Genomic DNA, 57671 nt, shown 5'->3' on the forward strand with positions numbered 1-57671 from the left:
TTAACTGAACCGCCGGATGCGGAACCGCATGTCCGGTGGTGTGAGAGGTCGGCGGCAAAAGCCGTCTCCTACTCGATTATTTCATCAGGTTGAAGCCAGGCGGATTAAATGCTATAATTATCAGATAACAGGCAATTGAAATAAAATATTTTTTACAAAAATAAAAAGTTGATAGCATGTCTGACAGGTATGGCAATGATGGCAGGAATTCTCAGTGGATGTGGAGGCAGTATCGGTAAGTCATCCGAACCGGTTACGCTCACTGTGTGGACATACTATAACGGCGAACAGCTTGATGCGTTTAATGCGCTTGTAGATTCTTTTAATGACACAGTCGGCAAGGAAAAGGGAATCGTAGTTGAGAGTTCCAGTCAGGGAAGTGTTAATGACCTGGAAACAAATGTTATGGCAGCAGCAGAGGAAAAAGTAGGTGCTTCCGATATGCCGGCTATTTTTTCTGCATATGCGGACACAGCTTATAAACTGGATGAGATGGGCAAAGTCGTCGACCTCAGTGAGTATCTGACAGAGGATGAACAGACAGACGAGCCAAACGATGGCAAGGCATTGTTCGGCTGTGATGCGATGGCAAACTACATGCTGGTAGGAGCAAAGCAGCTTGGAGGAAGCCTGTTCGAAGTCAAAGACGGCAAGATGGGCCTGAATTTTGATAAGGATATTGTTCGGAAACTTATGACAGATAGTTTTTATGTACATAATTCTCCTTGTTTTCCATATAATAACCATACAGCACGGAATATGGAAAAACAACAGGAGGAACATAACCTATATGAAAGCTACAGGAATCGTCCGCCGCATCGATGACCTTGGAAGAGTTGTGATTCCAAAAGAGATTCGGCGCACACTGAGGATCAAGGAGGGAACCCCGCTGGAGATTTTTACAGACAGAGAAGGCGAGGTTATCCTCAAGAAATATTCTCCGATCGGAGAGCTGAGTATTTTTGCAAAGGAATATGTGGAGGCTCTGGCACAGACGACAGGCATGATGGCATGCATCACAGATCATGACCAGGTGGTGGCAGCTTCAGGACACGGCAGCCGTGAATACGAGGGCAAGGGAATCAGCCGTGAGCTGGACCGGGTTATCGCAGAACGGGAAATGAAGTGCTACTACGGAGAAGAAAAAGGCAAGATAGCACTGGTCGAAAATCAGAAAGAAAATAAAGCAGGTCTGATCATACAGCCGATCATCTGTGCAGGAGACGCGATCGGTTCGGTTGCACTTGTCGGAAAAAGTAACGGGGAAAGACCGGGAAATTCGGAGAAGATGCTGGTACAGACGGCAGCAGGATTTCTTGGACGGCAGATGGAACAATAAAAATACCGGAGATTCTTTGAGTGAAAAAAGAATCTCCGGTGTTTCTGTTTTTATCAGCACTTCTCAGCAATTTCATAGATCAGGCGTTCAGTATCCTCCCATCCAAGACACGGATCGGTGATAGAGCATCCAGGGGTCATGTGGTCGCTGATGTCCTGGCGTCCTTCGAGCAGGTAGCTCTCGATCATGACACCTTTGACAAGTTTGTGAAGTTCCGGATTGCAGTTGCGGCTGTGGAGAACTTCGTTTACGATACGGATCTGCTCCTTGTATTTCTTGTTGGAGTTAGAATGGTTGGCATCAATGATGACAGCCGGGTTCTTGAGATCCTTCTGGCTGTACAGGTTGTAGAGTCGGATCAGATCTTCATAATGATAGTTCGGAATTGCCTGTCCATACTGGTTGACACCTCCACGGAGGATGGTGTGGGCCAGGTCGTTACCGGATGTCTCAACATCACATCCACGATAAATGAAATGATGCGGATGCTGTGCAGCAGTGACGGAATTAAGCATAACGGAGAGGTCGCCGCTGGTCGGATTCTTCATGCCGACCGGGATATCCATTCCGCTGGCGGTAAGGCGGTGCTGCTGGTTTTCAACAGAGCGTGCGCCGACAGCCTCGTAAGAGAGGATATCGTCGAGGTAACTTCTGTTTTCCGGGTAAAGCATTTCATCGGCAGATGAAAGTCCTGTTTCCTGCATAACGCGCATGTGCATCTTACGGATCGCGATGATGCCGGCAAGAAGGTCAGGAGCTTTGTCCGGATCCGGCTGATGGAGCATTCCTTTGTATCCATCTCCGGTAGTACGCGGTTTGTTGGTGTAAACACGCGGGATGATCATTAACTTATCAGAAACTTTGTCAGCGACTTTCTTGAGGCGGTTGACGTATTCGCAGACAGTATCCTCGTTGTCTGCAGAGCAAGGACCTACAAGTACAACAAATTTATCAGATTCACCGGTAAAGATACGGCGGATCTCTTCGTCACGAGCCTGTTTGACTGCTTTTAATTCATCGCTGAGCGGGTATTCGTTTTTCAGGACTTCCGGAAGTGGAAGTTCATGATTGATCTTCATAGACATGATGTATTTCCTCCAGTGTATAGATGGCACCTTTATATATGTGAAAGGTGTTTTTTCAATCTAACACAGTATAACATGTCATAAAGAAAAAATCTAGCAAATTAATGCGTTAAACTGTAAAAGTATCAATTTGTCGAATTTAAGAGTATTTTTGCAAGAAAAAGCCAGGGGGACATATTTAGAGCTACAAACTCCGTCCCCCTGGTCACTCAATCGAGTGCTTTCTCGCTCATTTCTTCGAGTAGGTTTTTCTTGATGTCATATAATTTCTGAGAAAGATCTACATATACTTTCTGAGGATTTACCAGTCGGCGGGATTCATCCCAGAGGGTGTTCTGTTCTTTCTTGCAGTATTCGCGAAGTTCCATAACTTCCGGTGAAGTGTAGACACGTTTGCCCTCGCGGATTACCGGAACCAGAAGTTCACGAAGCTCATAAGTGCCGCCAAGAACCTTGGTCTTCTTCCAGGTGTCAGATGGGTCGAAGATGATCATGGTTTCTTCCGGATCAAAAACTTCGTCTGCCATACAGATGAGGTCTGCCTTGATCTTACCGGTGGATTTGCTGTAGATACGGTAAACGGTCTTGTCGCCCGGGTTGGTGACTTTCTCTGTGTTCTCGGAAAGCTTGATCTTTGGTGTGAAGGTGGAGCTTCCTGCGTCCTTGACTGCGGCAAGTTTGTATACACCGCCGAAAGCCGGGTTGTCACTGCTGGTGATCAGGTTGGTTCCTACACCCCAGGAGTTGATCTTGGCATCCTGTGTCTTGAGGCTGTCGATCAGGTACTCATCCAGATCGCTGGAAGCGGAAATCGTCGCATCGTCAAATCCGGCAGCAGCCAGCATCTTGTAGGCTTCTTTAGAAAGGTATGCGAGGTCACCGCTGTCGATACGGATTCCATAGTGTGTCAGTTTGATTCCTTCTTCACGCATTTCCTCGAAAACGCGGATCGCATTCGGGACACCGGATTTGAGTACATCGTAGGTGTCGACCAGAAGTGTACAGGAATTCGGGTACATCTTGGCGTAAGTCTTGAATGCAGTGTATTCATCCGGGAAGCTCATGATCCAGCTGTGGGCGTGTGTACCAAGTACAGGAACATTGAACATCTGACCGGTCAGAACATTGGAAGTTCCGGCACATCCGCCGATCACTGCGGCACGTGCACCATAGATACCTGCGTCTGGTCCCTGTGCACGGCGAAGACCAAATTCCATGATCCCGTCACCGCGTGCCGCATAGCAGACACGAGCTGCTTTGGTAGCGATAAGGCTCTGGTGGTTGATGATATTGAGGATTGCGGTCTCGACAAGCTGTGCTTCCATGATCGGAGCGATAACTTTGACAAGCGGCTCTCTTGGGAATACGACAGTTCCTTCCGGAATTGCGTAGATATCTCCGGTAAAACGGAAAGTGCTCAGATATTCCAGGAAATCTTCTTCAAAAATATTAAGACTTCTGAGGTAATCAATATCTTCTGTTTCAAAGTGAAGATTCTCGATATACTCGATCATCTGCTCCAGACCTGCTGTGATCGCGAAGCTTCCTCCGCATGGATTGACACGATAGAACATGTCGAAGATAACAGTCTGGTTGGTTGGGTTTTTGAAATAACCCTGCATCATCGTTAATTCATATAAATCTGTGAGCAGGGTCAGGTTGGTTGCTCTCATCCAGTTTCTCCTTTATTAAGCGAATAGATCACAGATGCCGGCTTGTAAAGGCATCCTATATCAAAATGTAAAACCATTATAGCATTATTTTACACGATCAGCACTAATATTTTACATAAACCACCAATTATTTGCTGACAAAAGGAACGTTAAATTGACATAAGATATGCAATCCTTTATTATATATAAGATAAAGGCAGTATACAATTAGCTGCCATTGGGAAAGCGGGGGATTTACATTATGGATAATATTTTTATGGCGGACAGAAAGCCGATCCAGTTCGAGGAATATCTGAAATATGATGAGAACAGCAGGGGAAATCTGGGAGAGGAATTACCGGTTCGCGTATATCGTTTACTGGAATATTCTCTCAAGGAAGAACTGCTCAGAAGATACGGCAAGGATGAGCAGGTAGAAGTATTCCGCAGCGCCGGACGTATGGCAGGAGAATATTTTGCAAAAAATATGCTTAATCTGGATCAGCCGATGGATCAGTTTGTAAGTGAACTTCAGAACAAGATGAAAGAGCTTAAGATTGGTGTTCTGAGAATTGAGGATGTAGATGAGGAGAGCGGCAAGATCATCCTTACAGTAGCAGAGGACGCGGACTGTTCCGGACTTCCTGTGCTTGGAGAGACTGTCTGCAATTATGACGAGGGATTTATCGCCGGAATCTTGTCTGTATATTCCGGCAAACAGTATACAGTGATCGAGGTAGACTGCTGGGCTACAGGAGATAGAGTATGCCGTTTTCATGCTAATGTAGAAGAATAGTATTTAGCTAACAGGTAGTATCCCGCGAGGTGTTTGGGCATATTTTTGCCAAAATCCCGAGACATACAAGTCAAAATGCTCGCACCGAAGGTGAGCTGGAATGCATTTTGACTCGTGACTGTGAGGGTACTGAACAGTTACGAAGAATAAGCGTTGTCGCTTACATAGTTCCATTCTGCAAAGCGTGTGGCCATGAAATGCCGATAATGAATGGAACCAGGAGAATTTTTTTATGGAAGAAAAAAACTGTAAGTTATTGTTTGAGTATTTAAGAGATATATTGTATGATCCGAAAGTAAAGACGCTGGATGTAAATGAACTGGATGAGCCTTACCAGAAACTGGGACTTGGTCTGAATTATCTGGAAAGGGCAGTCAAGGAAATGAAGGCTTACTCTGCGGCATTGTCAAAGGGGGATCTTTCGGGTTTTACACCTTCCAGAGAAAATTTTCTGTGTGAAAACCTCAAAAATATCCACGCAAATCTGAATCACCTCACCTGGCAGGCAAAGCAGGTTGCCAAGGGAGATTATTCCCAGACCGTGTCATATCTTGGCGAATTCTCAGAGGCTTTTAATACGATGACGAAACAGCTCCGTGAGAGAGAAATGATTTTGGAACGCAAAGCCGAGGCTGAGAAACGTCATGCAGAGATGGCAGAGAGTTATAATCAGCTTCTGATGGAACTGATCGCCCGAAGCGAGGAGGAGATCCTCGTGACGAGTCTGGACGGGCAGGAAGTATTTTACTGCAACCGCGCGGTTGATGTGAAGAAGCGGGGAATCTATCGGATCTGCATGGAACAGACGGCAAGGATCGCTGACGGAGAGCATGATCAGCTGGAGTCTTATGAGTGGGACTGGGAAGCTGAGGATTCCGAGAACAGATTTTACCGGATCACGACAGGTATGATGAAGTGGCAGGGCAGGAAGGCCTATACACATATCATTCAGGAAGTGACTGTGGCAAGCCGTATGCGATGAGTTTCAGCTGTGGGATCGTGGAAGTGCCGAAGGCACATGAGGAAACTTCTCCGGAAACAATTCTGGAGGAAGCAGACCGGATCATGTACCAGCAGAAACGGGAGCATAAGAAAATTTATCAGGAAGAAATGGGAAGTACACCCGAAAAAGGCTGATTTTATGCGGGTTTTCAGGAAAATCAAAATTTTTTAAAAAAAATTAAAAAAAGGGGTTGATTTTTTTGAAACCCTGTAATATAATAACATTCGTCGCGAGCGATAAGAAATAAAAAACGCAAGCGAATGAATGAAGGGCTATCGCCAAACGGTAAGGCAACGGACTCTGACTCCGTCAGTTCAAGGTTCGAATCCTTGTAGCCCTGCTACTTAAGCACCTCAGATGAGGTGCTTTTTTTCTGCCTATTTATGAAACTCTTTGAAGGCGATCGGAGCAGGCTGTTTTTTGTGATGTTCTCCGATCTGTTTTTCCATCCAGACCATATTATACCAGGTATCAAATTTGTAACCGCACTGATAAAATTCTCCTACAAGACGGTATCCCATATGTGAATGAAACTCAACACTGTTATTATCCAGATGAGCATCGGCGGAAGGTGTATAGGCGATGCAGGCATTCATATTGAGGATTCCCTGAGCTTTGAGTGTCTGTTCCAGAGCATCGTGCAGGAGTCTGCCGATTCCCATGTGCTTGCAGTTCTGATCGACATAGATCGAAGTTTCTACAGCCCAGTCGTAAGCGGCACGCTCGTGGAACGGGCTGGCGTAGGCATAGCCAAGGATCTGGCTGTTTTTTTCTGCGACGAGGTATGGATATTTTTCCAGAGTATGGTGGATTCTGGATGTAAACTCTTCTATAGATGGCACATCGTATTCAAAGGTGATGGCAGTGTTTTCGACATAAGGTGTGTAGATCGCGAGAAGAGCCGGGGCATCGGATTCCCTGGCGGTGCGGATCGTGATTTTTTCATCAGATGACATGAAAGGTTCCTCCCTGATTTCCTTTAAATATTTTATCATGATTATAGCACCTGAAAGGAAAAATAACAGAGGAAAAAATGTGTTGTTCTGACGGTTGCAAATAAAAACGGGAAATGGTAAAGTTTACTGAGAAATAATTATAGATTTTGGTAACTATTCAGCAGTAGAAATGAAAGCGGGGATATATATGGCATACAGTTTCAGCGGGAGAGTCCGCTACAGTGAAATCGGAGAAAATGGTCTGTTGACACTGCCGGGAGTTCTGAATTATTTTCAGGACTGCAGTACTTTTCAGTCGGAAGAAGTAGGTCTTGGAATGGAAGTCCTCAAGGAATGGAAAAGATTCTGGGTATTATCCGCATGGCAGGTGATCGTGGACCGCTATCCGTATCTGGGAGAAGAAATCACCACTTCGACCTGGGCGTATGGATTTCGGAGTTTCCTGGGAATGCGTAATTTCTGCATGGAAACAAAGGGTGGAGAACGGCTCGCCTATGCCAATACGTACTGGACCTATATCAATGCGGAAAACGGGCTTCCTGTCAAACTGACGGAGCGCGATACCGCGGCATACGGGCTGGAACCAAAACTGGATATGGATTATGCACCCCGCAAGATCAAACTACCGGGCGAGTATGAGCAGCAGGAGGATTTTGCTGTGCAGAAGCATCATCTGGACACGAATCATCATGTAAATAACTGCCAGTACGTCCAGATGGCGATGGATTATCTGCCGGCAGATTTCAGGATCCATCAGATGCGCGCAGAATATAAGCAGCAGGCAAGACTTCACGATGTGATCTGCCCGGCGCGCGCTGTGGAAGACACAAAGACAACGATTCTTCTGAATGACCAGAAGAGTGAACCATATGCAATTGTAGAGTTTATGTAATAAAAAACATTGGAGGATTTTTATGATCGAATTAGGAAAAAAACAGACGCTGCAGGTAGTAAAAACAGTAGATTTCGGTGTATACCTGGCGGAAGATATGAACGCAGATACCAAACATCAGGTACTTCTTCCTGCAAAGCAGGTTCCGGCAGGTACAAAAGCCGGTGACAAGCTGGAAGTTTTTATTTACAAGGATTCACAGGATCGAATGATCGCAACTACAAATGAGCCGCGCCTGACAGTTGGAGAAGCAGGACTTCTCAGAGTAAAACAGGTGACAAAGATCGGTGCATTTCTGGACTGGGGGCTGGAGAAGGATCTTCTGCTTCCATATCATGAGCAGACAACAAGGATCTTTGAGGGACAGGAATGCCTGGTTGCTGTTTATGTGGACAAGAGCAGCAGACTTTGTGCAACAATGAAAGTTTATCCGTATCTTTCCCAGGAGACACCTTACAAAGAGGGCGACCGCGTGAAGGGCAGAGTTTACCAGATCAGCGATAACTTCGGTGTTTTTGTTGCTGTAGATAATAAATATTCTGCGCTGATCCCGGCAAGAGAGGCAAAAGGAAAATACCGCCCGGGAACTGTCCTTGACCTTCGTGTGACCAAGGTCAAAGAAGATGGAAAAATGGATGTCAGCGATCGTGAGGAAGCATACATTCAGATCAATGAAGATGCAGAAAGTGTGTTCAGCATTATCGAAGAATTTGCAGGAGTTCTTCCATTTGATGACAAGGCTTCACCGGAAGTCATCCGCAGAGAGTTCGGTCTGAGCAAAAATGCATTTAAACGTGCGGTAGGACATCTGCTCAAAGAAGGCAAGATCGAGATCAAAGACCGCCGTATCTACATTGTTAAGTAATTGGGCATAGTAAAGGATAAAAATATGAATTTTACACATCTTCATGTTCATACAGAATACAGCCTTCTGGATGGCTCCAACAAGATCCAGGAGTATGTGAACAGAGTCAGGGAACTTGGTATGGACAGTGCTGCGATCACAGACCATGGAGTTATGTATGGTGTGATCGATTTTTACCGTGCGGCGCGGGCAGCAGGGATCAATCCGATCCTTGGCTGCGAGGTTTATGTGGCTCCGGGATCCCGTTTTGACCGTGAGATCGGGAGCGGAGATGATCGTTATTACCATCTTGTTCTTCTTGCAGAAAATAACCAGGGCTATGCGAACCTGATGAAAATCGTGTCCAAAAGTTTCGTGGAAGGTTTCTATTATAAACCGCGTGTGGATCTGCAGCTTCTTGAAAAATATCATGAAGGTCTGATCGCTCTGAGTGCCTGTCTTGCGGGTGAAGTGGCGAGATTTCTTACCAGAGGGATGTATGAGGATGCAAAAGCGGCTGCACTGAGATACCAGGATATTTTTGGAAAGGGAAACTTTTTCCTGGAACTGCAGGATCATGGAATTCCCGAGCAGCAGAATGTAAATCAGCAGCTGCTCAAGATGCACCGTGAGACAGGGATCGAACTGGTTGCGACCAATGACGTTCATTATACACTGGCAGAGGATGCACAGCCGCACGATGTACTGCTGTGCCTTCAGACAGGTAAGAAACTGTCCGATGAAAACAGAATGCGATATGATGGCGGGCAGTATTATGTAAAATCTCCGGAGGAAATGGAAAGGCTTTTTCCTTATGCGACAGAGGCTCTGGAGAATACGCATAAGATTGCAGAGAGGTGTCATGTAGAGATTGAGTTTGGTGTCACCAAACTGCCAAAATTTGATGTTCCGGAGGGATATACTTCCTGGGAATATCTGAATGAACTTTGTTTCAAAGGGCTGGAAGAGCGTTACCAGCCAGTGACCGAAGAGCTGAAAGAACGCCTGAATTACGAGCTTTCCACGATCAAAAACATGGGTTACGTGGATTACTTCCTGATCGTGTGGGATTTTATTCGGTATGCGCGAGATCATGACATTATGGTAGGACCGGGACGTGGCTCTGCGGCAGGAAGCCTGGTTGCTTATACGCTTGGGATCACACAGCTTGACCCGATCCGTTATGACCTTCTGTTTGAGCGTTTCCTGAATCCGGAACGAGTTTCCATGCCTGATATCGACGTGGATTTCTGTTTCGAAAGACGACAGGAAGTGATTGATTATGTTCGCCGTAAGTACGGTGATGACTGCGTGGTTCAGATCGTTACTTTTGGTACGCTGGCGGCGCGGGGTGTTATCCGTGATGTAGGCCGTGTGATGGACCTTCCGTATGCACAGGTCGATACGATCGCCAAGATGATCCCGCAGGAGCTGAATATCACGATCGACAAGGCTCTCAAGATGAATCCGGAGCTCAAAAAAACTTATGAGGACCAGCCGGAGATCCATGACCTGATCGATACTGCCAGGAGACTGGAAGGACTGCCGCGTCATACTTCCATGCATGCGGCAGGTGTTGTTATCAGCCAGAAGGATGTTTCAGAGTATGTGCCGCTTTCGAGGGCGCAGGACGGTTCGATCGTTACACAGTTTACGATGACAACGCTGGAAGAACTGGGACTTCTCAAGATGGATTTCCTGGGACTTCGTACTTTGACGGTTATCCAGAATGCAGTGCATCTGATCGAGCAGGATACTGGTGTTCATCTTGATATGCAGCAGATTGATTATAATGACAAAAAAGTACTTGATTCACTGGGAACGGGACGTTCTGACGGTGTATTCCAGCTGGAAAGTGCGGGTATGAAAAACTTCATGAAGGAACTGAAGCCGCAGAGTCTTGAGGATGTGATCGCGGGAATTTCCCTGTACCGTCCGGGTCCGATGGATTTTATCCCGCAGTATATCCGTGGCAAGAACCATCCGGATACGATCCAGTATGACTGCCCGCAGCTGGAGCCGATCCTGAAGCCGACATATGGCTGTATCGTATATCAGGAGCAGGTTATGCAGATCGTACGTAATCTGGCAGGTTACACGCTTGGACGAAGCGACCTGGTGCGCCGTGCGATGTCCAAGAAAAAAGCCGCAGTAATGGAAAAAGAGCGCCAGAACTTTGTTTATGGAAATGAAGCAGAGGGCGTTCCGGGCTGTATTGCAAATGGTATTTCTGAGCAGGTTGCAAACAAGATCTACGATGAGATGATCGATTTTGCAAAGTATGCGTTCAATAAATCGCATGCGGCTGCGTATGCGGTGGTTTCGTATCAGACTGCTTTTCTGAAATATTATTATCCGGTGGAATTTATGGCTGCGCTCATGACATCCGTTATAGAAATGCCGAACAAGGTGGCTGAGTATATCCAGGTCTGCCGTCAGATGGGGATCAGCATTCTGCCACCGGATGTGAATTGTGGAATTTATGGATTTTCTGTCGACCATGGTGCGATCCGTTATGGACTTTCTGCGATCAAGAGTGTGGGACGTCCGGTCATCAATGCTCTCGTAGAGGAGAGGGAAAAGAACGGAACGTACCGCTCGCTCAAGGATTTCATTGAGAGACTGACAGGAATTGTCAATAAGAGAGCTATCGAGAACTTTATCAAGGCCGGAGCACTGGACTGTCTGGAAGGCAACCGCCGCCAGAAGATGAATGTTTATGGTCAGATCGTGGACAGTATCGCGCAGGAGAAGAAGAATTCTTTTGCGGGGCAGATGAGTCTTTTTGATCTGGTCAGTGATGAAGACAAGAAGGATTTCGAAATCCGGATGCCGAATGTCGGAGAGTATGACAAAGAGATGGTTCTTGCCTTTGAAAAAGAGGTTCTTGGAATTTACCTGAGCGGGCATCCGCTGGAAGGATATCGTGGGATCATGGACAAGATGATCTCTGCCAAAACAACTGATTTCCAGCCGGATGAAGAGAGCGGGATCCCGAAGGTATATGATGGTCAGAAGGTTATCATAGGCGGAATGATCACGGAGAGAACGATCAAATATACGAGAAATAACAAGGTCATGGCATTTCTGACAGTGGAAGACCTTGTAGGAACCGTGGAAGTCGTTGTTTTTCCACGGGATTACGAGAAATGGCAGACGCTGATCACCGATGATGCCAGAGTTTTCATCCAGGGCCGCGTCAACGCAGAAGATGACAGACCAAGTAAACTGATCCTCGAAAAAGTCCATTCTTTTGAGGATATTCCGAGAGAGATCTGGATACAGTTTAAGGATAAAGCAGAGTACAGTGCGGCAGAAGCAGAACTCCAGAGTTTCCTGCAATCCGCCTCAGGAACTTCAGCCGTCGTCATCTATCTGAAAGACGTCAAAGCAATGAAGCGCCTCCCGGCAGCCTTCTGCATCCGGATCAACGAAGAAATTCTGAGTGAACTCAAGAAAAAATATGGGGAATCCAATGTTAAAGTTGTGGAAAGAGTATTGAAAAACTTCTAAAAATGCTTTACACTATACAACGAATATGTGTAGAACAGATAACTAAGATTTCCTATTATATGGGAATCTGGAGATGGAGGAAAGAATCATGGCAGAGAAACAGATAAAAACCATCGGCGTACTCACAAGTGGTGGTGATGCTCCAGGAATGAACGCTGCAATTCGTGCAGTTGTAAGAAGAGGTCTCAGCAGCGGACTTAATGTCAAAGGTATTTATAAAGGATACAACGGTCTTCTGAATGAAGAAATCGTTGATATGACTGCCAGAGACGTATCTGATACAATCGAACGAGGCGGTACAATTCTTTACACAGCAAGATGTGCAGAGTTCCGTACACCGGAAGGACAGCAGAGAGGTGCTGAGATCTGTAAGAAACATGGAATCGATGGACTGGTAGTTATCGGTGGAGACGGTTCTTTTGCAGGTGCACAGAAGCTGGCTAATCTTGGTATCAACACTATCGGTGTTCCTGGTACAATTGACCTGGATATCGCTTGTACAGAGTATACAATCGGATTCGATACAGCAGTTAACACAGCTATGGAAGCAATCGACAAAGTTCGTGATACTTCTACTTCTCATGAGAGATGCAGTATCATCGAGGTTATGGGACGTAATGCAGGATACCTTGCTATGTGGTGCGGTATCGCAAACGGTGCAGAGGACGTTCTGATCCCTGAGAAATACGACTACGACGAGCAGAAACTGATCAACAACATCATCGCAAGCCGTAAAGCAGGAAAGAAACATCACATCATCGTTAATGCTGAGGGTATCGGACATTCTGAGGCAATGGCAAGACGTATCGAGGCTGCAACAGGTATCGAGACTCGTGCTACAATTCTTGGACACATGCAGCGTGGTGGTAACCCGACATGTAAAGACCGTGTATATGCATCTATGATGGGAGCTCTTGCAGTAGACCTTCTGGTTGCAGGCAAATCCTGTCGAGTTGTAGGATATCGTCATGGTGAATTTATGGACTTCGACATCAACGAAGCTCTTGCCATGCAGAAAGACGTATCTCCGTACATGTGGGAGGTATGTAATTCTCTTTCTCATAATTACAATAAGAAATAATATAACGTGTATTTTACAGCGGAGGCCACCGTCAGGCGGTCTCCGTTTCAGATTAAAGGAGAAATTATGATTACCAGTGCACAGAATACACAGGTCAAAAATATCATAAAATTAAATCAGAAGGCGAAGGCAAGACGAGAACAGAAACTTTTTGTCGCAGAAGGCAGAAAGATGTTTCTGGAAGCACCGGAGAATCTGATCGACAAGATCTATGTGGCAGAATCCATGCTCGACGACGAAGAAGTCATGGAAAAAGTCCGCAGATTTTCCTGGGAATCCGTAGAGAACGGTGTTTTCCGGCAGATGTGTGATACACAGACTCCGCAGGGAATCCTTACAGTTCTCAGACAGCCATCCTACCAGATGCAGGATCTTCTGAAGGAAAAAAATCCACTGATCATGGTGCTGGAAGATCTTCAGGATCCGGGCAACGCCGGAACAATCATAAGAACCGGTGAAGGCGCAGGAGTCAGCGGCGTTTTTCTTACAAAGACCTGTGTGGATATCACGAATCCTAAGGTGATCCGTGCAACTATGGGTTCTGTGTACAGAATCCCTTTTTTATATGTAGAAGATGTGGTATCATTAAAGCAGCAGCTTCAGGACAGAGGAATCCGTTTTTTTGCCGCACATTTACAGGGAAAAAATTCTTATGACAGGGAAGACTATAAAGGCGGAACTGCATTTCTCATCGGAAACGAAGGCAAGGGTCTCACCGACCAGGCGGCAGAAGCGGCCGACTGCCTGATCCGGATCCCAATGTGTGGACAGGTGGAATCACTCAACGCAGCTATGGCAGCGGGAATCCTTATGTACGAAGCGGCAAGGCAGCGCAGAAACTAAAAGGCTGTATTATTTTATAGCCGGAAGGAGGGCCTATGGATCTTTTGTTGTGGCTTGGGATTCTGGCAGTTCTTCTGATCATAGAAGCAGCAACGGTGGGGCTGGTAACAGTCTGGTTTGCAGGAGGTGCGCTGGCAGCAGCGATCGCTTCCGGGGCAGGCGCAGGTGCTGTCACACAGTGGCTGTTGTTTCTGGCAGTATCCCTGGTATTATTGTTTTTTACCAGACCGCTTGCTGTCAGATATATGAAACGGGGAATTCCCAGAACAAATGTGAATAGCCTGATCGGCAAGAAAGCCGTCGTCATTCAGAAAATCGACAATTTGTCCCAGACAGGGCAGGTTCGTATCAACGATATCGAATGGATGGCAAGAACGGAATCCGATGGAGAGAAAATTCCGGAGGAATCAGTAGTAGAGATCGAAGCAGTTCGAGGAGTGAAACTGATCGTAAAAAAATGTAAGGAGGAATTGTAGTATGGGCGGACTTATTTTTTTAGTTGTTATTATCGTGATCGTTCTGTGGGTGCTTGCATCCTGTGTTCGGATCGTGCCGCAGGCATATGCGATGGTAGTAGAGCGTCTTGGTGCTTACAAGGAAACCTGGAATACAGGAATCCATTTTAAGACACCGTTTATCGACCGTGTTGCAAGACGTGTCAATCTGAAGGAACAGGTAGTAGATTTTCCACCGCAGCCGGTTATCACCAAGGATAACGTAACCATGCAGATCGATACTGTTGTATTTTTCCAGATCACAGATCCGAAGTTATTCGCTTATGGTGTGGAAAATCCGATCATGGCGATCGAGAATCTTTCTGCGACAACACTGCGAAATATCATCGGTGACATGGAACTTGACGAGACACTGACATCCCGTGAGACGATCAATACCAAGATGCGTGCTTCTCTGGATGTTGCGACAGACCCATGGGGAATCAAAGTAAACCGTGTAGAGCTTAAAAACATCATTCCACCGGCTGCCATTCAGGAAGCCATGGAGAAACAGATGAAAGCAGAGCGTGAACGACGAGAAGCGATCCTTCGTGCAGAAGGTGAGAAGAAATCCACGATTCTTGTTGCAGAAGGTCACAAGGAATCTGCAATCCTGGATGCTGAAGCAGAGAAACAGGCTGCGATCCTCCGTGCAGAAGCACAGAAGGAAAAAATGATCAAAGAAGCCGAAGGCCAGGCAGAAGCTGTGCTTAAAGTTCAGAAAGCAAATGCCGAGGGAATCCGAATGATCCGTGAGGCTGGTGCAGACCAGGCAGTTCTCACACTGAAGAGCCTTGAAGCATTCGCCAAAGCAGCCGATGGCAAAGCGACCAAGATCATCATCCCATCAGAGATCCAGGGGGTGGCAGGGCTTGCTTCCTCCCTTAAGGAGATCATCACAGAAGAACCAAAATCACAAAATTAAATACAGAAACTATGAGGAAGAGGAGAGATTATCATGAATTTAAAAGGACGTAATTTTCTGACACTCAAAGATTTTACACCGGAGGAGATCACATACCTGATCGACCTGGCTGCTGAGTTAAAAGCAAAGAAAAAAGCCGGAGAGCTTCATGAATATTACAAAGGCAAAAACATTGCCCTGATCTTCGAAAAAACAAGTACCAGAACACGTTGTGCATTCGAAGTAGCTGCTCATGACCTTGGAATGGGCAGTACATACCTGGACCCGACCGGTTCTCAGATCGGCAAGAAAGAGAGCATCGCAGATACAGCAAGAGTTCTCGGAAGAATGTACGAAGGAATCGAATACAGAGGTTTCGGACAGGAGATCGTCGAAGAACTTGCCAAATACGCAGGAGTTCCGGTATGGAATGGTCTGACAAATGAATATCATCCGACACAGATGCTGGCTGACATGCTGACGATCCGTGAGCATTTCGGAGATCTCAAAGGCCGTCGTCTTGTATACATGGGAGATGCCCGTTACAACATGGGTAACTCACTGATGATCGCATGCTCCAAACTGGGAATGCATTTCGTTGCATGCACAACAAAGAAATACTTCCCGAATCAGGAACTTGTAGATCTTTGCAAGACATACGCAGAGGCTTCCGGCGGAAGCATCACTCTGACAGAGGATGTTGAAGCAGGAACCAAGGATGCAGATGTTATCTACACAGATGTATGGGTATCCATGGGTGAGCCGGACGAAGTATGGGAAGAGCGTATCAGGGAACTGACTCCATACAAAGTAACAAAAGACGTCATGAAAAACGCCGGAGAAAAAGCAATCTTCCTTCACTGCCTGCCTGCATTCCATGACCTCAAGACAAAGATCGGTAAGGAAATGGGTGAGCGTTTCAACCTGACAGACATGGAAGTTACAGATGAAGTATTTGAATCTGAGCAGTCCCATGTATTTGACGAGGCTGAGAACCGTATGCATACGATCAAAGCAGTTATGGTAGCTACTCTTGGAGAGCCGAAGAACAAATGATAAATACTGTATATTCAAAAGAAACAATTTCAGATGAGATACACACAAAATGGGCGGGCAAAACCGTCCATTTTGCGAAAGAAACAGATTCTACAAATGAATGGTGCAAGCGTATGTCCAAAGAAGGTGCTGAGCATGGAACACTGGCAGTTGCCGAATTCCAGTCAGCAGGCAAGGGCCGCCTCGGACGACGCTGGACAGCCCCGGAAGGAAGTTCTGTTATGATGTCTATCCTTCTGAGACCTGAGTTTGAGCCACAGTATGCCTCCATGCTGACACTTGTCATGGGGCTGAGCGTGGCGCAGGCAGTAAAGGAACTGGATGTCGAAGTTTCCATCAAATGGCCGAATGATGTTGTCGTTTCCCGCAAAAAAATCTGCGGGATCCTGACAGAAATGGGCCTCGAAAACGGAAAGATCCGAGAGGTGATCATTGGTATCGGAATCAATGTAAATCTGGAGGAGATCCAGGACGACCTCAAAGACAAGGCAACTTCTCTCTATCTGGAAACTGGAAAGAAATACGACAGAAACCGTGTGATCGGGCTGATCATGGAGAAATTCGAGAAGAACTACGAGAAGTTTGTAAAAACCTGTGATCTGTCTCTTATGCTTGATGACTATAATGCAATGCTGGCAAACAGAAGTCAGCCGGTGCGTATCCTGGACAAGCTGAACCCGTATGAAGGAATCGCAATCGGAATCGACAGAGAGGGCGAACTTCTGGTAAAAGTCTCAGACGGCGCGATCCGAAAGGTATGCTCAGGAGAAGTCTCCGTAAGAGGACTTTACAGTTACGTATGATATTTTATTTATAAGGAGTTATATATTTTATGTATCAGGAAAATGTTGTGCTCTGCGGCGCAAGTGCCTATGAGCAGAAATATTATTTCAATCAGGATTTTGCATCCCTTCCGGAAACGATCAAGCAGGAACTGCAGGTCATGTGTGTATTATATACAGAGGATGTCGGCGGAATCCTGACACTGGAGTTTGATGAGAACGGAAATCTGCAGTTCAAGACAGAAGCGACGGATTCTGATTTCAGATATGACGAAATTGGAAGTGTCCTGAAGATCAAACAGCTTCAGTCAGAGAAGAGAGAGCTCCTGGAATCTCTTGAGATGTACTATCGTGTATTTTTCCTCGGAGAAGATATGGAAGAATCTGTGGAACATGTGGATAACGAGGAGTAAATTATGAAGATGCAGTGGAAAATTGGCCAGGTTGAAATGCAGAATCCATTTATCCTGGCTCCGATGGCAGGCGTGACAGACCTGCCATTCCGTTTGTTATGCAAAGAACAGGGTGCAGGACTTCTGTGTACCGAGATGGTCAGCGCGAAGGCGATTTCTTTCCATAACAAAAATACAATTTCTCTCATGCAGATCGATCCGGCAGAGCATCCGGTTTCCATGCAGATTTTTGGAAGCGAACCGGATCTGATGGCAGAGGTTGCAAAAAGCATTGAGGAGCAGCCGTTTGACATTCTGGACATCAACATGGGATGCCCTGTTCCGAAGGTAGTCAATAATGGCGAAGGTTCCGCACTTCTCAAAAACCCGGATCTGATCCGAGAGATCATGACCAAAGTTTCTCACGCAGTAAAGAAACCGGTCACAGCGAAGATCCGTATTGGATTTGAAGGATATCCTGTTGATCCTGTAGAGATTGCAAAGATCATCGAAGATTCCGGTGCGGCAGCAGTTGCAGTCCATGGAAGGACAAGACAGCAGTACTATGCTGGTGAGGCGGACTGGGATACGATCCACAGGATCAAAGAAGCTGTATCGATCCCTGTCATTGGAAACGGTGATGTGGATTCACCAGAGAAAGCAGAAGCCCTGGTAAAAGAAACAGGCTGCGATGGCATAATGATCGGCCGTGCCGTGAGAGGAAATCCATGGATCTTCCGTGAGATGAACCATTATTTTACAACAGGAGAACTGCTTCCGCGGCCATCCTGGGATGAGATCCGCGAAATGATCCTCCGCCATGCAAGAATGCAGATCGAACTGAAAGGTGAATTCACGGGAATCCGTGAGATGCGTAAGCATATCGCATGGTACACATCAGGGATGAGACACAGTGCCGGACTGAGGCGGGATTCCAATCTGGTGAGCAGCTATGAAGAACTTGAGAAGCTGCTGGATCATGAGCTGGAAAACAGGTAAAAAGAGAAACGGTAAATAACGTCCGAAATCGCCAGGAAATACAACTGTTTTACGCTTGACAAGGCATATGGATTTCGGTATAATACAGGAATTGTGAATATCCTAGAATAAGTCTGCCCTTTTTGAGGTATGATTGTTCTGGGAGTATATATCCAATGAATATCCGTCTATTTTGAAAGGGTGTAAGGATTATGGAAGAAAAGAAGAATTTATTAACATATGCAGGTCTTAAGAAACTGGAAGACGAACTGCACGATTTAAAAGTTGTCAAAAGAAAAGAAGTAGCAGAGAAGATCAAAGAAGCGAGAGAACAGGGTGACCTTTCCGAGAACGCTGAGTACGATGCTGCAAAAGACGAGCAGAGAGATATCGAGGCTCGTATCGAAGAGATCGAGAAGATCCTCAAGAATGCAGAAGTTGTTGTAGAGGATGAAGTTGATCTTGACAGAATCAATGTTGGATGCAAAGTCAAAGTACATGACTATGAATTCGATGAAGATATGGAATTAAAGATCGTTGGTTCTACAGAGGCTAACAGCCTTGAAGGCAAGATCTCCAACGAGTCTCCTGTAGGAAAAGCCCTGATCGGTGCTCATACAGGCGATGTTGTAGAAGTAGAAATGCCAATGGGAATCATGAAATACAAAGTTCTGGAGATCCAGAGAAACATCTAATAACCAAGCAAAAGACAGAAGGAGGCCAAAGAAGTGGCAGAGCAGAAGAAGCAGGATACAAACCAGCTGCTGAAGGTTCGTCGTGAAAAGCTTGCAGACCTGCAGGCAAATGGCAAGGACCCGTTTCAGATCACAAAATTTGACCAGACACATCATTCACTTGAGGTAAAAGAACTCTACGAAGCACATGAGGCAGAGCTCTTAAAGGACCGCGAGACTCCGGATGTGGAAGGTCTTGATGAAGCACAGGCAAGAGAAGTTCTCAAGAAGGACTATGAAGAAAGAAGAGAGATCATGGATGCAAGCCCGATCCATGTAGCTATCGCCGGACGTATGATGTTCAAGCGTGTCATGGGTAAAGCTTCTTTCTGTAATATCCAGGACCTGCAGGGCAATATTCAGGTCTATGTAGCAAGAGATGCGATCGGAGAAGAATCTTATGCAGATTTCAAGAAATCTGATATCGGTGATATCTTCGGACTGGAAGGTTTTGCTTTCAGAACAAGAACTGGTGAGATCTCTATCCACGCAGAGAAAATGACTCTGTTATCCAAGAGTTTACAGATCCTTCCGGAGAAATTCCACGGACTGACAGATACAGATACACGTTATCGTCAGAGATATGTAGACCTTATCATGAATCAGGACAGCAAGAAAGTATTTATCAAACGTTCCCAGATCCTGAAAGAGATCCGTAACTTCCTTGCAGGACGCGACTTCATGGAAGTTGAGACACCAATGCTGGTTTCCAACGCAGGTGGTGCCGCTGCAAGACCGTTTGAGACACATTACAATGCACTGAACGAAGATGTTAAACTTCGTATTTCTCTGGAACTCTACCTCAAGAGACTGATCGTTGGTGGTCTTGAGAGAGTTTATGAGATCGGCCGTGTATTCCGTAACGAGGGTGTTGATACCCGTCACAACCCGGAATTCACTCTGATGGAGCTTTATCAGGCATATACAGATTATGAGGGAATGATGGAACTGACAGAGTCCATGTTCCGTTATCTGGCTGAGAAGGTTTGTGGTTCCACAAAGATTTCCTACAATGGTATCGAGATCGACCTTGGCAAGCCGTTTGAGCGTCTGACCATGAACGATGCGATCAAGAAATATGCAGGAATCGATTTTGACGAAGTAGCAGATGATGAAGCAGCTAAGAAACTTGCTGCTGAGCATCATATTGAATATGAAGAGCGTCATAAGAAAGGTGATATCATCAACCTCTTCTTCGAAGAATACTGTGAGAAAGAGCTGATCCAGCCGACATTCATCATGGATCACCCGATCGAGATTTCTCCGCTGACAAAGAAGAAACCTTCTGATCCTACTAAGGTAGAGCGTTTCGAACTTTTCATCAACACATGGGAAATGTGCAACGCATACTCCGAGCTGAACGACCCGATCGATCAGAGAGAGCGTTTCAAAGCACAGGATGCCCTTGCTGACGCAGGCGATGAGGAAGCAAACCACACAGATGAAGACTTCCTGAACGCACTGGAGATCGGTATGCCGCCTACAGGTGGTATCGGATACGGAATCGACCGCTTGGTTATGCTCCTGACAGACAGCCAGGCAATCAGAGACGTACTTCTGTTCCCGACAATGAAGAGCCTTGACTCTGACAAGAATGCATCCAAAGCAGACGATACTGCAGAGGTAGCAGCGAACGACAGCAACGGATTCTTCACACCAAACGAGAAGATCAACTTCTCCAATGTAAAGGTTGAGCCACTGTTTGAAGAAGATGTTGATTTCGACACATTCAGCAAATCTGACTTCCGTGCAGTGAAGGTTAAAGAGTGTGTTGCAGTTCCGAAGAGCAAAAAGCTCCTTCAGTTCACACTGGACGACGGAACCGGCACAGACCGTACGATCCTTTCAGGAATCCATGCATACTATGAACCGGAAGAACTGGTAGGCAAGACCCTGATCGCGATCACAAATCTGCCGCCACGTAAAATGATGGGAATCGAATCCTGCGGTATGCTGCTCTCAGCAGTAAACAACCTTAAGGATTCAGAGGATGAAGAACTTCATCTGATCATGGTTGATAACCATATCCCGGCTGGTGCGAAGCTGTACTAAGATAAAAGAATATATAGAGGGGCTGGATTGAATTCCAGCCCCTCAGATTCTAGACAAAGTCCATGGCAAATGCTGTGGGCTTGTTTTTTTACTTAAATTGTTCACTCAATATGTTCAAGGGTCGGTGAATTTTTCGTTTAAAAATACGAAATGTATAAGACGTTACAGGAAACTGAAAATGGATTGTGGGCAGAATATATAGCTGACAGATATTATGAGGAAGCTGAAGGCAATCTGGCTGCAGTGAAAGGGAATGGTTGATATGTACAAGATAATGCAGACATTGTTAATGGAGGAAATGAAAGATTATGTTGCTCATCCGGAAACCTAGAAATCACCCCTATCCCACATGTATCGTTTTTTACAATACGAATCCCCAACTAAATGATAAAGTCTAATCAGTAAATGAACTGAGACAGACAAAGGCGTCAACGATAAGATCGTTGACGCCTTCTTTATTTATAGGAGGATGAGACTATGGATAGAATTGAAAATCACCCAATACTTGGAGAGACACCGAAGAGGAAAAAAGTTACATTCAGCTATGATGGAAAATTACTGGAAGGATATGAGGGAGAGCCGATCGCTACAGCGTTGAAGGCGGCGGGGGTTATGGCGCATCGATATACGGCGAAGACACATGAACCGCGAGGTGTGTTCTGTGCGATAGGAAGATGTACAGACTGTGTAATGATCGTAGATGGCAAGCCAAACATCAGAACATGTATCACGCCGCTTGAAGCAGGAATGGTTGTGCAGACACAGTATGGAGTTTCAGCAACACCGCAGGAGTAAAAAATAAACGGATGGGAGATTGGAATTATGAAGATAGAACGATACGACATGATAGTAATTGGTGCTGGTCCGGCTGGTTTATCTGCAGCGATCGAAGCTGCCAAAAAAGGTTTAAAACCAATTGTATTTGATGAAAACGCAAAACCGGGCGGACAGCTTTTTAAACAGATCCACAAGTTCTTCGGTTCAAAAGAACATAAAGCAAAAGTAAGAGGATTCAAGATCGGACAGGAACTTCTTGCTGAGGCTGAGGAATACGGAGTAGAAGTAGTCTTAAATGCGACAGTAGTTGGTTTATATCCGGAGAAAGAAGTAACCGTCAAAGTCGGAGATAAAGTAAAACATTACAAAGGCGATGCAGTCCTTGTTGCAACAGGCGCAAGCGAAAACATGGTAAACTTCGAAGGCTGGACAAAACCTGGTGTCATCGGAGCCGGAGCCGCACAGACAATGATGAACCTTCACCATATCAAACCAGGAAACAGAATTCTGATGCTTGGTTCAGGAAACGTCGGACTTGTTGTAAGTTATCAGCTCATGCAGGCAGGATGCGAAGTCGTTGCACTTGCGGATGCCGCACCGAGAGTCGGTGGATATGGCGTTCATGCCGCAAAAGTAGCAAGATGCGGAGTTCCATTCTATCTTTCCCATACGATCATAAGAGTTGAGGGAGATGACTACGTAACAGGCGTTGTGATCGGACAGGTTGGTCCGGACTGGAAGATCATTCCTGGAACAGAAAAACATTTCGACGTGGATACAGTTTGTCTGGCAGTTGGTTTATCACCAATGTCACAGCTTCTGAAACAGGCTGAGGTCAGGATGAATGATACAAAAGGCGGACACGTTCCGGTATGCGACAAATACGGAGCTACAAGTGTTCCGGGAATCTATGCGGCAGGTGATGTTTCAGGAATTGAAGAAGCAAGTTCCGCTATGATCGAGGGAAGAATGTCTGGCGCATCCATTGCATGTTATCTTGGATACATGACAGAGGAAGAAAGAGATGCAAGGATTGATGAACTGGAAGGTCAGCTTGATACTCTGCGTCAGGGAATGTTTGCACCAAAGAACAGAGGAAAACTCGTTGAAAAAACAGAGGAAGGCATCGACGTTTCCATGAACCTTCTGAACAAAGGATATGTGGCAGATGATGAGATCGAGAGATTTCCAGGCGTGACACATCAGAAAGGGATTCATCCGGTCATCGAGTGTACGCAGAATATTCCATGCAACCCATGTCAGGATGCCTGCAAAAAAGGCTGCATCAGGATCGGAAAAAATATCACATCTCTTCCGGCAATCGATCCGGACAAAAAATGCATCGGCTGTGGAATGTGCGTAGCTTCCTGCTCCGGTCAGTCTATTTTCCTTGTGGAAGAAGATGTAGAAGAAGGATATGGAGAAGTCACAATGCCATATGAATTCCTTCCACTTCCGGAAGTCGGAGACAAAGGCGTGGCACTTGGAAGAAATGGAAAATATGTATGCGAGGCAGAGGTAACAAAAATAAGAACAGCACCAGCATTTGATCATACGTATCTGCTTACGATCAAAGTTCCAAATGATATGGTAATGAAAGCAAGATTCTATAAAAAAGAAGCTTAGGAGGTTAGATCATGGTTGATATTCAGGCAAAATTAAAAAAAATAGGACCTTTTGTGGAAGGACCGGATGATAACCTCCTGGTCTGCAGATGCGAAGAAGTCACAAAAGGACAGATCCGAAAAGCAGTACACGAAGGTATTTTTACATTGGAAGAGATGCGCAGATATCTCCGTTCCGGAATGGGATTATGTCAGGGACAGACCTGCGGAAAATTAGTAAAAGGAATCATTGCAAGTGAGTTAAAAGTATCTCCGGCGGAAGTCGTTCCGGCAAGTTCGCGGGCTCCAATGAGACCAATCGAGATGTGCATACTTGCAGAAGACGGAGGTGACGATGATGAGTAATGTAGCAGATGTTGTAATTATCGGTGGTGGAGTAAATGGATGTGCAGCAGCATATTACCTTGCAAAAAGCGGCATAAAGTCAGTCATTGTATTAGAGGCAACAAACAGTATCGGACATGGCGGTTCATCAAGAAATGGCGGTGGTGTCCGTCAGTCAGGAAGAGATGTAAGAGAACTTCCATATGCGATGTATGGAATCCAGAATCTGTGGCCGACATTGTCAGAAGAACTCGGAGTAGATACAGAGTATACCCAGAAAGGAAATCTCAGAATGGGAAAAACTCCGGAGCATATGAAAAAACTGGAAGCTCTTGCAAACTCCGCAAAATCTGTAGGTCTTGATGTAAGAATGGTCGATCAGAAAGAAGTAAAAGAAATCTGCCCATATCTTTCTGACGATGTGATCGGTGCAAGCTGGTGTCCGACAGACGGACATGCAAACCCGCTTACAACCACTCTCGGATACTATAAAAGAGCACTTGAACTGGGCGTAAAATTCTACACAGAAGCACCGGTAAAAAGCCTGCAGAAGATAAAAGGAAAAGTAAGAAAAGTAATCCTGAACGATGGAACTGTATTTGAAGGTGAGACGATCATCCTTGTTGCGGGATATGAAAGCAGGGCGATCGCAAGAACAGTCGGAGTCGATGTTCCAATGACACGACTGATCGACGAATGTCTTGTAACAGAAATGCAGCCACATATGATCGATGTAATGTTTGGATGCGCGTCGGCAGATTTTTACGGACATCAGACAAAACATGGATCCTTTGTGTTTGGTTCAGACTCAGGCTGGGAGACAGTCGACGAGATGGTAGACCCGTCTACAAATATCGCAGACCCATCCAGAATGATCACAAACTCAATGACACTTTCAGCAAGCTGTCGAGCGATCCAGGGTTACATTCCGGCACTGCGTGATGCCAAGATCGTAAGAAGCTGGTGCGGATGGCTGGATGAAGCTTTCGATGGAGTACCATTTTTGAGCCCTGTAGAGGAGGCACCTGGACTGATTCTTGCATGTGGATTTACAGGACATGGATTCGGAACTGCACCTGCAGTCGGACTCATGTTAAGCCAGATGGTAAGAGGCGAAAAAACAGTCGTAGATATCAGCGCACTTCGCTATGACAGATTTAAGCCTTGCAGATAAAGATGCTGTATCGTTTTTTACAATACAATCAACAGGATTAAGGTATACAATCATAAAAAAATAATTGAGAAACTTTTTTAGTAATATGGACTACGAAAATAAAATATGTTACTATATGTGCGTGACAAGGGCGTCAACAGTGAATCTGTTGGCGCCTTTTTTCATTGGTGATGATTCTCCGACATGCATATGTAGACATAGAATGGAGGAGAAAAAATGAGTGCAAAGATTGATTTTTTATATTTAAGTGAGCCGGATATGATCAAAGCCGGTGTCAAGGACATGGGAAAATGTGTGGAAGTCATGGAAGACATGATGGTCACACTCAAAAAAGGTGACTACGTAATGGGTGGTGAAAACCACAACTCACACGGATGTATGGTTACTTTCCCGGACAATCCGGAATTCGAAGGAATGCCGAAAAATGGTGAAGACAGACGTTTCATGGCAATGCCGGCATATCTGGGAGGCAATTTCCAGATGGCAGGTATGAAATGGTATGGTTCAAACACCGAAAACAAGAAAAAAGGTCTTCCACGTTCCATCCTTATGATGATGCTCAACGACAAAGATACAGGAGAACCGCTTGCACTGATGTCGGCGAACCTTCTGAGTGCATACAGAACAGGTGCGATTCCAGGAGTCGGAGCTAAATATCTTGCAAGAAAAGATTCCAAAGTTGTAACGATCGTAGGACCGGGCGTCATGGGAAAAACATCACTGGCAGCATTCATAAGTGTCTGCCCGAAGATCGACACTGTAAAGATCAAAGGCCGTGGTCAAAGATCCATTGATTCCTTTGTTGAATATGTGAAGAAAGAGTTTCCACAGATCAAAACGATCACAGTCTGTGAGACAATGGAAGAAGCCATCAGGGACAGCGATATCATCAGCACAACTACCTGTGTTGGAGATAAAGAGATCTTATTCCCGTATATTGATGAAAAATGGATCAAGGAAGGTGCTCTTGTGTGTATGCCGTCAGCAGCCAGATTTGATGAGAGTTTTTACCTTGATAAAAATACGAAGCTGGTTGTAGATAACTATAAACTGTACGAAGCATGGGCTGAAGAGTATCCATATCCAAGCTATGACCCGGTACAGATCGTAGGATGTAAGTTCATGGATCTTCTGCATGATAAAAAAATCACCAGAGATGAAATAATAGATGTTGCGGATGTTATAACTGGAAAGCTTGCAGGAAGAGAAAATGACAAACAGAGGATCATCTATTCCGTTGGAGGCATGCCTGTAGAAGACATTGCCTGGGGTGAAACTGTCTACAAGAGAGCACTGGAACTTGGAATAGGCGTAAAACTTCATCTGTGGGACGAACCTGAACTTCACTAGTTATAACTCTCTTTAAAAAAGGAGATTAACTATGAGAAGAGATACTACGATCATTAATCCACGTCAGTTATACATAGAATTAGGAGTCGATGAACTCAAGAAGCTGAACTGTCCACAGCTTGGAATTTCTCATTTTTATGAATTTTCACTTGGACAGGGAAAAACACATGAGCTGAAAGCAGTCCCGGATGGAAGTATTGATCTGCTTTTCAATATAGGAAGTGACAAGGTTACGACCTATATAAGTGGAACGGTATTTAGTGTAAAAGACTGGAACTTGGGAGATGCGGATCTGTGTTTCGGCGTCAGATTTCAGCCGGGACAGGGAATTCTTCCGAAGGACCTGACGATGGACATGCTTGTAAATAACGATGTGGAAATTGATGGTAATATCTTTGGGGAAAACCTTACGGAAAAGATCGCACTTGCCGACAACATTGTTGACAGAAGCAGGATCTTCAAAGAGGCTTATGAAACCCTTGTCTATGGAAGACCTGATCTTTCAGATAAGGAAAAGATCAATGAGTATCTGGTAAGCAGGATCACCCGTGCAAAAGGCTGTGTGAGTATGAATGAGCTTGTAGATGAGACGAATTATTCAGCATGTTATCTCAGGAGAGTATTCAAGAATTATCATAGTATATCTCCAAAACAGTTTGCACAGTATATAAGATTTCAGATTCTTCTGGAAAAGTTAAAAACCGGAAATATGCGTTATGATGAGCTTGCACTTGAGTGCGGATATTATGACGAGGCGCATATGATGAAGGGATTTAAGAATTATGCAGGTATAACGATTGAGCAGTATAGAAAATTGCAGGAAATTACAGGGAGGAACCGTATATGAGTGGAATAGTAAAGATTGAAGTGATCACCGGAATGTCAAAACTCACAGATCTGATCCAGAATCTCAGCAAGGTTGGTGTAAGAGGTGCAACTGTCATGCAGGTGCTTGGATGTGGAATTGAGATGGGAACTCCGGAATACGAGGTTGAGCGCAATGAAGTGATGGAACTGCTTCCGAAACAGCAGATCAATATCGTAGTGGAAGCGGAGAAAGTAGATAAGATCGTTGATATCATCAAAAAGGAACTCTACACAGGGCATATCGGCGATGGCAAGATCTTCATATATGATATCGACAATGTGATCAGAGTCCGTACAGGAGATGAGGGCGTCAAAGCTCTTTAAACACAAGAGGAGTTGCTTATGAATGAAAAAAAATTAGGTCTGGGGAACGTAGTCTCTATTTCAGTCGGACTTGTTGTGGCGACCAGCTGTCTGGTATCACTTGGAAATGGTGCCGGTACACTTGGAGTAACGTTTATACTTGCGATGGCAATTGCCATGCTGCTTAATATGACTACGGTTGCATCATTGTCAGAACTCAATGCACTTATGCCAAACACGACAGGTGGACTTGCACAGTACACACTTGCGGCACTTGGTCCTTTTCCGACACTGATATCGATGGTTGGCGGCTACATAATCTGTAATACAATGTCCTGTGGAGTAGAAGCGTCAATCTTTTCCTTTTCACTGGCAGATGTAGTGGGAGGTCATATTCCGAGTTTTGTATACACACTCATTATGACGGTGATCATTCTGCTGGCGAATCTTCGCGGCGTGGATATGTTTGCGAAGATCCAGGATATTGTTGCATTTCTGCTGGTAGGTTCCCTGGTTGCGATGGGATTTATCGGAATGATCGGAATGGGTACAGGCGTAAAAGTACAGCAGCCTTATGTGCTCAATGCAGATTTTAAAGATATTGCGGCTATGACAGCAGTTGCATTCTGGCTGTTTATCGGAGCAGAGTATGCAATTCCGATCTCAAAAGAAGTAAAAAATGCAAAGAGAAATGTACCGCTTGGTATGATGATCGGTCTGTTTCTGATTTTTATCATGCAGTCAGTCATGGTACTTGGCTTCCACAATTATGTAGACTGGGGCGAGCTTGCTGATTCAGCAGCACCGCATCTTCTTTATGGATATGCGGTACTTGGCGAGGTCGGAAAAGTCTGGATGATGCTGGTAGGTGCGCTTGCGGTAATAAGTACACAGAACTCCACGGTTAACTCACTTGCTGTGATCTGTCAGGGAATGGCAAAGATGAATATGATGCCGAAGATCTTTTCAAAGACAAACAAACATAATGTTCCGTGGTTTGGACAGGTGTTTGTAAGTGCGGCAATCCTTATATTCGGATATTTGAGCGACAGTTCCGCGGATATGATCTCCTTCCTTATTCTGGCAGGTTCTGTATTCTGGATGATCTCGTACATACTTGCACATGTGGATGTGCTGGTTTTCAGAAAACGTCTTCCAAATGCACCGAGAAATTTCAAAGTGCCATGCGGTGCCCTGTTTCCGGTAATAGGAATCGTCGGAACCGCATATATGGTCCTCAACATCTCCAGTGATCCACATGAACGTCTGATGATCTGGCTTCTGACAGGTGGCTGCTTTATCGTACTTGGAATTTACTCAGCTGTATGGATCAAATTCAAGATGAAAATGAAAGTGTTCAAGAGTATTCCACTCGAAAAAGTTATGGCGATGGAAAACGATCTTTACTATTACGTCCGGAAAAGCAAAGGAATATGGAAATAAACAGCAAAGCCCTTCTGAGCTAAACTTCAGAAGGGCTTAATTATTGTCACAGATTAAATGATAAACCGTTCAACCCGGTCCATCGTAGTTTTGAGAATGGAGAGATCGGTCTGGATATCGCCGGTCTCCAGGGAATGATTGGCGTTTTTGGTGAGAAAAAGTGGTACTTCTTTCTGCTCTGCCAAAGTCTGGATCGCAGCAGTTTCAGCCCACGGATCGGCAGTGCCGTGGAAGGCGATGCTTCCCTGGAGCGGGAAGGAGAAGGTGTCTGCCAATGGCGTAAACAGGATATTTTTTACGTTTAAATTATATTGGGCTGCATAAGCAGAAGAGATAGCAGTACCAATGCTTTTGGAAATAAAGAGGATGCTGCCGTAAGAGGTCCAGTCGATATCGCGCAGGGATTCTTCTGTCTGTGCGAGGGCGAGATCAAAAGCCTGCCGCATTTTGACAGAGTCTCCTTTGATATTTTCCGGGAGGGTGCCATAGGAGACGGTCTGGATCTGGTATCCATGTTTTCTGGCAAGGCGGCTTGTGTAGTACAGGAGTGGTTTGTCAGCAGTATATCCGATGCCCGGAAAAATAACTGCCAGCTTCGGAGCAGTTTTATCTGCAGCAGCGAGGTGACCGGAAACTTTGGCGTACAGCATCTGCTGGCGGATATTTTCCTGCAGGTCCTTTAAGGTAGTGGAGATATTGCAGGAATCGGATGGGAGGTAATCGTAGTCTGTAATGATATTATTTTCTTCCATGGAATAAACGATATGCGACGCACCCATGAGTTCAATATCGTCTTCGATATCTGAGAGTAATTCTTCGTATGTTTTCATTTGAATCAGTTCCTTTTTTATGAATATGTGGGTAAAAACAAAATAATTATTACATGTTTTAGCAAATGTGGCAATACTCTGGCACTTTTTATTTGTTTCGTATATACTGGAAATATCAGTAAATATGGGATGTTTATAAAAGCGGGGGGAATATATGCCATTTAAAATCATACGCAACGATATCACAAAAATGAACACAGAAGCGATTGTTAATACAGCGAATGACCATGCTGCTGTTGGCACAGGCTGTGACAGCGCAGTATACGAAGCGGCCGGATATCAGGAGTTGCTGGAATATCGTAAGAAACATATCGGTTTCGTGGAAGAAGGCGGTGCGTTCATTACTCCCGGTTTTCAGTTGCAGGCGAAGTATATTATCCATGCAGTAAGTCCATATTATGTCGATGGAAAGCATGGAGAAGAGAAGAAACTTCGCTCCTGTTACAGCAAAAGCCTGCAGCTTGCGAAGGAGAACGGGGTTAAGTCTATCGCGTTTCCATTGATATCCACAGGCGGTTTCGGATATCCGAAGGAAGAGGGAATACGAATCGCGGCAGATGAGATAAATACATTTCTTCTTAGCAATGAGATGCTGATCTATCTGGTCGTTTTTGGCAGGAAGGCAACAGCACTTGGGGAAAAACTTTATCCCGATCTGGAATCTTATATTGACCACAATTATGTAGAGAGTGTTCGGGAAAAAGAATACGGAAAGTCTTCTGAACAGTCTATCAGGTTGTGGAGAGAGCGGAGCTCATCCAATATTGACAGAAGACCAAATAAAAATAATGGGATGCAGGAAAAACAACCAAAGTTGTTTTTGAGTGGAGTGGATTCACAACCTTGTGGATTTGGTGAAGATGAAGCTTCATTTCTGGATTTTGAAGGATTACACGAAGGAAAACTGGAAGAGAGAATGAGCCATCTTTCGGATACTTTTTCGGAGTATTTAATGTATCTGATCCAGGAAAGAAAGATGGAAAATGCTGAGGTCTGGAAACGGGCAATTGTAGATAAAAAGATATTTTCAAAAATAAAAAACAATGTAAATTATCACCCAAACAAATTGACAGCATTATGTCTTTGCGTAGGGGCAAAACTGAATCTGGATGAGACCAGAGATCTGCTTGCCAGAGCGGGTTATGCATTATCACCCTGCGATAAGACAGATATTATTTTTTCCTATTTTATTGAGAATGAAATTTATGACATGATCGAACTGGATATTCAGCTTGAGGAACATGGTCTGCCATGTATTATTTCGTAGAAAAATAAGGGTCGCTTTTCAAACGACCGGTTAAGAGCAGCTTTTGTGTATAATGAGTCCAACAAGAAAAAACACCGAGAAATAAGAAACCAGAGGAGGATAAATTATGCGTAAGGGATTAACAGAAGTTGTTTTTATTTTGGACAGAAGCGGTTCTATGAGAGGGCTTGAGGAAGATACGATCGGGGGATTCAATTCCATGATCGAGAAGCAGCGGAAAGAAGAAGGAGAGGTCTTAATCTCTACGGTACTTTTTGACAGTCAGTGTGAAGTTCTCTATGACAGGGTTCCGGTGGATAAGATAGAGCCGATGAATGACAGCCAGTACTATGTAAGAGGCTGCACCGCTCTTCTGGATGCGATCGGCGGCGCAATCCATCACATTGCCAATGTACATAAATACGCCAGAGAAGAAGACAGACCGGAAAAAACCTTATTCATTATCACTACAGATGGAATGGAGAATGCCAGCCGGTGTTACACTTATGACAAGGTAAAGCGAATGGTCGAGAAAGAAAAACAGAAATACGGATGGGAGTTCCTTTTTCTTGGAGCAAACATTGATGCCATTCAGGTTGCTGCAAGATTTGGAATCGGAGCTGACAGAGCTTTAAACTATGAAAGTGACAGCGCAGGCACAGTACTGAATTACCAGGTGCTTTCCGAAACAGTCTCAGCAGTACGCAGATCCAGAAACAGAGAAGAAATGAATGAAGCATTTTCCTGCTGTGACCCGATCCGCGAAGATTACAGGAGACGCCATAAGGAATAGGAAGATATGATAAAATTTTAAGTTGCAATAGCATATAAAAGAAAGACACTTTCCAGTAAATAATGTATAATAAAAACAGACGGGCGGGTAATGAATGCCCGCTGTTTTTGATAAAATATACATTCGTGGAGGAGTTTATGAGCAGTAAGATTACAGGAAAAGAATATCCATTATTAAAAATATTCAGTTCGGATTTTGAATATTATATTCCGGCGTATCAGAGACCTTATGCATGGACGACAGAGCAGACGGAGACTTTGTTTACAGATCTGTATGACTTTTACCAGACGGAGCAGGCAGATAATTATTTCCTGGGTACGATCGTGCTGATCAAGGATGAGGACAGATCAAAGGCTGCTGTTATAGATGGACAACAGCGTTTGACAACGTTGACGATTTTGTTTTCTGTACTGGCATCAAATCTTACAGGTCAGGCACAGCAGGCATGTTATGAACTTCTTCAGGAGAGTGGAAATGTACTGGCAGGAATTCCGGCGAGACCACGTCTTCACCTGAGAGACCGTGATCAGAAATTTTTTGAAGAGTATATTCAGAATGTAAAACTGGAAGAATTGATGAAACTGGATCTGTCATCCATGAAAACCGAGGCACAGGTACATATTTATGAAAACTGTAAATGCCTGATGGAGAAATTTGCAGACGCATTTGACAAGGATCAGGATAAACTGATACAATTCAGCATTTTTCTATTAAATCGCTGTTTTCTTGTTGCGGTAAGTACAGCCAGTCAGGAATCTGCATTCAGAGTTTTTTCTGTAATGAACAGCCGCGGTCTGGATCTTCTTCCGATTGATATCATAAAATCAGAGGTTATCGGTGGAATTCAGGAGAATGAGCGTGATGAATATACAGAGAAATGGGAAAAACTTGAGAATGATGTAGGGCGTGATGGCTTTAACGAGATTTTTTCCCACACAAGAACAATATTTGCAAAAGATCGGGTAAAGAAAAACCTTCTGGAAGAATTCAGGGAATATGTACTCAAAAATACAACGCCGAAAGATCTTGTAGACAAGATTCTGATGCCATATACAGAGGCATATTCAATTCTCAGGAATCAGACATATGAGTCGACTTCAGGGGCAGAGGATATCAACGACATTCTTTACTGGCTGAATAAGATTGACAACTATGATTGGATGCCGCCTGCAATAAAATTTTTGGCAGAACATGCACATGATTCAGCATATACCCTTCAGTTTATGAAAAAACTGGAACGTCTGACTGCATATCTTCAGGTTACGGCACAGGATGTAAACCGTCGTGTAAGCAGGTATAAATGGCTGCTTCTGGAGATGGACAGTAAACCGGAACATTCTCTGAATGCACCATTGGAAACAATTGAGCTTACGAATAATGAGAAAAAACTTTTTATGGAGGCATTATCAGGGGAAATCTACACTATGCCGTCCAGACGACGTAATTATATTATTCAGAGACTGGATTCATTTACCTCTGACGGTGCTGCCAGATATGATGCAAAAATTTTTACAATTGAACATATTCTTCCGCAGAATCCACAGAAGGGCAGCGAATGGGATACTTCATGGCCGGATATGGAAGACAGACGTTACTGGGTAAACAGAATTGCAAATCTTGTGCCATTAACGAGAATGCATAATTCAGCAGCACAGAATTATGATTTTGTAACGAAAAAAACTACATATTTCCAGAACAAAAACGGAACTACATCGTACAGCCTGACAACACAGGTCGTAAATATGGACAAATGGACACCGGATGTTGTGAAAACACGACAGGAAAAACTACTGCAGCTTTTTGAGAAAAAATGGGACCTGAAAATAGAAAAAAATGACAATGCACCGGCAAATCAGAAGCTTTTGTTTCATATAGCGATCAGAGGATGCAATGCAACCGGATATTTGGGTGATGATTCTAAATTTGTTGTTGTAAAAGGAAGTACTATTTCCAGAAATATAACCGAAAGCTGCCAGAAGTTTTATAGTGATATCAGGGACAATCTTATAACTACGGGGATTGTTGTCGATGATGTATTTACAGAGGACTACGCATTTGACAGTCCGTCGGCAGCGGCAGTAGTCGTAGGAGGAAGATCTGCAAATGGTCCAAGGGAATGGACAACCCTGGATGGACGGCAGTATGGAAAGGTAATAGGACGCTAAAAAACAAAATTGCAATTTTCAGGGTTATACTGTTCTTGTAACAATAAATATGGCTCTGAGAATTGCGTTTTGTGGAAAAGAGGACAAATATGCAGGAAAAAGAAAAATATCAGATGATTCAGGACAAAATAAGCGGCTGTGTATTTGCAGGGGCGTTGGGTGATGCTCTGGGATATGTAGTGGAATTTGACCTGTATAGCAGTATCAAGAATAAATATGGAAAAGACGGAATCCAGGATCTGCTGCGGACGGGAGAGGAAGCGATCATTTCGGATGATACACAGATGACTCTTTTTACCATGGAGGGAATGTCTGTGGAGACAGAAGATGAAGTGGAGGAAAAAATTTACCTTTCTTATCTGAAATGGGCGCAGACGCAAGGGATGAGTGTAAAACTGCCATGTGACTGGCCAAGCAGACTCGCCATGGTTCCGAAAATGAACTGCCGCCGGGCACCGGGTAATACTTGTCTGTATGCTTTGACATCAGGCAAGATGGGAACAATTCAGGAACCGATCAACCACAGCAAAGGCTGTGGCGGCGTTATGCGGACTGCACCGCTTGGATTCACAGACGCTTACGGTTTACCTCTTTTGAATGGTGCCAAAGCGGCAGCCATAACTCACGGTCATCCGCTTGGCTGGATTCCGGCAGGCATGCTTTCGGATATTGTTTTCAAATGTATTTATGGAGAAAAGAAGCCGTTGAAACTCATCATCGAGGAATCTCTGGCTGATACAAAAAATCAGTTTGGAGAATCCGAAAGCATGGCATATTTTGAACAGCTCATAAAGAAAGCTATTGCACTGAGTGAAGCAGCCTGTGAGGAAGATGCATCCACTATCGAAAAAGAACTCGGCGGAGGATGGGTTGGAGAAGAAGCACTGGCAATTGCGATATACTGTTGTCTGAAGTATCCAGATGATATCAGAAAAATGTTGATTGCAGCTGTAAACCACAGCGGAGACAGTGATTCTACCGGAGCTGTTGCCGGAAATATTCTTGGAGCATATCTGGGAATGGATGCAATTCCAAAAGACTGGCTTGACCGTCTGGAACTGGTCGATGTAATGCAGGAACAGATTGATGCAATGATGAAGATAATTCAGAGGGAATGAAAAAGGGGGAATGTCGTATGACAACGACTTCTTTTCCTGTGATTCAGATAGAAAAAACAGGGAAACGATTAAGAAATATGAGAAAGGAGAACGGAATCAGAGTTGCCGCTGTATGTGAATACATGGGCGGCATATCTGAGCAGGCAGTTTACAAATGGGAACGCGGAGCGTGTCTCCCTACAATTGATAACCTGCTGGCACTCAGCCATCTGTACCATGTGCAGATGGAAGATTTGCTGGTATACGAAGAGGCCGAAATGGCCTCTTCTTGTTTTCTTCGTATGTATCGAGGAAACACCAGTGATACAGTCTCCGGTTATGCATGCACAGCCGCGTAACGGGGACTGTTTAAAACGCGGAGCATGTGATCCATCGGCGTGATGTTTCCATCAAATTTGTAGTTGAAGGAATTAGTTCCGGTACCACTTGCGAGCGCAGTACCTTTGGTATGAGCTCTGACTGGAGTCTGCATCTGCCAGCTGCTGACATTATGAAATACAACAGCAGGAAGCTGATAGCCTTTTGCTTCAAATGCAGCTTTTGCATTTTCATAAATGGTTTTATCCGGATTTTCCACTGCACCGTTAAACTCCATGTCAGAGATGATAAATAAGGTGGAAGGCATTTCTTCCTGAGGTGTGCCAGCATTGACTGCTGTCCGGAGAATCAGGTCAAAAACTGCCTCAAGGTTTGTTGAAAATTCCCAGCTGCTGCTCTGGATATAACGAAGTTTCTCTTCGAGTGTCTGACCGCAAATTTCCACCAGTTCCGGGTTGGATGAAAAAGTGATGAATGTATTGTGAAAAGTACCAGTGCAGTGTTTTGCATGATACAGACCCAATGCCTGTGAGATTAGAGCCGGCATAGGCGTTCCGTAACGATGACAATACATGGAGCCGGAAACATCGATCACACAAATTGCATTCTGCTCACATACTTTGGAAGGCTGCTGCTTCCAGAGAGTTTCCAGTGCAGCATTTGCAGAGTCAGGTTCGCGGTATGGGAGACTGCGGCCATCCGGCATTAATGGACGCAGGATCTCATATGGATAAAGCGTGTCACAGTGGATGGATTTCCGACCGTTATTGACATCTGCCAGAAAAGCAGAAAAACGTTCGGTATCCTGCTGGTGGAAGGTTTTGTGATATTTGAGCATTGCGCCTGCCGGGACAGCTTCATAATTGATTTTGCCCCGCTTTTTGCTCGTAAGATAACGCTCTGGCAGAGCAATATTTGCACGAAGTGCGGACAGAAGTTTGCGGTACTGTCCGGCGTTCATTTCAAGAGCAGAGGCAAGAACCTTTGCCTGTCCTCTTGTACGTGCACTTGAGGTGTTGATGGAAGGAAGCCATTTGGCGAGAAGAGAAATATGTGCATTGATATTTCCTGCTTTTCGCTTTTTGAGAGCTTCACAGTCCTGGTTCAACTGAGTGCGGATCAGCTCGACAACAGCTTCCTCAGATGGAGTTCCCATCAGACACATGAGGTCATCGAAACGTCCGTATTCAGAAATTAAAGAAATATTTTTTCTGGCAGATTCCGGCCAGGTTTTGGCGGTATGCCGGATCAGGTTGCGGAAAAGCTCACGCTCGCCAAGTCCCTCCCGGATATCGCGGATATAGAAAAGGAGCTTCATTGCCAGCTCTGGATTTTCGATATAAGCGCGATCAAAGAGATGGATCTGGTCACGGTATGAACGATGACGCATGCCGCCGGCCACAGCAAACAGATCCAGACAGGCATCGCCGGAGGTAGAGTGAGTCTTTGCTCCGTTCAATGTCTCTGTGAAGCTTGCTTCTTCTTTAAGATTATCAAGAAATGACATTGGCTGCTCCTTTCTGTGAATTAGTCTGGTTACAACTTGCAGAAGGTTTTAGACTTCTTTATACCTTATATCATTATGAGCGAGACGCGATGTAAGATCTCATCTGATATGTGTATTGTTTTTTAGCGTAAATACCTCTCTTTATACCACTTCAACGTGGAGCACCTCCGATCAGAAGTTATCTGTGTTATGGTTAAAAAAGATCACCTGAGCAACAATAGAAAACTCATAAGGCTAATTTATTTCGCTGCTGTACGCGCCTGATTAATATAAGATTATGATAAAAATATCTGTGAAGTCTGCCTTCTGCAAGACTTCTTTTGAAGGACTCGTGTTCCTTCGATGCATTAAGATTAGCACAGCTTCCGGGGCAAAACAATGAACCTGTGGTTTAGAAAAAGCTATAAAAAAGTCTTCCCTTGCTTTTATCTCTCCAACAAGCTATACTAATCAGACAGACATAGTATGAATTGGAGGATTTTTACATGAAAATTGCAGTAACTTATGATAATGGAAATGTTTTCCAGCACTTTGGAAAAACAGAGAATTTCAAGGTTTATGAAGTAGAGGACAACAAAGTTGTTTCCAGTGAAGTAATCGGTTCCAATGGAACAGGACACGGCGCTCTGGCAGGACTTCTTGCAGAGCAGGGAATCGATGTCCTGATCTGTGGCGGCATCGGCGGCGGTGCACAGAATGCACTTGCAGAGGCTGGGGTTCAGTTATGCTCAGGTGCTCAGGGAAATACAGATGAGGTGGTAGAGGCTTACCTTAAGGGCGAACTGGTTTCAGCAGGAACAACCTGTGACCATCATCACCATGAAGAAGGTCATTCCTGTGGCGATCATGAAGAGGGACATTCCTGCGGAGGAACCTGCGGTGGTGGATGTGGTTCACACAAGCCGGCATTTACAGGCCCGAACGTAGGAAAGACCTGCCGTACTCATTACAAGGGAACTTTCAATGACGGAACTCAGTTTGACTCTTCTTACGATCGTGGACAGCCGCTGGAATTTGTCTGCGGAGCTGGACAGATGATCAAAGGATTCGATGCAGCAGTTGCCAATATGGAGGTCGGAGAGATCAAAGAAATCCACCTGATGCCGGAAGAAGCATACGGCATGCCGGACCCGAATGCAATCTTTACACTTGAGATCGCACAGCTTCCAGGTTCTGAGGATCTTACCGTAGGACAGCAGGTATATCTGTCCAACCAGTACGGACAGCCATTCCCGGTTAAAGTAACTGCCAAAGAAGAGACAACGATCACTTTTGATGCAAACCATGAGATGGCTGGTAAGGAACTGAATTTCAAGATTGAACTTGTGGAAGTAAAATAATCTAATATAGTATGAAATCCCGGACTGCCAGTATCCAGAGCAGACCGGGATTTTTTTGCATGCAGGCAAGGTCGAACTTTGCCGGAAAATTTGGTTGTACATCCACAAAAAGAGAGATTATAATAAAACCAGAATTTATAATTATCAGAAGGGGGATATCAGTGTATACAAAGAAAAAGAAAATAGTTATTACAGTGGCAGTAATCGTGCTGATCATTTTTTCGATGATTTATTTTAGCGTAGATGCGAAAAGGTTAGGGGAGATATCAGGCTATTATACAGGAGTAGACCTGAAAAAAGACGGGACAGAGACCAGTGATGATGACGATGACAGTGACATTTTTTTCTATAACAGTTGTTATGATCTTATAATTAATTCAGCAAAGATTCCTTATCTGGACGTTTATGATTCGGAGGCTGGAAATCCGGGAATCGGAGGCTGGATTATTGGAGTGGATGATGATACAGTAACATTGTGGCTGAATCCACTCGAGACAGATTTTGGATTTGCTCCTTTTACTGGTAATTCAATAATACCAATATATAAATTCGAATATGAATTAAAGCAAAATAAAATTGTTTTATCACATGATGGAAAGGAGATCCCATTCAGAAAAATTTAACATCAGGAGGAACAACGATGGCAATTATCACTTTCAACGAAATCATAGAAGTAAACGGAATACTGGAACAAAAACATCTGAATTTCAAACTCCACCTTCGCGACGCCTGCGGAGCACAGGCTTTGTGGATCGAACCACTGGGAAACTGTGCCTGCGAGGGACATTATGATGAGATGCATCAGGTGATCGAACAGTATTTCCTGGATAAAGGACTGAATGTAAAATACTGGGACGATGAAAAGTTACAGTTTACCCTGGACAAAAAGTAATCCGACTATAACAAAAAGTGAGGCACAAAAATGGCAAAGGTCAGAGTAATCAAGAAAAATGACGACTATTCCATGGATTATCAGGTTGGCGATATCCTGGAAGTGACAGGAACCTGGTATGGCGGGATCAATGTAAACAGCAAGACAGGAATCCCACTCTGTCTGGACAAAGATGAATATGAGGAAATCCCTGAGAATACAGATCTTTCTCACGAGGAATACGAAAGAGCTGCAAACTACTGGAAAGAAAAAGATGCACAGTCAAAAAAGCTGGACCAGGATGCTCTAAAAAAGGCCGTGGAGGAGTATATTCAGGCAAACAACACCTGCGCACTGGCAACCGCGGCAGGAGATTTTGTGCGCTGTACGCCGCTGGAGTATACGTATCATGACGACTGCTTCTGGATTTTTTCTGAAGGTGGCGAGAAGTTTTATGCGCTGGAAAAGAACAAAAATGTATGCCTGGTCATCTTTGATAAATATGAAGGATTTGGCAAGCTCAAAGGAATGCAGGTCACAGGCCTGACATCTATTGTAGAGCCATTTTCACAGGAATATGTGCAGGCGGCAGATTTCCGAAAGATTCCACTGAAGGCTCTGGAAAAAATGCTGCATCCGATGAATCTCATCAAAATAAAACCAAAGAAGATCGAATTTGTAAATTCCGACTTCAAGAAAGATGGCGCAGATTCCAGACAGACACTTATCTGCGACTGATATGGGAAATTGATCTGGCATGACCAGTTGTGAACAATTACCTTGAATTTCCCCATATTTAATATTATAATCAAAATGATTGAAAAAGTTCGGAAACGAAAAACCGATAATATTTAAGGAGGAATCAAATATGATTACCTGGAACAATCTGGATACACTTGCTTCTTTTAAGGAACTCGAAGGAGTAAAAAAAGTAAACCTTGCAGAAGTTATGGCAGGAGAGAACGGCGCAGAGCGTGTAAAGAATTACAGCGTTCCGATGGCAGAGGGATTTGCTTATAACTTTGCAGCAAAACAGGTAGACGACGAAGTACTGGAAGGACTTAAGAAACTGGCTGAGGAAGCACAGCTTACAGAGAAATTCGAAGCTCTTTACAATGGAGAAGTGATCAACACAGGAGAGAAACGTCTTGTTCTTCATCATATGACACGTGGACAGCTTGGAAACGCAGTAGAAGCTGACGGCGTTGACAAGAGAACTTTCTATACAGAACAGCAGAAAAAGATCGCAGAATTTGCGAACAAAGTACATGCTGGTGAGATCACAAACGGAGCAGGCGAGAAATTCACAACTGTTGTCCAGATCGGTATCGGCGGAAGTGACCTTGGTCCTCGTGCAATGTATCTTGCACTTGAAAACTGGGCTAAGAAAAATGGTAAATTCAAAATGGAAGCAAAATTCATCAGCAACGTAGACCCTGATGATGCAGCAGCAGTTCTGAATTCTATTGATGTTGCACATTCCATTTTTGTACTGGTTTCCAAATCAGGAACAACTCTTGAAACTCTGACAAATGAATCTTTTGTAAAAGATGCCCTCAAGAATGCAGGACTGGATGCATCTAAACATATGATCGCAGTTACAAGTGAGACATCACCTCTTGCAAAGAGCGATGACTACCTTGCAGCATTCTTCATGGATGACTATATCGGTGGACGTTATTCTTCCACATCTGCTGTTGGCGGTGCTGTATTATCTCTGGCATTCGGACCAGAAGTATTCGCACAGTTCCTCGATGGAGCAGCAGCAGAGGACAAGCTTGCAACAAACAAAGACGTAATGCAGAACCCGGCTATGCTGGATGCCCTGATCGGTGTTTACGAGCGCAACGTACTGGGATATCCGAGCACAGCAGTTCTTCCATACTCTCAGGCACTGAGCCGTTTCCCGGCACACCTTCAGCAGCTGGATATGGAATCTAATGGTAAAGCTGTAAACCGTTTCGGTGAGCCTGTAGACTATGTGACAGGACCGGTTATCTTCGGTGAGCCAGGAACCAACGGACAGCATTCCTTCTATCAGCTTCTGCATCAGGGAACTGACATTGTACCGCTTCAGTTCATCGGCTTCAAGAACAGCCAGATCGGTACAGATGTAGTGATCCAGGACAGCACAAGCCAGCAGAAACTCTGTGCAAACGTTGCTGCTCAGATCGTAGCATTTGCCTGCGGTAAAGCAGATGAGAACCGCAACAAGAACTTCGAGGGTGGACGTCCGTCAAGCATCATCATTGGTGATCAGGTAACACCTGAATCTCTTGGTGCACTTCTTGCTCACTTCGAGAACAAAGTTATGTTCCAGGGATTCCTGTGGAACGTAAACAGCTTTGACCAGGAAGGCGTACAGCTTGGTAAAGTCCTTGCAAAACGTGTACTTGCTCACGAGACAGACGGAGCACTTAAGGTATTCAGCGACCTTCTGAACATCTGATCTTGAGCTGAAAATTAATATTAAATAATGAGGACTTCTCTGCCGTACAGTTAAATCTGTACCGTGGGGAAGTCCTTTTTCTTTGCAGATCCCCGGGTATCCGCCGGCTTTTCTGCTATATTATATAAAATGTACAAATTTCGACAGGCTTTTTGTGACATCATGCTTATTTACAATTGTGGATAGCATGGTGTATAATATCGTAAAAATATGAAAACGATTACATATAAAATAAAAATGTTACATGTATAGTATATGAAATACATGTAAAAACTAAATGATAATGATACCATAAATATATAGTCGAAAAATAACAGGAGGTCAGAAAAATGAGTGCATTAACAGGAATCCTTGCCACAGAAGTAAGAAAGATCGAAGAAACCGCAGCAATGAGCAGAGAAATTCAGAAACAGCGTCTTACCCATCATCTGATGCCTCCGACGGGCTGGCTGAATGATCCGAATGGACTGTGCTATTTCAAGGGAAGATATCATGTGTTTTTTCAGTATGCTCCGTTTGATGCAGAGGGCGGATTGAAATTCTGGGGACATTATTCCAGCGAGGATCTGGTTTCCTGGAGATACGAGGGCGTGCCGCTGTACCCGGACAGCAACTATGACTGCCATGGTGTATATTCCGGCTCTGCGATCGTTGAGGATGAAAAGCTGCATCTTTTTTTTACCGGAAATATCAAAATGGACGGGGATTACGATTACATCAATAACGGGAGGCAGGCCAGTACTCTTCACGTAGAGAGCGAGGACGGAGTTCATTTCAGTGCGAAGGAAGTTGCAGTCGATTACCGCAATTATCCGGAAGATTATACGCAGCATGTGCGTGATCCAAAAGTGTGGAAAGATGGCGCTGACTATTTCATGGCACTGGGCGGTCGAAAGAAAAATGACCAGGGAGCTGTGCTGATCTACAAGTCTGAGGATCTCAAAAACTGGGATTATGATAAAGAAATTACGACAGAAGAGCCGTTCGGATACATGTGGGAATGTCCGGATCTGTTTGAAATCGACGGAGAGCAGGCACTGTCCATCTCTCCACAGGGACTTGAACGAGAAGAATATCGTTTTCAGAATATCTACCAGTCAGGCTATTTCCTTCTGAAAGAGGATAAGATCAATGTGAAAGAATTTCAGGAATGGGATATGGGATTTGACTTCTATGCGCCGCAGACGTTTGAGGATGCGAAAGGAAGACGGATCCTGATCGGCTGGATGGGTCTGCCGGATGTCGAAGAGGAATACACGAATCCTACAGCAAAAGACGAGGGCTGGCAGCACTGCCTGACGATTCCGCGCGAGATCACTTTACATGATGGCAGATTGTACCAGTATCCTGTCGAAGAAATGGAAGCCCTTCGGGGAAGATGTTGTGAAATAGATGAGACGCAGAAAAATATTGAAGTCTGGAAACCGTTTGAGCTGGACCTGAAACTGGATTCACGCAAATGCAGAATATCTGTCGGAGATGATCTTATGTTTGAGGCAGATGGCAGAGAAGCTTGCCTGCGATTATCTGAGAAAGCCGGTGCAGGACGGAAACAGAGAAAGGCAGTCATTCCGTCAGGCAGATTAAAAGAGCTCCGGATGCTTGTGGACACAACAGCTGTGGAAATTTATCTGAATCACGGGGAAGTTGTTTCCTCAACAAGATACTATCCGGGAAAAACGACACAAGTTGTGAAACTGGAAGCAGACAAGATCCAGGGACATATTTATGAATTAAAAGAGATGACCGGGATAAAATAACAGAATCATACAGAAGCCGCACGAATGGAAATGCAGAGGGTGTTATACGAAAGGAAAGTATAACACCCTCTGTGTATTATAAAGAAAAAATGTTATACTGAGACGAGAAAAATGAGGAGATGTACAGGATGCAGGAAAAGAAGGAACGCTTTCATGGAATCCCCATGCTGCCGTATGGACTTCTGAGTGCTGTAATGCAGGAGAGTCCGGGAAACAGAAAAGAAATTCAGATTACAGAAATGGCAGAGGAAGGATTCTGCTTTCGAACCGCGAGGGCTATCTGCAGCCCACAGAAACTGGAAGTTTGTTTTTATGATATGGAGAGGGCAGAATACGGGACTGTAGTCATTACAGAATTTGAAATCTGCAGAGAGAAAGAAGAGGATTTTTTTACGCAGTTTCTTGTATGGACGGAGCAGGAAGAGTATCGGCGGCAGGTGCAGAAACTTGTGCGGCAGTACAGCAAATATATCCGGCTGAAACTGGAAGATGACGGAGAACTTGAAAGCGAACTGACAGGATATCCCTCAGAATTTGACGGTGAGCATTGCAGCAGTCTGGAGGAACAGCGACAGTATTGGTTTGCAGAAAAAGCAGGTCGTGCTGAGATCAATATGGAAATCCCGGAGCACACAGAATGTGCCATAGAACTTGACTGCCCGGAACGCTATACGGCATACTTGCAAAAATCTCTTCCGGAATTTTACCATGATTATCTGAGAAAAAATCATCTCCAGGGAAGCGGTCTGGAAGCGCGTATCCCGGATCGGATTTATATTGGAAACCAGTTCTGTCATCTCCTTTTTCCAGAGGAAGAACTTCTTTTCGCTATGCTGGAAAAGGCAAAAAAAGAGTTTACGGCAGTTACGCTTTCTTTTACTTATGTCAGAGAAATTTTGCTTGAAGACACCTTTGCATTGTTAAGAAAAATCGATCACTGGTGTAGCAAAAATGAACTTGAAATGGAGTGTGTAGTCAACGACTGGGGAATGGCAGATTTTATCAGAAAAGAAACGAAATATTTGCTCCCCTGCCTCGGAACGCTTCTTAACAAAAGAAAAAAAGATCCCCGTATCAATTACAAAAAAGGCGAGCGAGACCTGTACAGCCAGAACAGTTTCAATGCAGATTTTTACCAGGAATTTCTGAGAGAAAGTTTCGGAATTGAGCGGGCGGAGTGGGAGTCCTGTGGTTATATGCAGGATATCCCGGCAGGAAAAAACAGCCTGCATTTTCCATTTTACCAGACGAATACGTCGCAGTATTGTCCGTTGTATGCAGTGCAGAAAGAAGGAGACAGAGGCAGACAGAGATTGGTATACAAATGTCCGCAGTATTGTAAAAATGCGGCGTTTTTGTATCCGAAACATTTGAATATGATAGGGAGATATAATTCGCTGTTTGCGCTGGACCGGGACTTCCTGGAAGATTCAGAACAATTAAAAAGGTATACAGATTCAAATATAGACAGACTTGTCCTGAATCTGTTATGAGGTAAAAAGATGATGAAGATTACAGCAGGACTGGGATCAGCAGATGAATATATCCGTTTCGTGGAAGCAGGTGCAGATGAGTTTTTCAGCGGATTTGTACCGTATTCGTGGACGGAAAAGTACGGAACTGTCATGCCGCTCAACCGTCGTGAGGTATTGTGTTATCATGTGCAGCTTGGGGCGTTCAGTGAACTGGAAATTTTGTCAGAAATGATTCGGAAATACAAAAAGCCGGTACATCTGACATTCAATTCCCTGTACTATATTCCACAGCAGTATCCGGAGATCGTGGAGATCATAGAGAACTGTATGAAACTTGGATTTATGAGCTATATTATTGCAGACCCGGCGTTGATCGTTTATCTGAGAGAGAAGGGAATCCCGTGCGAAATCCATATGAGTGGTGAGATGGGAGAGATCAACCGCAGAACAGTGGAAGTTTTTCAGCGTCTGGATCTGAAGAGGGTGATTTTTCACAGGAAAAACAGCTTCGAGGATATGCAGTCTGTGATCTGCTCGGAAAGAACTGCCGGTGGGAGACGGGCGGAGACAGAGTTTGAGGCTTTTGTGCTGAATGAGATGTGCCAGTTTACGGGAGCGTTCTGTAATTCGCTTCACTGTGATGAGCTAGGGCATCTGTGCAGGGTTCCCTATTGGACGGAACCGGTACGAGATGAATCTGAGGATGAAGATGCCACTGTCCCCAAATACGATGACAACGGCTATCTGTGCGGTGCGACCGGCTGCGGTCTATGTGCACTTTACAGACTGAGAGATGCCGGGATTACACACCTGAAACTGGTCGGCAGAGGCAACTACACCGATTTTATGGAGAAAGATATCCGAAACCTCAAAACTGCTCTTGAGATTCTGGAAAATACAGACACAGAAGCTGCTTTCCGGACAGAAATGAAGAAGCAGATTTTTCCATACGGATGCAGTGGAAACTGCTATTACCTGTAAAATAGGACATAACTTTACACTATATGACAAATGTAACTATTTTCTAAAAATTATCTTAAAATAATTCAGACCTGTAGTAATTAACAGTCGACTATGATAAAATGATTTACAGTGACTATTCTGAAAAAAGAGAGTCACAATATGATTTATAATAAATATTGAGGTGAGAATCGTTGGTTTTAGAACATAAAGAAATTCAAAGCCTCAGTGACTTTTTTACAGAGTTGGGGAAGCGTAGGGAAAAGGGTGTTTATTTTTACCGTATCAATGGTTACTCGGAAGAAATCGGCAGATTTCTGTACAATTATTATGATGCCGCGAGGAAATGCGGAGTGATCGTTGAGGGTAAGATACCGAATCCCACGGAGGGGAATCTGTCTTATTACTATGAAATGATGGGGAATGATTTTCAGCTCAGCATGGGCTTTATCATGTCAGGGCTTCAGAAATGGCTCCCCAGGATGAATCGTTCACAGAACGAGAATGTAGCCGCTTCCATCTATGATTCACTGGAGGAACTGAGAAGAGCGGGAAAAACTGAAAATATGCTCAAGAATGCATATATCAAGTTTATGTGCTGGCTTTATTACAAATTTGAGCGGATCGTGAATCAGCTCGGACAGCAAAATGTTCCCAAGATCCTCTATGTTGGTTCGATCAGTAATTATGAACTTCTGCTGATTTCTGTTCTTTCAAATGCAGGATGTGATGTGGTCCTTGCAGAACCGATGGGAGATGAAGCGTATCTGAAACTTGATCCGCAGTCTCAGAAATCTACTTTATATACAGGAGAAAACGTCGGAGGATTCCCGGCGGATTTTTCACTTAAGAAACTGAGAGCAGAGGTTGAGAAGGCAGAGGAGAATCAGAAGTTGTTTGGTTCAAAGGATGGGCTTATCAACTGCACAAATGCCTGGATCGAAGGAAGTGGACTGGCAGATATCCTCAAAGCACCGGAGCAGCGCGGCGACAGGGAGGATCTTTTTTATAACTGTTATCTGCGGATAGGTGGTGTGGAGGATAAACTTACTTATGCAAATGATCTGTACCAGTTTTATCTGGAACTGAAGAATCAGAAGCGGCAGACAGTGATCGTGAATGGCAGCATTCCAAACCCGACAACAGATGAGATCATGAAGATCCGCAGAAACCACTATACAGGAGTGGAGCAGATGATCGCGGATCTGCAGATGAATATACAATATCCGGTGAGCCCGGTTCTGCAGGCAGTACTCTGCAGGGCTTTTGCAGAAGTGATGAAGCTGGAAGCAGGAGAGCCGGAGATCAATCTTAACAGACTGATGAATAAGGGCGTGTATCTTTTGTGTTGGATCCGGAGATATCAGAACCAGATTTTTAAGAACTGGAAGAAAAATGACACAGGTTGTTTTATCCATCTGGGCGCATGTCAGAATGTAAATGAAGTTCTTTTTATGAAATTTCTGGCGAGAGTGCCGGTGGATGTCCTGATTCTGTGTCCGGACCGGAATGAACACTGCATGCTTGAAGATGCTCTTTTATATGAGATAAATTATGAGACTTCAATGAAATTGGATCAGTTTCCGGAGCAAAACGCACAGCTTCATATAGGAACTGCCGCGTATCATGCAGAACGGGAACTGGATACACTGATGTACAATGACTCTGTGATATTCCGGGATCAGCAGTTTACGAAAGCCAATACGATCTCGCTGCAGACTATGGACAGGGAGATCAAACTTCTCTGGAATACGGAGATGAAATACAGACCAAATTTCAGTACGGCTGACGGAACCGTGAACATGCCGGTGATTTTTTCAAAAATATCCGGCGTGAAGGACAGGAAAACAGAGGGTTACTGGATCTCGATCAAACAGTTGATGACACCGGAAACGGTGGTGATCGATCATCCTCCGTTTCTGACTTCCACATCACCGAATCCGATTAAAATGTACGCGGCGGAATTTTTCCGAAACGGGAAACTACAGCGCAGGAAGATCCGGAATCATCCGGCATATCCGTATGGATTTCTCCGGGAAGAGATGCAGGAGTACATCCTGGACAAGCTGGAGGCGTTGATCGAGCAGCGGCTGATCCGGGGAACATTTGAGAATGGAACAGAATATACGATCATATCTGTCGCACTGAACCTGCCGAAACAGGTCACGCGGCTGATACAGAATTTTGATTTTACGAAGAAGAATCCGAAACTGATCTACATCAATGCTTCAGAAGTACTGATCACTTTGGAGGATTCTGTCTATGCAGCATTTTTGAACCTGCTGGGATTTGATGTGCTTTTCTTTGTTCCGACAGGCTACAATATGGATAACCATTTTAACCAGAGATTAATGGAAGAACATCAGACAGGAGATTTTATGTATGATCTGCAGGTTCCTGACTGGAATACGATTCCATTAACAGCACACACGTCATGGCGTGACAGACTATTCAGGAAAGGATAAAGTGTTATGGGAATTGATTTCAGCAAGGTAACACCACCGGCATCACCCGTGGAATCTGCACCGGCAGCCAGCACTGAGATTGAGACAGTGCAGCCATATGATATCATGGCAGACCGTCAGCAAATGAATGAAACACTGACGAATTCCGAGGAGGTCGACGCACTTGTAAGCACGATCGAGGTCAATAATCTCGAAACGATCGTTTCTTTCGGTGCAGAGGCGGCAGAGGAGATTGCAAAAGCATCGGATGTTGTTCTGAACAGCATGAGTATGAGCCAGCTGGATGAGTCCAGTGAGATGCTTGAATCGCTGTCCAAGATCATGTCAAAGTTTGATCCGAGTGAACTTCAGGAAAACAAAGGCCTGTTTAACAAGCTGTTTGGAAATATGAAGAAACAGCTCGAAAAGATCCTCGACAAATATCATACAATGGGAGAGGAAGTAGACAAGATCTATGTGCAGCTCCGTGAGTATGAGGGCGAGATCAAGCAGTCCAACCGTAAGCTGGAGCAGATGTTTGATGCAAATGTCGATTATTACCATCAGCTTGTCAAATACATTCTTGCCGGTGAGCAGGGCTGCCGTGAACTGGAAGCTTACATTGCACAGCGCCAGGCAGATTTTGAGGCGACAGGAGATAACTCCATTCAGCTTGAACTGGCAGGACTGAACAATGCACTTATGATGCTGGAACAGCGTACACAGGATCTTCGCGTTGCTGAGAATATTGCGATCCAGTCCATTCCGATGATCAAGACAATGGCATACAGCAATATGAACCTTGTCAGAAAGATCAATTCAGCGTTTATCGTTACGCTTCCAGTCTTTAAGCAGGGGCTTGCCCAGGCAGTCATGCTCAAACGCCAGAAGATCCAGGCAGAGGCACTGTCAGAACTTGACAAGAAGACAAATGAAATGTTGATCAAAAATGCCAGGAATACAGTTGAGCAGTCCAAGATGACAGCGAGACTTGCAAGTGGAAGTTCCGTCAAGATCGAAACGCTGGAAACAACGTGGAGAACGATCGTCAATGGTATCGAGGAAACGCAGAACATTCAGAAGGAAGCAAGAAAACAGCGTATCGACGATGCGGCCCGCCTTGAGAATATCAAACAGGAATTTCTCAAAACTTATGGTGGTGCAGGCAAATAAAACATGTTAAAATTTCTCAAAAGAGGAAATCATAAAGGAGGAAACAGCTATGCCAATCAATTTATCAAAAGGACAGAAAGTAGATCTTACAAAGGGAAATCCGGGCTTAAAGAACATCATGGTAGGACTTGGCTGGGATGTAAATGCTTTTGACACAGGTGCAGATTTTGACCTTGATGCAGCAGCATTTATGCTTGGTTCCAATGGTAAATGCCCGACGGACAAAGAATTCATCTTCTATGGAAATCTTGAACATCCGTCAGCTTCCGTAAAGCATATGGGAGATAACCGTACTGGCGAGGGCGAAGGTGATGATGAAGAACTGGAAGTTGTTCTTGCAGATGTTCCGTCAAATGTTGAGAGAATTGCTTTTACAGTAACGATCTATGAGGCAGAGGCAAGAAGACAGAACTTCGGCCAGGTTTCCAATGCATATATCAGAATCGTGGACAAAGATACAAACCAGGAACTGATCCGTTATGATCTGGGAGAGGACTTCTCCATCGAAACAGCTATTGTTGTTGGAGAACTTTACAAACACAACGGCGAATGGAAATTCAATGCGATCGGCAGTGGATTCCAGGGCGGTCTGGCAGCACTCTGCGGACATTATGGAATCGAAGTTGCATAAGTTTTTTTATAACAGAAACAATGTTACACGTTAACTGACTGGCAAAATGCCGGGAGGAGATAGAATATGTCGATTAGTTTGCAAAAAGGACAGAAAGTCAGTCTCAGCAAAGAGAGCAAGGGACTTTCAAATGTACTCGTAGGACTTGGATGGGATGCGGTAGAGCAGAGATCAGGGCTGTTCGGGCTTTTTAAGGCGGCAGATATTGACTGTGATGCGACCGCGATCCTGCTTAAGAATGGTAAATTTGTGGATAAGACAGATGTTGTTTATTTCGGAAATCTTGTGCACAAATCAGGCACTGTCCGTCATATGGGAGATAACCTGACTGGCGAGGGAGAAGGCGATGATGAGCAGATCCTCATTGAACTTTCCAGGGTGCCGCAGGAATATGACAAGATCGTGATCGTTGTAAATATCTATTCAGCAGTCCAGAGAAAACAGCATTTTGGAATGATCAAAAATGCATTTATCAGAATTGTAGATGGAAGTACCAATCGCGAGATGTGTAAATATGACCTTACCGAGAGCTATTCCGGTATGACCGCAATGATTTTTGGAGAGATATACAGACATAATGGCGAATGGAAATTCGGAGCTATCGGTCAGGGTACAAAGGACACATCGATCGGCGATCTTTGCAGACGGTATGTATGATGATGTGAAGAGTTTGGGAAGAGAAACTTTTGCAGTTTCTCTTCCTGCTTCATTATCAGAATATATAAATTTATTTATAAGAGAGGAATTCACCAAATGAGTGAAAAACAAAACAAAGCAGTTCTGGATAAGGGATTGCTGGACAGGAAAGCTCTTGAACAGGGCTTGACGGAGGAGCAGGCGGCGCAGAGCAAACAGCAGTATGGAACCAACGCACTTGCCAAGAAAGAAACAGAGTCACTCTGGTCTATGTTCATCGGTGCTTTTGACGATATCTGGATCAAGGTTCTCTGTCTTGCACTGGTGCTTAAGGTTGTGCTTGCGATCCTTGGCGTGATCGTTCCGGCACTGGGCGGCGACAATGACGTTATTGAGATCATCAGTATCATACTTGCAATTGCACTTGCAACAGGATTCAGTACCTTATCTGAATACAGAAATACATCAAGAAGTGAGGCTTTGCAGGAAGAATACAACAAAACCTATGCAAAAGTATTCAGAAACGGCAAACTTGTCAAAGTGCTGACAAGTGACATCGTCAAAGGTGATACGATTCTGATCCAGGCAGGTGATAAAGTCCCGGTTGACGGACTTGTTTTCAAAGGCAATGTGAAAGTATCTCAGGCAGCTCTGAACGGAGAATCCCGTGATGAGTCCAAGTCCGCAGCAGATACTATGGAAGAAGCAGAATCTACAGATTATTCTTCTGCACATAAAGTATTTATGGGATCAGTCGTTACCAGCGGCGAGGCATATATGGTAGCAACCGTGATCGGTGATGCATCCGAACTTGGTAAGATCAACAAAGCCCTTACCGATGAAAACGAGGAAGAAGAGCGTAAAGATACTTCCAGCCTCAAACTTGAAGTTGTTGCCGGTGGGATCGGTAAACTTGGTGTTTCCGCAGCAGCAATCGCAGGTGTCCTGCAGGTTGTTCTTTCTATCATGCGTGCAGATGAAGCAATCACGCCAGTATTTGTGATCCTTCTGATCGCAGAGGCTGTTATGCTGATGGCCTCCATCGTTATCATGGCAGTACCGGAAGGTCTTCCGATGATGAACAGCCTGGTTCAGTCCATGAACACAGAATCTATGTATAAGAAAAACATCCTTGTAAGCCATAAGGCAGCTTTTTCTGATTCTGCTTACATGAACCTTCTGTTCAGTGATAAGACAGGAACCATTACCGAGGGAAATCTTTCACTGGTAGAGTTTGTCCTTGGAGACGGAAGAATCGTTGACCATGTCTCACATAATGATTTTCTGGAAGCGATCACTCTGAATAACCTTGCAAAAATCTCTGAAGGTAAAGCGATCGGAAGTAACAACATGGACCGTGCACTTCTGACCTATGCTATTTCGAAGGGTGCTCCGGATAAAGTTGATGCGTCCAAAGTAAAAGAGATCAGCGGATTTGATTCCGAGAAGAAATGTGCAACCGTAGAACTGAATGATGGCACTGTTTACTGGAAAGGTGCAACAGAGAACATCATCAATGACGTGACACATTATATGACAGAAGATGGCAGCATCGCAGAATTTACATCTGCAGAGAAAGCCAAAGTGGAAGAGCAGATGGTCGCACAGGCGAAGAGAACTATGAAACTTCTCTCCGTAGTGAAGATCATCGGTTCCCAGAAGATCCTTCTTGCAGTCCTTTCTCTGCGAGATAACGTAAGAAAAGATGCGATCGAAACAGTTGAAGTCCTGAACCGTGCCGGAATCCAGGTAGTCATGGTTACCGGTGATGCCGAAGAGACCGCCGTTGCGATCGCAAAAGAAGCCGGAATCCTCAAAGATGAAAAGACAGAAGTTGTTCTTACTCATGATGAACTGGAACAGCTTTCTGATGATGAGCTTAAGAAAAAACTTCCGAATCTTCGTGTTGTCAGCCGTGCGAAACCTCTGGACAAGAAACGCCTTGTCACAGTTGCACAGCAGCTTGATGATGTCTGTGGTATGACCGGAGACGGTGTCAATGATGCACCTGCTTTGAAACAGGCGGATATCGGATTTGCAATGGGAGATGGAACCGCAGTTGCACAGGAAGCAGGCGATGTTGTCATCCTGAATAACAGTTTGACTTCTATCAAAGACTGTGTACTGAACAGTAGAACGATGGCAAAATCCGTCGGCAAATTCCTGATCTTCCAGTTAACTGTAAATATCAGTACCCTGTTGATGAACATTCTGGCACCGATCCTTGGCTGGACAGAGCCATTCTCTATCGTACAGATCCTGTGGATCAACCTGATCATGGATACACTGGCAGCTATGGCATTCGGCGGTGAGCCGATCCTGAACCGTTACATGAACGAGCAGCCGGCAAAGAGAAGCGACAATATCCTGACAGGATATATCAAATCTGCAATTGGTGTAAGTTCGATATTTATCACTCTGGGATCTATCCTGATTCTGGAAAATGTCGGCGGAATCACAACAGCAGTTATGCCGGCAGGATGTTCAAATCCGGATCTGTATGAGAAGACCTTTATGTTTGCATTCTTTATTTATGCGATTATCTTTAACAGTCTGAATACCAGATCTGAGAGATTTAACCTGTTTGAGCATATTGGAGAAAATAAGAGATTTATCCTTGTAATGGGTGCGATCTTTGTTCTTCAGACAGTCCTGATCCAGATCGGTGGAGAAGTCTTCAGCACAACTCCTCTGACACTGAAAGCACTGCTTGTTTCCATGGTTCTTGGAGTACTGATCATCCCTGTGGATATGGTACGAAAAGCGATCATGAGATCTAACAAATAAAAAGAGCTGATTTTGAAATATCCCCTGCTAAAGTGGCAGGGGATATTTTTTTAATCGATTGCAACGCGGATACCGCCGCTGCGTTCAGAAGGCTGAATGATAACAGTTACCGGAATTCCGCCATGCCATTCAAAGGAATAAGATTCGCCAGAAGCCTGTCCGATAAAGGTTTTCCAGTTGACATCTGTTGTGATGCGCGGGTCGCAGGCACCATTGCCCATCCAGCAGATCACAGCATCCGGATCGACAGAGATCGTATTGTGGGACTGTACATTGCTGAGTGCGATCGGGTTTCCGTCAGTGATGACCGCCACATAAGCTTCGCTTCCAGTTCCGGTAAGTGTGGTGGTAGCAAGACCTTTCTGGGACAAAACGCCGACACCGATGAAGCGGACGCTGTATTTGCAGTCCTGTGTAAATGCAAGCAGGTTTTCGGATTCGACAGAGATCGTTTCGCCCGGTTCCAGTTTATAGACCAGAACATGCTGTGCGCTTTCTGCGTAATAGGTTTCGGATGGACCGTTCATGGTGACTTTGGTAAGAGGAATGTTTTCACCGGTGACGCGGCGCATCAGGGAGCCGAGTGCTGCCTGGGCGAGACTTTTCTGCGGTCCGAGAAGGACTTTTTCGAAGCGGTAATTAGTGTTGCCGCTGCAGTCGCCTGCGATAAAAGCACCGGTCTTGGTGAAGATAACGTCGTTGCCTGTAGTAGTGACTTTGAGTGTCAGTTCGTTTATGGTTTCAAATTTGATCATAAGAGTATCCTCCCGTTAGTTTGTCTCAACGCCGTATAACTGGCAGAGCCCCGCCAGATCTCTGGCGACACCGTTTCCGATGGCGTTGAATTTCCATTCTGTATTATGTAAGTAAATCTCTCCGAGCATCATGGATGTGACATTGTCATAATAATCGGTCAGCATGAAACTGTAGATCTCCTGACCGGAATCCGGATCGAGAAGCCGGATATAGGCATCTTTGACCATGCTGAAATTTAGGTGCCGCTCCAGTGCCTCGTTGATCGTAAGGACAAAAACGATCTTCCGTATAGAAGTATTCAGTTTGAAAAAATCAATATCCGCATATTCACGGTCTGCCCTGGAGCCGTTTACATGCAGGGCAACACTTCCGTCGGGGCTCAGTGTCTGTCCGTAAAAAACAAACCAGTCATCGCCGGGAACCTTGCCTGAAGCATCCAGAAGATAAGCGGATAAATCGATATCACACTGAGGGTTAGAGACGTTCCAGCCAAGTGCAACACGCACCTTTGGAAACTGCCCGACTGTGCCGATACGGACTTTCTGGCCCTTCTGTATGACGTTACGAAGGACCGGGATATCGTGTTTCTGCGGAGCAGAGGATACCGAAGATACTGTCGGAGTTACAGGTGCTGGTTCTGGATGTCGATAAGCCTGCGTTCTTTTGGGATTTTCCTGTACATGGCCAGATAAAGTTTTCTTCAAATTTACAGAAAGAATATTTCCCCTGTGCAGAGCAGGCTGGATCTTTCGCTGGTTAAGTGTAAGAACGTTCCCGGCGGTATATGCCGATTCGATCTTTGTGGGAATTTGAAACATAGTTTACCTCCCCGTATTTTATTGATACTACATTGTTCACTGTTCTAATCATACCATGTTACACCATGAATTAAAATAAATCAGGTTAACATTTACTTTAACATTTACATTGATTTTTACTTATTTGGATCAAAACCCTTGAAAAAATGCAGAATTTACGTTACCATGAACTTAACTTCATAAAGGCAAAGCTGTGGTAACGCAGTGACGCAAAGCTATAGGGGCCGAGAACGAGCCAGCCAGTTGCAAGAACAGAGAATCCATCTGCTGTCTTGCTTTTTTTATGTAAAAAGCGAAGTCAGCAGTCGGGATTCGGTCAAATTTAATCAAATCAACGGCATACAGAAGGAGAGTGTAATGGCTCGAAAATACACAAAAGAAGAATTAAAAGAAAGACTTCAGCGTTCCATATATAAAGTAGTAGCAGAAGAAGGCATCGAAGGCGTTACCGTCCGTAAAGTATCAAAGGGATGCGGGCTTTCCGACCCGTATATTTATCAGTGTTACAAGGATCTGTTCGATCTGATGGATCCGGAGGTGATCGTGTCCAACATCATCGACAGCACCGTATCTGTAGCAGTCAAAATGCATCTTGGATATATGGACAAGACAGCTCTCAAGGCACGAACGATCTACAAAACAGTATTTGCATTATTGTTCCAGCTTCTGCATATTGATGTGTGGAACGGGGGAATATAAAAGCAGCGAGAGGCTGCTTTTTTGTACTTTTCCGGGTACATTTTTTGGACGTAAAAAAGTACAAAACCACAACATGTTGATAAAAAATATCAAGACACAGCTACAAATTGTATTAAATTAAAAGCATGCGCTAATCGATTGACAACGGCGTATTCCATAGTGTACACTAGCGGCGTGAACAAGGGAGTGTTCACTTGAAACTAATAAGATTCCGGTCTTATTTTTCTTTTGCAAGAAAAGTTAGACGGGACATACGCGGAATAAATCATATATTAGAGAGGTGCAAAATGAAAAACTTTTCACAGTGGGAAGGTTTCAAAGGAAACCGTTGGAAAGAAAAAATCGACGTCCGTAACTTTATCTCGATGAACTACACACCATATGACGGAGACGCTTCCTTCCTGGAAGAACCAACAGAAGCAACAAATAAACTGTGGGGAAAACTTCAGGAACTGCAGAAAGAAGAACGTGCCAAAGGCGGAGTTCTGGATATGGAAACAGAGGTTGTTACATCTCTGACAGCATATGGCCCGGGATACATCGACGAAGATCTTAAAGATCTTGAAACAGTTGTTGGTCTTCAGACTGACAAACCGCTGAAACGTGCATTTATGCCATACGGTGGAATCAAAATGGCAGAGCAGGCATGCGAAACTTACGGATACAAAGTAAGCGACAAGATCAAAGACGTATTCCACAACTATGAATTCAAAACACACAACCAGGGTGTATTTGATATCTACACACCAGAGATGAAATTAGCCCGTCACAGCAAGATCCTGACAGGTCTTCCGGATACTTACGGACGTGGACGTATCGTTGGTGACTACAGACGAGTTGCTCTGTATGGTATCGATGCTCTGATCGAAGGAAAACAGAAAGACTTCGCAGCATGCGACCGTCAGGGTATGAGACGTTATGACTTCCAGCTTCGTGAAGAGATCGCTGATCAGATCCGTGCTCTCAAAGGCATGAAGGTTATGGCTGAAGCATACGGATTTGATATTTCCGAGCCGGCTAAGAATGCAAGAGAAGCATTCCAGTGGCTGTACTTTGGATATCTGGCAGCAATCAAGACTCAGAACGGTGCTGCAATGAGTGTTGGACGTATTTCCACATTCCTTGATGTTTATATTGAAAGAGACCTTGAGAACGGAACTCTTACAGAGAAAGAAGCTCAGGAGCTTGTTGACCACATGGTAATGAAATTCCGTATGGTTAAATTTGCCCGTATTCCTTCTTACAACCAGCTGTTCTCCGGTGACCCGGTATGGGCAACTCTGGAAGTTGCAGGTATGGGACAGGACGGACGTTCCATGGTAACAAAGAACGACTTCCGTTTCCTGCATACACTGGAAAACATGGGACCGGCTCCGGAACCGAACCTTACAGTTCTGTATTCTTCAAGACTGCCTGAAAACTTCAAAAAATATACAGCTGACATCTCTGTACTGACAAGTTCTGTTCAGTATGAGAACGATGATGTTATGCGTCCGGTATGGGGTGATGACTACAGCATCTGCTGCTGTGTATCCGCTACTGAGACAGGTAAGGAAATGCAGTTCTTCGGAGCTCGTGCAAACCTTGCAAAATGCCTTCTTTACGCTATCAACGGTGGTGTTGATGAGAAGACAAA

Annotated in this window: 53 protein-coding genes, 1 tRNA gene and 1 riboswitch (1 of these 55 running past the window's edge); of the genes, 47 read left to right on the forward strand and 7 right to left on the reverse strand. The window is 44.6% G+C overall.

Features of this window, described 5'->3' with window-relative positions:
* Window positions 1-189 precede the first annotated feature (189 nt).
* Both WMO75_RS03960 and WMO75_RS03965 read left to right on the forward strand, forming a co-directional pair.
* Window positions 190-825 carry a type 2 periplasmic-binding domain-containing protein gene (locus WMO75_RS03960; protein ID WP_147399651.1) on the forward strand — a complete coding sequence of 212 codons (636 nt, stop codon included), beginning with the start codon at window positions 190-192 and terminating at the stop codon, window positions 823-825.
* A complete protein-coding gene (locus WMO75_RS03965) occupies window positions 791-1339 on the forward strand; it encodes a stage V sporulation T C-terminal domain-containing protein (RefSeq protein ID WP_118252710.1) in 549 nt (182 codons plus the stop codon). The genes WMO75_RS03960 and WMO75_RS03965 overlap by 35 nt, the downstream gene beginning before the upstream one ends.
* Before the next feature lie 53 nt (window positions 1340-1392).
* On the opposite strand, the gene WMO75_RS03970 is transcribed toward WMO75_RS03965, so the two are convergent.
* Entirely contained in the window at window positions 1393-2424 is a 1032-nt protein-coding gene (locus WMO75_RS03970) for a 3-deoxy-7-phosphoheptulonate synthase (protein ID WP_022213220.1), read from the reverse strand.
* Window positions 2425-2633: 209 nt separating this feature from the next.
* Complete coding sequence (locus WMO75_RS03975; protein ID WP_173905877.1) at window positions 2634-4097, reverse strand: nicotinate phosphoribosyltransferase; 1464 nt, start codon at window positions 4095-4097, stop codon at window positions 2634-2636.
* A gap of 241 nt (window positions 4098-4338) precedes the next feature.
* Between WMO75_RS03975 and WMO75_RS03980 the strand changes: the two genes are divergently transcribed.
* The 4 genes from WMO75_RS03980 to WMO75_RS03995 all read left to right on the forward strand — a co-directional run bounded on the left by WMO75_RS03980 (window position 4339) and on the right by WMO75_RS03995 (window position 6215).
* Complete coding sequence (locus WMO75_RS03980; protein ID WP_349077662.1) at window positions 4339-4872, forward strand: V4R domain-containing protein; 534 nt, start codon at window positions 4339-4341, stop codon at window positions 4870-4872.
* A 232-nt stretch (window positions 4873-5104) separates the two neighbouring features.
* Window positions 5105-5854: a hypothetical protein gene (locus tag WMO75_RS03985; RefSeq protein WP_349077663.1), complete on the forward strand. Its 750-nt coding sequence runs from the start codon at window positions 5105-5107 to the stop codon at window positions 5852-5854.
* A complete protein-coding gene (locus WMO75_RS03990) occupies window positions 5851-6009 on the forward strand; it encodes a hypothetical protein (RefSeq protein ID WP_118252707.1) in 159 nt (52 codons plus the stop codon). The genes WMO75_RS03985 and WMO75_RS03990 overlap by 4 nt, the downstream gene beginning before the upstream one ends.
* 134 nt (window positions 6010-6143) lie before the next feature.
* Window positions 6144-6215, forward strand: a tRNA-Gln gene (locus WMO75_RS03995).
* 37 nt (window positions 6216-6252) lie between these two features.
* Here the strand turns inward: WMO75_RS03995 and WMO75_RS04000 are convergent.
* Window positions 6253-6831: a GNAT family N-acetyltransferase gene (locus WMO75_RS04000; RefSeq protein WP_349077664.1), complete on the reverse strand. Its 579-nt coding sequence runs from the start codon at window positions 6829-6831 to the stop codon at window positions 6253-6255.
* 187 nt (window positions 6832-7018) lie between these two features.
* Between WMO75_RS04000 and WMO75_RS04005 the strand changes: the two genes are divergently transcribed.
* The 21 genes from WMO75_RS04005 to WMO75_RS04105 all read left to right on the forward strand — a co-directional run bounded on the left by WMO75_RS04005 (window position 7019) and on the right by WMO75_RS04105 (window position 29259).
* Window positions 7019-7723, forward strand: a complete 705-nt coding sequence (locus WMO75_RS04005; RefSeq protein WP_349077666.1) for an acyl-[acyl-carrier-protein] thioesterase — start codon at window positions 7019-7021, stop codon at window positions 7721-7723.
* A 22-nt stretch (window positions 7724-7745) separates the two neighbouring features.
* Complete coding sequence (locus WMO75_RS04010) at window positions 7746-8588, forward strand: CvfB family protein (RefSeq protein ID WP_022213226.1); 843 nt, start codon at window positions 7746-7748, stop codon at window positions 8586-8588.
* Window positions 8589-8612: 24 nt separating this feature from the next.
* Complete coding sequence (locus WMO75_RS04015) at window positions 8613-12080, forward strand: DNA polymerase III subunit alpha (RefSeq protein ID WP_022213227.1); 3468 nt, start codon at window positions 8613-8615, stop codon at window positions 12078-12080.
* An 88-nt stretch (window positions 12081-12168) separates the two neighbouring features.
* Window positions 12169-13161, forward strand: coding sequence for a 6-phosphofructokinase (pfkA, locus tag WMO75_RS04020; RefSeq protein WP_022215327.1), 993 nt, complete (start codon window positions 12169-12171; stop codon window positions 13159-13161).
* 66 nt (window positions 13162-13227) lie between these two features.
* Window positions 13228-14004 (forward strand): TrmH family RNA methyltransferase, encoded by a 777-nt coding sequence (locus WMO75_RS04025; RefSeq protein ID WP_118252704.1) that lies wholly within the window; start codon window positions 13228-13230, stop codon window positions 14002-14004.
* Window positions 14005-14039: 35 nt separating this feature from the next.
* Complete coding sequence (locus tag WMO75_RS04030; RefSeq protein ID WP_022215325.1) at window positions 14040-14480, forward strand: NfeD family protein; 441 nt, start codon at window positions 14040-14042, stop codon at window positions 14478-14480.
* 1 nt (window position 14481) lies between these two features.
* Entirely contained in the window at window positions 14482-15423 is a 942-nt protein-coding gene (locus WMO75_RS04035; protein WP_022215324.1) for an SPFH domain-containing protein, read from the forward strand.
* A gap of 33 nt (window positions 15424-15456) precedes the next feature.
* Window positions 15457-16458, forward strand: coding sequence for an ornithine carbamoyltransferase (gene argF, locus WMO75_RS04040; RefSeq protein ID WP_227222807.1), 1002 nt, complete (start codon window positions 15457-15459; stop codon window positions 16456-16458).
* Window positions 16455-17261 (forward strand): biotin--[acetyl-CoA-carboxylase] ligase, encoded by an 807-nt coding sequence (locus WMO75_RS04045; protein ID WP_118252703.1) that lies wholly within the window; start codon window positions 16455-16457, stop codon window positions 17259-17261. The genes argF and WMO75_RS04045 overlap by 4 nt, the downstream gene beginning before the upstream one ends.
* Before the next feature lie 29 nt (window positions 17262-17290).
* Window positions 17291-17653: a DUF6145 family protein gene (locus WMO75_RS04050; protein WP_022215321.1), complete on the forward strand. Its 363-nt coding sequence runs from the start codon at window positions 17291-17293 to the stop codon at window positions 17651-17653.
* A 9-nt stretch (window positions 17654-17662) separates the two neighbouring features.
* Window positions 17663-18631, forward strand: a complete 969-nt coding sequence (gene dusB, locus WMO75_RS04055) for a tRNA dihydrouridine synthase DusB (protein ID WP_349077675.1) — start codon at window positions 17663-17665, stop codon at window positions 18629-18631.
* Between the two features lie 191 nt (window positions 18632-18822).
* Window positions 18823-19305, forward strand: a complete 483-nt coding sequence (gene greA / locus WMO75_RS04060) for a transcription elongation factor GreA (protein WP_022215319.1) — start codon at window positions 18823-18825, stop codon at window positions 19303-19305.
* Window positions 19306-19338: 33 nt separating this feature from the next.
* A complete protein-coding gene (lysS, locus tag WMO75_RS04065; protein WP_173905895.1) occupies window positions 19339-21396 on the forward strand; it encodes a lysine--tRNA ligase in 2058 nt (685 codons plus the stop codon).
* A 477-nt stretch (window positions 21397-21873) separates the two neighbouring features.
* Window positions 21874-22191 carry a (2Fe-2S)-binding protein gene (locus WMO75_RS04070; RefSeq protein ID WP_022214636.1) on the forward strand — a complete coding sequence of 106 codons (318 nt, stop codon included), beginning with the start codon at window positions 21874-21876 and terminating at the stop codon, window positions 22189-22191.
* Window positions 22192-22218: 27 nt separating this feature from the next.
* Window positions 22219-23799, forward strand: coding sequence for an FAD-dependent oxidoreductase (locus WMO75_RS04075; protein WP_179978688.1), 1581 nt, complete (start codon window positions 22219-22221; stop codon window positions 23797-23799).
* An 11-nt stretch (window positions 23800-23810) separates the two neighbouring features.
* Window positions 23811-24143 carry a (2Fe-2S)-binding protein gene (locus WMO75_RS04080; RefSeq protein WP_303223316.1) on the forward strand — a complete coding sequence of 111 codons (333 nt, stop codon included), beginning with the start codon at window positions 23811-23813 and terminating at the stop codon, window positions 24141-24143.
* The gene (locus WMO75_RS04085) at window positions 24133-25296 is read left to right on the forward strand and encodes an NAD(P)/FAD-dependent oxidoreductase (protein ID WP_330417654.1); all 1164 of its coding nucleotides are present in this window, start codon (window positions 24133-24135) and stop codon (window positions 25294-25296) included. Before WMO75_RS04080 ends, WMO75_RS04085 begins: the two co-directional genes overlap by 11 nt.
* Before the next feature lie 216 nt (window positions 25297-25512).
* Window positions 25513-26646: an ornithine cyclodeaminase family protein gene (locus tag WMO75_RS04090; RefSeq protein ID WP_022214640.1), complete on the forward strand. Its 1134-nt coding sequence runs from the start codon at window positions 25513-25515 to the stop codon at window positions 26644-26646.
* A gap of 31 nt (window positions 26647-26677) precedes the next feature.
* The gene (locus WMO75_RS04095) at window positions 26678-27493 is read left to right on the forward strand and encodes a helix-turn-helix domain-containing protein (RefSeq protein WP_022214641.1); all 816 of its coding nucleotides are present in this window, start codon (window positions 26678-26680) and stop codon (window positions 27491-27493) included.
* Window positions 27490-27837, forward strand: coding sequence for a P-II family nitrogen regulator (locus WMO75_RS04100; RefSeq protein ID WP_118252699.1), 348 nt, complete (start codon window positions 27490-27492; stop codon window positions 27835-27837). The genes WMO75_RS04095 and WMO75_RS04100 overlap by 4 nt, the downstream gene beginning before the upstream one ends.
* A gap of 18 nt (window positions 27838-27855) precedes the next feature.
* A complete protein-coding gene (locus tag WMO75_RS04105; RefSeq protein WP_022214643.1) occupies window positions 27856-29259 on the forward strand; it encodes an APC family permease in 1404 nt (467 codons plus the stop codon).
* A 53-nt stretch (window positions 29260-29312) separates the two neighbouring features.
* On the opposite strand, the gene WMO75_RS04110 is transcribed toward WMO75_RS04105, so the two are convergent.
* Window positions 29313-30089 (reverse strand): alpha/beta hydrolase, encoded by a 777-nt coding sequence (locus WMO75_RS04110; protein ID WP_022214644.1) that lies wholly within the window; start codon window positions 30087-30089, stop codon window positions 29313-29315.
* Window positions 30090-30243: 154 nt separating this feature from the next.
* Between WMO75_RS04110 and WMO75_RS04115 the strand changes: the two genes are divergently transcribed.
* The 5 genes from WMO75_RS04115 to WMO75_RS04135 all read left to right on the forward strand — a co-directional run bounded on the left by WMO75_RS04115 (window position 30244) and on the right by WMO75_RS04135 (window position 35749).
* Window positions 30244-31356: a macro domain-containing protein gene (locus WMO75_RS04115; RefSeq protein ID WP_118252698.1), complete on the forward strand. Its 1113-nt coding sequence runs from the start codon at window positions 30244-30246 to the stop codon at window positions 31354-31356.
* A 106-nt stretch (window positions 31357-31462) separates the two neighbouring features.
* On the forward strand, window positions 31463-32128 hold the full coding sequence (locus WMO75_RS04120) for a vWA domain-containing protein (protein WP_022214646.1): 666 nt from the start codon (window positions 31463-31465) through the stop codon (window positions 32126-32128).
* Window positions 32129-32265: 137 nt separating this feature from the next.
* Window positions 32266-34293: a DUF4357 domain-containing protein gene (locus tag WMO75_RS04125; RefSeq protein WP_022214647.1), complete on the forward strand. Its 2028-nt coding sequence runs from the start codon at window positions 32266-32268 to the stop codon at window positions 34291-34293.
* A gap of 89 nt (window positions 34294-34382) precedes the next feature.
* Complete coding sequence (locus WMO75_RS04130) at window positions 34383-35411, forward strand: ADP-ribosylglycohydrolase family protein (protein WP_349077667.1); 1029 nt, start codon at window positions 34383-34385, stop codon at window positions 35409-35411.
* Window positions 35412-35428: 17 nt separating this feature from the next.
* On the forward strand, window positions 35429-35749 hold the full coding sequence (locus WMO75_RS04135; RefSeq protein WP_022213625.1) for a helix-turn-helix domain-containing protein: 321 nt from the start codon (window positions 35429-35431) through the stop codon (window positions 35747-35749).
* On the opposite strand, the gene WMO75_RS04140 is transcribed toward WMO75_RS04135, so the two are convergent.
* Entirely contained in the window at window positions 35728-37236 is a 1509-nt protein-coding gene (locus WMO75_RS04140) for a DUF2828 family protein (RefSeq protein ID WP_349077668.1), read from the reverse strand. The two genes, WMO75_RS04135 and WMO75_RS04140, sit on opposite strands and share 22 nt — an antisense overlap.
* A 485-nt stretch (window positions 37237-37721) precedes the next feature.
* On the opposite strand from WMO75_RS04140, the gene WMO75_RS04145 reads away from it, so the two are divergent.
* The 13 genes from WMO75_RS04145 to WMO75_RS04205 all read left to right on the forward strand — a co-directional run bounded on the left by WMO75_RS04145 (window position 37722) and on the right by WMO75_RS04205 (window position 53762).
* A complete protein-coding gene (locus WMO75_RS04145) occupies window positions 37722-38576 on the forward strand; it encodes a NifB/NifX family molybdenum-iron cluster-binding protein (protein WP_118252695.1) in 855 nt (284 codons plus the stop codon).
* A gap of 59 nt (window positions 38577-38635) precedes the next feature.
* Window positions 38636-39199, forward strand: coding sequence for a hypothetical protein (locus tag WMO75_RS04150; protein ID WP_147342101.1), 564 nt, complete (start codon window positions 38636-38638; stop codon window positions 39197-39199).
* Window positions 39200-39216: 17 nt separating this feature from the next.
* Window positions 39217-39468: an RDAC family protein gene (locus WMO75_RS04155; RefSeq protein ID WP_022213629.1), complete on the forward strand. Its 252-nt coding sequence runs from the start codon at window positions 39217-39219 to the stop codon at window positions 39466-39468.
* Between the two features lie 30 nt (window positions 39469-39498).
* Complete coding sequence (locus WMO75_RS04160; protein WP_349077669.1) at window positions 39499-40185, forward strand: pyridoxamine 5'-phosphate oxidase family protein; 687 nt, start codon at window positions 39499-39501, stop codon at window positions 40183-40185.
* Between the two features lie 130 nt (window positions 40186-40315).
* Window positions 40316-41896 (forward strand): glucose-6-phosphate isomerase, encoded by a 1581-nt coding sequence (locus WMO75_RS04165; RefSeq protein ID WP_173906985.1) that lies wholly within the window; start codon window positions 40316-40318, stop codon window positions 41894-41896.
* A 329-nt stretch (window positions 41897-42225) separates the two neighbouring features.
* Window positions 42226-43656 (forward strand): glycoside hydrolase family 32 protein, encoded by a 1431-nt coding sequence (locus tag WMO75_RS04170; protein ID WP_173905851.1) that lies wholly within the window; start codon window positions 42226-42228, stop codon window positions 43654-43656.
* Window positions 43657-43784: 128 nt separating this feature from the next.
* Entirely contained in the window at window positions 43785-45149 is a 1365-nt protein-coding gene (locus WMO75_RS04175) for a hypothetical protein (RefSeq protein WP_349077670.1), read from the forward strand.
* 9 nt (window positions 45150-45158) lie between these two features.
* A complete protein-coding gene (locus tag WMO75_RS04180) occupies window positions 45159-46112 on the forward strand; it encodes a U32 family peptidase (RefSeq protein ID WP_330591035.1) in 954 nt (317 codons plus the stop codon).
* A 173-nt stretch (window positions 46113-46285) separates the two neighbouring features.
* The gene (locus WMO75_RS04185; RefSeq protein WP_303223323.1) at window positions 46286-48556 is read left to right on the forward strand and encodes a YceG family protein; all 2271 of its coding nucleotides are present in this window, start codon (window positions 46286-46288) and stop codon (window positions 48554-48556) included.
* 6 nt (window positions 48557-48562) lie between these two features.
* The gene (locus WMO75_RS04190; protein WP_022213636.1) at window positions 48563-49708 is read left to right on the forward strand and encodes a toxic anion resistance protein; all 1146 of its coding nucleotides are present in this window, start codon (window positions 48563-48565) and stop codon (window positions 49706-49708) included.
* Between the two features lie 49 nt (window positions 49709-49757).
* Window positions 49758-50339 (forward strand): TerD family protein, encoded by a 582-nt coding sequence (locus WMO75_RS04195; RefSeq protein ID WP_022213637.1) that lies wholly within the window; start codon window positions 49758-49760, stop codon window positions 50337-50339.
* Between the two features lie 66 nt (window positions 50340-50405).
* Entirely contained in the window at window positions 50406-50996 is a 591-nt protein-coding gene (locus tag WMO75_RS04200) for a TerD family protein (RefSeq protein ID WP_118699035.1), read from the forward strand.
* Between the two features lie 96 nt (window positions 50997-51092).
* Window positions 51093-53762, forward strand: a complete 2670-nt coding sequence (locus WMO75_RS04205; RefSeq protein WP_303223326.1) for a cation-translocating P-type ATPase — start codon at window positions 51093-51095, stop codon at window positions 53760-53762.
* A 50-nt stretch (window positions 53763-53812) separates the two neighbouring features.
* Here WMO75_RS04205 and WMO75_RS04210 read toward each other — a convergent pair whose 3' ends face one another.
* Both WMO75_RS04210 and WMO75_RS04215 read right to left on the reverse strand, forming a co-directional pair.
* On the reverse strand, window positions 53813-54517 hold the full coding sequence (locus tag WMO75_RS04210) for an AIM24 family protein (protein WP_118252689.1): 705 nt from the start codon (window positions 54515-54517) through the stop codon (window positions 53813-53815).
* Between the two features lie 15 nt (window positions 54518-54532).
* The gene (locus WMO75_RS04215) at window positions 54533-55336 is read right to left on the reverse strand and encodes a TerD family protein (RefSeq protein ID WP_303223327.1); all 804 of its coding nucleotides are present in this window, start codon (window positions 55334-55336) and stop codon (window positions 54533-54535) included.
* 174 nt (window positions 55337-55510) lie between these two features.
* A riboswitch (cyclic di-GMP riboswitch) is annotated at window positions 55511-55587 on the forward strand.
* Between the two features lie 106 nt (window positions 55588-55693).
* On the opposite strand from WMO75_RS04215, the gene WMO75_RS04220 reads away from it, so the two are divergent.
* Together WMO75_RS04220 and pflB are read left to right on the forward strand one after the other, a co-directional pair.
* The gene (locus WMO75_RS04220; RefSeq protein WP_303223328.1) at window positions 55694-56035 is read left to right on the forward strand and encodes a hypothetical protein; all 342 of its coding nucleotides are present in this window, start codon (window positions 55694-55696) and stop codon (window positions 56033-56035) included.
* A 287-nt stretch (window positions 56036-56322) separates the two neighbouring features.
* Window positions 56323-57671, forward strand: the 5' portion of a protein-coding gene (pflB, locus tag WMO75_RS04225; protein WP_118252686.1) for a formate C-acetyltransferase. It continues 907 nt past the right edge of the window; 1349 of the gene's 2256 nt are visible here — the first part of the coding sequence; the start codon lies at window positions 56323-56325; its stop codon lies beyond the right edge, outside the window.

It is taken from the genome of Blautia intestinihominis, from assembly GCF_040096655.1.
GTDB lineage: Bacteria > Bacillota > Clostridia > Lachnospirales > Lachnospiraceae > Blautia_A > Blautia_A intestinihominis.

Coding starts and splice junctions, on each gene's coding strand:
- WMO75_RS03960 (WP_147399651.1), top strand. CDS start 190: ATGGCAATGATGGCAGGAATTCTCAGTGGATGTGGAGGCAGTATCGGT.
- WMO75_RS03965 (WP_118252710.1), top strand. CDS start 791: ATGAAAGCTACAGGAATCGTCCGCCGCATCGATGACCTTGGAAGAGTT.
- WMO75_RS03970 (WP_022213220.1), bottom strand. CDS start 2,424: ATGTCTATGAAGATCAATCATGAACTTCCACTTCCGGAAGTCCTGAAA.
- WMO75_RS03975 (WP_173905877.1), bottom strand. CDS start 4,097: ATGAGAGCAACCAACCTGACCCTGCTCACAGATTTATATGAATTAACG.
- WMO75_RS03980 (WP_349077662.1), top strand. CDS start 4,339: ATGGATAATATTTTTATGGCGGACAGAAAGCCGATCCAGTTCGAGGAA.
- WMO75_RS03985 (WP_349077663.1), top strand. CDS start 5,105: ATGGAAGAAAAAAACTGTAAGTTATTGTTTGAGTATTTAAGAGATATA.
- WMO75_RS03990 (WP_118252707.1), top strand. CDS start 5,851: ATGAGTTTCAGCTGTGGGATCGTGGAAGTGCCGAAGGCACATGAGGAA.
- WMO75_RS04000 (WP_349077664.1), bottom strand. CDS start 6,831: ATGTCATCTGATGAAAAAATCACGATCCGCACCGCCAGGGAATCCGAT.
- WMO75_RS04005 (WP_349077666.1), top strand. CDS start 7,019: ATGGCATACAGTTTCAGCGGGAGAGTCCGCTACAGTGAAATCGGAGAA.
- WMO75_RS04010 (WP_022213226.1), top strand. CDS start 7,746: ATGATCGAATTAGGAAAAAAACAGACGCTGCAGGTAGTAAAAACAGTA.
- WMO75_RS04015 (WP_022213227.1), top strand. CDS start 8,613: ATGAATTTTACACATCTTCATGTTCATACAGAATACAGCCTTCTGGAT.
- pfkA (WP_022215327.1), top strand. CDS start 12,169: ATGGCAGAGAAACAGATAAAAACCATCGGCGTACTCACAAGTGGTGGT.
- WMO75_RS04025 (WP_118252704.1), top strand. CDS start 13,228: ATGATTACCAGTGCACAGAATACACAGGTCAAAAATATCATAAAATTA.
- WMO75_RS04030 (WP_022215325.1), top strand. CDS start 14,040: ATGGATCTTTTGTTGTGGCTTGGGATTCTGGCAGTTCTTCTGATCATA.
- WMO75_RS04035 (WP_022215324.1), top strand. CDS start 14,482: ATGGGCGGACTTATTTTTTTAGTTGTTATTATCGTGATCGTTCTGTGG.
- argF (WP_227222807.1), top strand. CDS start 15,457: ATGAATTTAAAAGGACGTAATTTTCTGACACTCAAAGATTTTACACCG.
- WMO75_RS04045 (WP_118252703.1), top strand. CDS start 16,455: ATGATAAATACTGTATATTCAAAAGAAACAATTTCAGATGAGATACAC.
- WMO75_RS04050 (WP_022215321.1), top strand. CDS start 17,291: ATGTATCAGGAAAATGTTGTGCTCTGCGGCGCAAGTGCCTATGAGCAG.
- dusB (WP_349077675.1), top strand. CDS start 17,663: ATGCAGTGGAAAATTGGCCAGGTTGAAATGCAGAATCCATTTATCCTG.
- greA (WP_022215319.1), top strand. CDS start 18,823: ATGGAAGAAAAGAAGAATTTATTAACATATGCAGGTCTTAAGAAACTG.
- WMO75_RS04070 (WP_022214636.1), top strand. CDS start 21,874: ATGGATAGAATTGAAAATCACCCAATACTTGGAGAGACACCGAAGAGG.
- WMO75_RS04075 (WP_179978688.1), top strand. CDS start 22,219: ATGAAGATAGAACGATACGACATGATAGTAATTGGTGCTGGTCCGGCT.
- WMO75_RS04080 (WP_303223316.1), top strand. CDS start 23,811: ATGGTTGATATTCAGGCAAAATTAAAAAAAATAGGACCTTTTGTGGAA.
- WMO75_RS04085 (WP_330417654.1), top strand. CDS start 24,133: ATGATGAGTAATGTAGCAGATGTTGTAATTATCGGTGGTGGAGTAAAT.
- WMO75_RS04090 (WP_022214640.1), top strand. CDS start 25,513: ATGAGTGCAAAGATTGATTTTTTATATTTAAGTGAGCCGGATATGATC.
- WMO75_RS04095 (WP_022214641.1), top strand. CDS start 26,678: ATGAGAAGAGATACTACGATCATTAATCCACGTCAGTTATACATAGAA.
- WMO75_RS04100 (WP_118252699.1), top strand. CDS start 27,490: ATGAGTGGAATAGTAAAGATTGAAGTGATCACCGGAATGTCAAAACTC.
- WMO75_RS04105 (WP_022214643.1), top strand. CDS start 27,856: ATGAATGAAAAAAAATTAGGTCTGGGGAACGTAGTCTCTATTTCAGTC.
- WMO75_RS04110 (WP_022214644.1), bottom strand. CDS start 30,089: ATGAAAACATACGAAGAATTACTCTCAGATATCGAAGACGATATTGAA.
- WMO75_RS04115 (WP_118252698.1), top strand. CDS start 30,244: ATGCCATTTAAAATCATACGCAACGATATCACAAAAATGAACACAGAA.
- WMO75_RS04120 (WP_022214646.1), top strand. CDS start 31,463: ATGCGTAAGGGATTAACAGAAGTTGTTTTTATTTTGGACAGAAGCGGT.
- WMO75_RS04125 (WP_022214647.1), top strand. CDS start 32,266: ATGAGCAGTAAGATTACAGGAAAAGAATATCCATTATTAAAAATATTC.
- WMO75_RS04130 (WP_349077667.1), top strand. CDS start 34,383: ATGCAGGAAAAAGAAAAATATCAGATGATTCAGGACAAAATAAGCGGC.
- WMO75_RS04135 (WP_022213625.1), top strand. CDS start 35,429: ATGACAACGACTTCTTTTCCTGTGATTCAGATAGAAAAAACAGGGAAA.
- WMO75_RS04140 (WP_349077668.1), bottom strand. CDS start 37,236: ATGTCATTTCTTGATAATCTTAAAGAAGAAGCAAGCTTCACAGAGACA.
- WMO75_RS04145 (WP_118252695.1), top strand. CDS start 37,722: ATGAAAATTGCAGTAACTTATGATAATGGAAATGTTTTCCAGCACTTT.
- WMO75_RS04150 (WP_147342101.1), top strand. CDS start 38,636: ATGCAGGCAAGGTCGAACTTTGCCGGAAAATTTGGTTGTACATCCACA.
- WMO75_RS04155 (WP_022213629.1), top strand. CDS start 39,217: ATGGCAATTATCACTTTCAACGAAATCATAGAAGTAAACGGAATACTG.
- WMO75_RS04160 (WP_349077669.1), top strand. CDS start 39,499: ATGGCAAAGGTCAGAGTAATCAAGAAAAATGACGACTATTCCATGGAT.
- WMO75_RS04165 (WP_173906985.1), top strand. CDS start 40,316: ATGATTACCTGGAACAATCTGGATACACTTGCTTCTTTTAAGGAACTC.
- WMO75_RS04170 (WP_173905851.1), top strand. CDS start 42,226: ATGAGTGCATTAACAGGAATCCTTGCCACAGAAGTAAGAAAGATCGAA.
- WMO75_RS04175 (WP_349077670.1), top strand. CDS start 43,785: ATGCAGGAAAAGAAGGAACGCTTTCATGGAATCCCCATGCTGCCGTAT.
- WMO75_RS04180 (WP_330591035.1), top strand. CDS start 45,159: ATGATGAAGATTACAGCAGGACTGGGATCAGCAGATGAATATATCCGT.
- WMO75_RS04190 (WP_022213636.1), top strand. CDS start 48,563: ATGGGAATTGATTTCAGCAAGGTAACACCACCGGCATCACCCGTGGAA.
- WMO75_RS04195 (WP_022213637.1), top strand. CDS start 49,758: ATGCCAATCAATTTATCAAAAGGACAGAAAGTAGATCTTACAAAGGGA.
- WMO75_RS04200 (WP_118699035.1), top strand. CDS start 50,406: ATGTCGATTAGTTTGCAAAAAGGACAGAAAGTCAGTCTCAGCAAAGAG.
- WMO75_RS04205 (WP_303223326.1), top strand. CDS start 51,093: ATGAGTGAAAAACAAAACAAAGCAGTTCTGGATAAGGGATTGCTGGAC.
- WMO75_RS04210 (WP_118252689.1), bottom strand. CDS start 54,517: ATGATCAAATTTGAAACCATAAACGAACTGACACTCAAAGTCACTACT.
- WMO75_RS04215 (WP_303223327.1), bottom strand. CDS start 55,336: ATGTTTCAAATTCCCACAAAGATCGAATCGGCATATACCGCCGGGAAC.
- WMO75_RS04220 (WP_303223328.1), top strand. CDS start 55,694: ATGGCTCGAAAATACACAAAAGAAGAATTAAAAGAAAGACTTCAGCGT.